The sequence below is a fragment of the Gillisia hiemivivida genome (genome assembly GCF_007997295.1).
Taxonomy (GTDB): Bacteria; Bacteroidota; Bacteroidia; order Flavobacteriales; family Flavobacteriaceae; genus Gillisia; species Gillisia hiemivivida.
Map to the genome: position 1 here is coordinate 1 of NZ_VORY01000007.1, position 57,671 is coordinate 57,671.

At 33.9% G+C, this 57,671-nt stretch carries 48 protein-coding genes (1 of these 48 running past the window's edge); 30 read left to right on the top strand and 18 right to left on the bottom strand.

The features are described 5' to 3' along the window. Positions 1-1,163: 1,163 nt before the first annotated feature. The 7 genes from secA to ES724_RS08005 form a co-directional block, all read right to left on the bottom strand. Positions 1,164-4,526 (bottom strand): preprotein translocase subunit SecA, encoded by a 3,363-nt coding sequence (secA, locus tag ES724_RS07975; RefSeq protein ID WP_146931896.1) that lies wholly within the window; start codon positions 4,524-4,526, stop codon positions 1,164-1,166. Positions 4,527-4,612: 86 nt separating this feature from the next. Then, entirely contained in the window at positions 4,613-4,834 is a 222-nt protein-coding gene (locus tag ES724_RS07980) for a DUF2795 domain-containing protein (protein WP_006989959.1), read from the bottom strand. 153 nt (positions 4,835-4,987) lie between these two features. Then, the gene (locus ES724_RS07985; RefSeq protein ID WP_146931898.1) at positions 4,988-5,563 is read right to left on the bottom strand and encodes a cob(I)yrinic acid a,c-diamide adenosyltransferase; all 576 of its coding nucleotides are present in this window, start codon (positions 5,561-5,563) and stop codon (positions 4,988-4,990) included. A gap of 122 nt (positions 5,564-5,685) precedes the next feature. After that, positions 5,686-5,865 carry a hypothetical protein gene (locus tag ES724_RS07990; protein ID WP_146931900.1) on the bottom strand — a complete coding sequence of 60 codons (180 nt, stop codon included), beginning with the start codon at positions 5,863-5,865 and terminating at the stop codon, positions 5,686-5,688. 413 nt (positions 5,866-6,278) lie between these two features. Further along, positions 6,279-6,983: an ABC transporter ATP-binding protein gene (locus ES724_RS07995; protein WP_146931901.1), complete on the bottom strand. Its 705-nt coding sequence runs from the start codon at positions 6,981-6,983 to the stop codon at positions 6,279-6,281. A 54-nt stretch (positions 6,984-7,037) separates the two neighbouring features. Then, positions 7,038-7,769, bottom strand: coding sequence for an O-methyltransferase (locus ES724_RS08000; protein ID WP_317129754.1), 732 nt, complete (start codon positions 7,767-7,769; stop codon positions 7,038-7,040). Between the two features lie 860 nt (positions 7,770-8,629). After that, positions 8,630-10,498: an ABC-F family ATP-binding cassette domain-containing protein gene (locus tag ES724_RS08005; RefSeq protein WP_146932112.1), complete on the bottom strand. Its 1,869-nt coding sequence runs from the start codon at positions 10,496-10,498 to the stop codon at positions 8,630-8,632. Between the two features lie 187 nt (positions 10,499-10,685). On the opposite strand from ES724_RS08005, the gene ES724_RS08010 reads away from it, so the two are divergent. The 5 genes from ES724_RS08010 (at position 10,686) to ES724_RS08030 (ending at position 16,242) form a co-directional block, all read left to right on the top strand. Then, a complete protein-coding gene (locus tag ES724_RS08010) occupies positions 10,686-11,474 on the top strand; it encodes a polysaccharide biosynthesis/export family protein (protein ID WP_146931905.1) in 789 nt (262 codons plus the stop codon). Positions 11,475-11,476: 2 nt separating this feature from the next. Next, a complete protein-coding gene (locus tag ES724_RS08015) occupies positions 11,477-13,945 on the top strand; it encodes an exopolysaccharide transport family protein (protein WP_146931907.1) in 2,469 nt (822 codons plus the stop codon). Positions 13,946-14,116: 171 nt separating this feature from the next. Continuing rightward, a complete protein-coding gene (locus tag ES724_RS08020) occupies positions 14,117-14,470 on the top strand; it encodes a four helix bundle protein (protein ID WP_146931909.1) in 354 nt (117 codons plus the stop codon). Positions 14,471-14,543: 73 nt separating this feature from the next. Next, positions 14,544-15,404 (top strand): ABC transporter permease, encoded by an 861-nt coding sequence (locus tag ES724_RS08025; RefSeq protein WP_026839490.1) that lies wholly within the window; start codon positions 14,544-14,546, stop codon positions 15,402-15,404. Between the two features lie 586 nt (positions 15,405-15,990). Further along, positions 15,991-16,242: a type II toxin-antitoxin system ParD family antitoxin gene (locus ES724_RS08030; protein ID WP_146931910.1), complete on the top strand. Its 252-nt coding sequence runs from the start codon at positions 15,991-15,993 to the stop codon at positions 16,240-16,242. A gap of 907 nt (positions 16,243-17,149) precedes the next feature. Here ES724_RS08030 and asnB read toward each other — a convergent pair. From asnB to ES724_RS08085, 9 genes are all read right to left on the bottom strand, one after another. Beyond that, positions 17,150-18,868 (bottom strand): asparagine synthase (glutamine-hydrolyzing), encoded by a 1,719-nt coding sequence (gene asnB / locus ES724_RS08045; protein WP_146931914.1) that lies wholly within the window; start codon positions 18,866-18,868, stop codon positions 17,150-17,152. After that, positions 18,868-19,566 carry an acylneuraminate cytidylyltransferase family protein gene (locus tag ES724_RS08050; RefSeq protein WP_146931916.1) on the bottom strand — a complete coding sequence of 233 codons (699 nt, stop codon included), beginning with the start codon at positions 19,564-19,566 and terminating at the stop codon, positions 18,868-18,870. The genes asnB and ES724_RS08050 overlap by 1 nt, the downstream gene beginning before the upstream one ends. A gap of 203 nt (positions 19,567-19,769) precedes the next feature. Beyond that, positions 19,770-20,927: a UDP-N-acetylglucosamine 2-epimerase gene (gene neuC, locus ES724_RS08055; RefSeq protein ID WP_146931918.1), complete on the bottom strand. Its 1,158-nt coding sequence runs from the start codon at positions 20,925-20,927 to the stop codon at positions 19,770-19,772. 162 nt (positions 20,928-21,089) lie between these two features. Then, positions 21,090-22,223, bottom strand: coding sequence for a glycosyltransferase family 4 protein (locus ES724_RS08060; protein ID WP_146931920.1), 1,134 nt, complete (start codon positions 22,221-22,223; stop codon positions 21,090-21,092). A 15-nt stretch (positions 22,224-22,238) separates the two neighbouring features. Next, positions 22,239-23,057, bottom strand: a complete 819-nt coding sequence (locus ES724_RS08065; RefSeq protein WP_146931922.1) for a hypothetical protein — start codon at positions 23,055-23,057, stop codon at positions 22,239-22,241. 53 nt (positions 23,058-23,110) lie between these two features. Next, positions 23,111-24,202, bottom strand: coding sequence for an MBOAT family O-acyltransferase (locus tag ES724_RS08070; RefSeq protein ID WP_394345070.1), 1,092 nt, complete (start codon positions 24,200-24,202; stop codon positions 23,111-23,113). 362 nt (positions 24,203-24,564) lie between these two features. Next, positions 24,565-25,989: a CDP-glycerol glycerophosphotransferase family protein gene (locus ES724_RS08075; protein WP_146931926.1), complete on the bottom strand. Its 1,425-nt coding sequence runs from the start codon at positions 25,987-25,989 to the stop codon at positions 24,565-24,567. Positions 25,990-26,195: 206 nt separating this feature from the next. Then, complete coding sequence (locus ES724_RS08080) at positions 26,196-26,609, bottom strand: type II toxin-antitoxin system HicB family antitoxin (RefSeq protein WP_146931928.1); 414 nt, start codon at positions 26,607-26,609, stop codon at positions 26,196-26,198. A gap of 10 nt (positions 26,610-26,619) precedes the next feature. Next, the gene (locus ES724_RS08085; protein ID WP_246136847.1) at positions 26,620-26,757 is read right to left on the bottom strand and encodes a type II toxin-antitoxin system HicA family toxin; all 138 of its coding nucleotides are present in this window, start codon (positions 26,755-26,757) and stop codon (positions 26,620-26,622) included. A 686-nt stretch (positions 26,758-27,443) separates the two neighbouring features. Here ES724_RS08085 and ES724_RS08095 point away from each other — a divergent pair. The 14 genes from ES724_RS08095 (at position 27,444) to ES724_RS08160 (ending at position 41,896) form a co-directional block, all read left to right on the top strand. Next, complete coding sequence (locus ES724_RS08095; RefSeq protein WP_146931929.1) at positions 27,444-27,797, top strand: acyltransferase; 354 nt, start codon at positions 27,444-27,446, stop codon at positions 27,795-27,797. 62 nt (positions 27,798-27,859) lie between these two features. Next, positions 27,860-28,693 (top strand): polysaccharide pyruvyl transferase family protein, encoded by an 834-nt coding sequence (locus ES724_RS08100; protein WP_146931931.1) that lies wholly within the window; start codon positions 27,860-27,862, stop codon positions 28,691-28,693. 351 nt (positions 28,694-29,044) lie between these two features. After that, a complete protein-coding gene (locus ES724_RS08105) occupies positions 29,045-29,893 on the top strand; it encodes a class I SAM-dependent methyltransferase (protein WP_146931933.1) in 849 nt (282 codons plus the stop codon). 143 nt (positions 29,894-30,036) lie between these two features. Beyond that, positions 30,037-31,437: a DUF6056 family protein gene (locus tag ES724_RS08110; protein WP_146931935.1), complete on the top strand. Its 1,401-nt coding sequence runs from the start codon at positions 30,037-30,039 to the stop codon at positions 31,435-31,437. 403 nt (positions 31,438-31,840) lie between these two features. After that, positions 31,841-32,572, top strand: coding sequence for an FkbM family methyltransferase (locus tag ES724_RS08115; RefSeq protein ID WP_146931937.1), 732 nt, complete (start codon positions 31,841-31,843; stop codon positions 32,570-32,572). Then, the gene (locus tag ES724_RS08120; protein ID WP_146931938.1) at positions 32,569-33,363 is read left to right on the top strand and encodes a glycosyltransferase family 32 protein; all 795 of its coding nucleotides are present in this window, start codon (positions 32,569-32,571) and stop codon (positions 33,361-33,363) included. Before ES724_RS08115 ends, ES724_RS08120 begins: the two co-directional genes overlap by 4 nt. Before the next feature lie 126 nt (positions 33,364-33,489). Beyond that, positions 33,490-34,767 (top strand): ABC transporter ATP-binding protein, encoded by a 1,278-nt coding sequence (locus tag ES724_RS08125; RefSeq protein WP_146931940.1) that lies wholly within the window; start codon positions 33,490-33,492, stop codon positions 34,765-34,767. Then, the gene (locus ES724_RS08130) at positions 34,749-35,627 is read left to right on the top strand and encodes a GT-D fold domain-containing glycosyltransferase (RefSeq protein WP_146931942.1); all 879 of its coding nucleotides are present in this window, start codon (positions 34,749-34,751) and stop codon (positions 35,625-35,627) included. Before ES724_RS08125 ends, ES724_RS08130 begins: the two co-directional genes overlap by 19 nt. Positions 35,628-35,632: 5 nt before the next feature. Continuing rightward, positions 35,633-36,571: a glycosyltransferase family 2 protein gene (locus tag ES724_RS08135; RefSeq protein WP_146931944.1), complete on the top strand. Its 939-nt coding sequence runs from the start codon at positions 35,633-35,635 to the stop codon at positions 36,569-36,571. A gap of 299 nt (positions 36,572-36,870) precedes the next feature. Continuing rightward, positions 36,871-37,791 (top strand): glycosyltransferase family 2 protein, encoded by a 921-nt coding sequence (locus ES724_RS08140; RefSeq protein ID WP_146931946.1) that lies wholly within the window; start codon positions 36,871-36,873, stop codon positions 37,789-37,791. 13 nt (positions 37,792-37,804) lie between these two features. Next, positions 37,805-38,818, top strand: a complete 1,014-nt coding sequence (locus ES724_RS08145; protein WP_146931948.1) for a glycosyltransferase family 2 protein — start codon at positions 37,805-37,807, stop codon at positions 38,816-38,818. Positions 38,819-38,870: 52 nt separating this feature from the next. Next, complete coding sequence (locus tag ES724_RS08150; RefSeq protein WP_146931958.1) at positions 38,871-40,058, top strand: glycosyltransferase; 1,188 nt, start codon at positions 38,871-38,873, stop codon at positions 40,056-40,058. A 28-nt stretch (positions 40,059-40,086) separates the two neighbouring features. Further along, complete coding sequence (locus tag ES724_RS08155) at positions 40,087-40,947, top strand: glycosyltransferase family 2 protein (RefSeq protein ID WP_146931959.1); 861 nt, start codon at positions 40,087-40,089, stop codon at positions 40,945-40,947. A 7-nt stretch (positions 40,948-40,954) separates the two neighbouring features. Then, positions 40,955-41,896 (top strand): glycosyltransferase family 2 protein, encoded by a 942-nt coding sequence (locus ES724_RS08160; RefSeq protein ID WP_146931961.1) that lies wholly within the window; start codon positions 40,955-40,957, stop codon positions 41,894-41,896. Here the strand turns inward: ES724_RS08160 and ES724_RS08165 are convergent. Next, positions 41,870-42,589, bottom strand: a complete 720-nt coding sequence (locus ES724_RS08165) for a glycosyltransferase (RefSeq protein WP_146931963.1) — start codon at positions 42,587-42,589, stop codon at positions 41,870-41,872. The two genes, ES724_RS08160 and ES724_RS08165, sit on opposite strands and share 27 nt — an antisense overlap. Beyond that, entirely contained in the window at positions 42,571-43,341 is a 771-nt protein-coding gene (locus tag ES724_RS08170) for a class I SAM-dependent methyltransferase (protein ID WP_146931965.1), read from the bottom strand. The genes ES724_RS08165 and ES724_RS08170 overlap by 19 nt, the downstream gene beginning before the upstream one ends. Before the next feature lie 130 nt (positions 43,342-43,471). On the opposite strand from ES724_RS08170, the gene wsfD reads away from it, so the two are divergent. From wsfD to ES724_RS08225, 11 genes are all read left to right on the top strand, one after another. Beyond that, positions 43,472-44,827 (top strand): glycan biosynthesis hexose transferase WsfD, encoded by a 1,356-nt coding sequence (gene wsfD / locus ES724_RS17060; RefSeq protein ID WP_449404201.1) that lies wholly within the window; start codon positions 43,472-43,474, stop codon positions 44,825-44,827. 28 nt (positions 44,828-44,855) lie between these two features. Then, entirely contained in the window at positions 44,856-45,965 is a 1,110-nt protein-coding gene (gene wecB, locus ES724_RS08180) for a non-hydrolyzing UDP-N-acetylglucosamine 2-epimerase (RefSeq protein ID WP_146931969.1), read from the top strand. A 75-nt stretch (positions 45,966-46,040) separates the two neighbouring features. Beyond that, positions 46,041-46,967, top strand: a complete 927-nt coding sequence (locus ES724_RS08185; protein ID WP_246136845.1) for a class I SAM-dependent methyltransferase — start codon at positions 46,041-46,043, stop codon at positions 46,965-46,967. A 147-nt stretch (positions 46,968-47,114) separates the two neighbouring features. After that, the gene (locus ES724_RS08190) at positions 47,115-48,383 is read left to right on the top strand and encodes a glycosyltransferase family protein (RefSeq protein ID WP_146931971.1); all 1,269 of its coding nucleotides are present in this window, start codon (positions 47,115-47,117) and stop codon (positions 48,381-48,383) included. Next, on the top strand, positions 48,380-49,531 hold the full coding sequence (locus tag ES724_RS08195; protein ID WP_170249867.1) for a glycosyltransferase: 1,152 nt from the start codon (positions 48,380-48,382) through the stop codon (positions 49,529-49,531). Before ES724_RS08190 ends, ES724_RS08195 begins: the two co-directional genes overlap by 4 nt. A gap of 6 nt (positions 49,532-49,537) precedes the next feature. After that, on the top strand, positions 49,538-50,698 hold the full coding sequence (locus ES724_RS08200; RefSeq protein ID WP_246136846.1) for a glycosyltransferase: 1,161 nt from the start codon (positions 49,538-49,540) through the stop codon (positions 50,696-50,698). Further along, positions 50,691-51,782, top strand: a complete 1,092-nt coding sequence (locus ES724_RS08205; protein WP_146931973.1) for a glycosyltransferase family 2 protein — start codon at positions 50,691-50,693, stop codon at positions 51,780-51,782. The genes ES724_RS08200 and ES724_RS08205 overlap by 8 nt, the downstream gene beginning before the upstream one ends. 255 nt (positions 51,783-52,037) lie before the next feature. After that, a complete protein-coding gene (locus ES724_RS08210) occupies positions 52,038-53,036 on the top strand; it encodes an N-acetylneuraminate synthase family protein (protein WP_146931974.1) in 999 nt (332 codons plus the stop codon). A gap of 190 nt (positions 53,037-53,226) precedes the next feature. Then, positions 53,227-54,807, top strand: a complete 1,581-nt coding sequence (locus tag ES724_RS08215) for a glycosyltransferase family 2 protein (RefSeq protein ID WP_146931976.1) — start codon at positions 53,227-53,229, stop codon at positions 54,805-54,807. 124 nt (positions 54,808-54,931) lie between these two features. Continuing rightward, positions 54,932-56,740, top strand: a complete 1,809-nt coding sequence (locus tag ES724_RS08220) for an asparagine synthetase B family protein (RefSeq protein WP_146931978.1) — start codon at positions 54,932-54,934, stop codon at positions 56,738-56,740. Further along, positions 56,730-57,671 carry the 5' portion of a glycosyltransferase family 2 protein gene (locus ES724_RS08225; protein ID WP_146931980.1) on the top strand. Its footprint extends 60 nt past the window's final position, so the window shows 942 of its 1,002 coding nt (coding positions 1-942); it begins with the start codon at positions 56,730-56,732; its stop codon lies beyond the right edge, outside the window. The genes ES724_RS08220 and ES724_RS08225 overlap by 11 nt, the downstream gene beginning before the upstream one ends.

Genomic DNA, 57,671 nt, shown 5'->3' on the forward strand with positions numbered 1-57,671 from the left:
TTCTTCACTTCATTTCATTGCGTTCAGAATGACAATTTTGCAAATGTCTAAAACCTTAGTTTTTCGAAGTATCAATATTACCATTCAATCACATTTCGACATCCCGATTCCTCGGGAAATGTGACAACGTTGAAAAAATGTCATTCCGACGAAGGAGGAATCTCTTTAATTTACAGAGATTCTTCACTTCATTTCATTGCGTTCAGAATGACAATATTGAAAATTTCTAAAACCTTAGTTTTTCGAAGTATCAATATTACCATTCAATCACATTTCGACATCCCGATCCCACTGGAAATGCGACAACTTTAAAAAAATGTCATTCCGACGAAGGAGGAATCTACTTAATTTACAGAGATTCTTCACTTCATTTCATTGTGTTCTGAATGACAATTTTGCAAATGTCTAAAACCTTAGTTTTTCGAAGTATCAATATTACCATTCAATCACATTTCGACAAGCTCAATGTGACAATTCAATATAATCTTCTGTGTAACATAAAATGTCAAACTGAGCCTGTCGAAGTTTTTAACGGCTTGAATTGTGCAATTATATATCGACATCCCGATCCCACTGGATATGCGATAACTTTAAAAAATGTCATTCCGACGAAGGAGGAATCTCTTTAATTCACAGAGATTCTTCACTTCATTTCATTGCGTTCAGAATGACAATTTTGCAAATGTCTAAAACCTTAGTTTTTCGAAGTATCAATATTACCATTCAATCACATTTCGACATCCCGATTCCTCGGGAAATGTGACAATTCAATATAATCTTCTGTGTAACATAAAATGTCAAACTGAGCCTGTCGAAGTTTTTAACGGCTTGAATTGTGCAATTATATATCGACATCCAGATCCCTCGGGAAATGTGACAACGTTGAAAAAATGTCATTCCGACGAAGGAGGAATCTCTTTAATTCACAGAGATTCTTCACTTCATTTCATTGCGTTCAGAATGACAATATTAAAAATGTCTAAAAACCTTAGTTTTTCGAAGCATCTCGACTCCGCTCGATGTGAAATATTACTTAATTAAGTTATATTGAGACCAGTGATAAAAAAATCATCTAGCCTAGGAAATTGAAGCATGATGGTTCCTAGCACAAACACCAAACCCGGCAAATTGCCGGGTTTGGTGTTTAAATAAAATATTTTATTCTAGCTTTCATGATCGGTAATTACCCAATCTCCTTTATCTAAAAGAGGGATCGCTTGCTTATATTTCATAGTCTTATTTTCTCCACTCATCACATTTTTAACTGTAACCTTATCGTTTCTGTTGATCTTTGGCTGATCCCGAACTATGGTTTCGGTTACCTGAGGACGAGATTGTGTTTGCCCTGCAGCTCTGCTTTGTGCTGAACGTTCATCTAAATTTGGAATTTCTTCCTTAGTGGTTTCCATTTTATCGCTGCGTCTTGGCTGACGCGCTTCCTGGATATTAGAAGTATTTCCTTCCGGAATTTCTCCTTTAAACAAGAAGGAGATTACATCTTTATTAACTTGCTCTATCATCGCTTTAAACAACTCAAAAGCTTCAAACTTATAGATCAATAAAGGATCTTTTTGTTCGTGAACGGCTAATTGCACACTCTGCTTCAATTCATCCATCTTACGCAAGTGCGTTTTCCAGGATTCATCTATAATTGCAAGTGTAATGTTCTTTTCAAAATCTTTGGTAAGTTGTTTTCCTTCAGATTCGTAAGCTTTTTCAAGATTGGTAACAACCTGTAAACTTTTTACTCCATCTGTAAAAGGAACTGCGATACGCTCAAAGTTATTAGCTGGATCTTCGTAAACATTTTTAATAATTGGGAAAGCTAAAACAGCTGTGCGATCCATTTTATTATGATAATGCTCGAATGCTGCTTTATAAACAACTCCGGCTATCTTCTGAACATCCATTTTTCCGAAGTCAGCTTCAGAAACAGGAGAACTCATAGAGAAATAACGAATAAGTTCGAATTCAAAATTCTTATAATCTGATGCGGCTTTGTTATTTTCAGTAATAACTTCAGAAGTATCAAAGATCATATTGGCGATATCCACCTTTAATCTATCTCCAAAAAGAGCGTGATATCTACGTTTGTAGATTACCTCTCTCTGGGCGTTCATAACATCATCGTACTCAAGCAATCTCTTACGAACACCAAAGTTGTTTTCTTCAACTTTTTTCTGCGCCCGCTCAATAGATTTAGAAATCATGGAGTGCTGAATTACTTCACCTTCTTCCAAGCCCATTCTATCCATTAACTTCGCGATCCTTTCAGAACCAAATAAGCGCATCAGGTTGTCTTCTAAAGAAACATAGAACTGAGAGCTTCCCGGATCCCCTTGACGACCAGCACGACCTCTTAACTGTCTATCTACACGTCTGGAATCATGACGCTCTGTACCAATAATGGCCAAACCACCTGCTTCTTTAACTTCTTTGCTCAATTTAATATCGGTACCACGACCAGCCATGTTGGTGGCGATGGTTACTATTCCAGCGTTTCCAGCTTCAGCAACAATATCTGCTTCTTTCTTGTGCAATTTTGCATTCAAAACATTGTGAGGAACGGTTCTCAACTTCAACATTCTACTCAACAATTCCGAAATTTCAACAGAAGTTGTTCCTATAAGCACTGGTCTCCCTGCATTAGAAAGTTTGGTAACTTCGTCTATTACAGCATTAAATTTCTCTCGTTTTGTTTTGTAAACCAGATCCTCACGGTCATGTCTTACAATAGGTCTGTTAGTAGGAATTTCCACCACATCTAATTTGTAGATCTCCCATAATTCTCCAGCTTCGGTAACAGCAGTTCCCGTCATCCCAGAAAGTTTACGGTACATTCTAAAGAAATTCTGAAGGGTTACTGTTGCAAAAGTTTGTGTAGCATCTTCAATTTTTACATTTTCTTTAGCTTCAATAGCCTGGTGTAAACCATCACTATATCTTCTCCCATCCATGATACGACCAGTTTGCTCATCTACGATCTTCACTTTGTTCTCCATTACCACATATTCTGTGTCCTTTTCAAACAAGGTGTAAGCCTTTAAAAGCTGGCGCATGGTGTGTATACGATCACTTTTTACGCTGTATTCACGGAAAAGCTCCTCTTTTTTCTCTACTTCATCTTCCTTACTAAGCCCTTCATTATCAATCTTAGCGATCTCCATACCAATTTCTGGCATTACGAAAAAGTCTGGATCGTCTTCTCCAGATAAAAATTCTACCCCTTTATCGGTAAGATCTATCTGATTGTTTTTTTCTTCAATAACAAAATAAAGTTCCTCATCTACTTTTGGCATCTCACGATTATTATCTGCCATGTACTGATTCTCAGTTTTCTGAAGAAGAAGTTTTATACCTTCTTCACTAAGGAATTTTATAAGTGCTTTGTTTTTAGGCAAACCTCTAAAAACTCTTAAAAGTTGAAGCCCACCTTCTTTAGTATCACCAGCAGCTATTAATTTTTTAGCTTCAGCTAATACCTTGATCAAATGATTTCTTTGAACCTCTACTATATGGTTGATTGCCGGTTTCAAAGCTTCAAATTCGTGAATATCTCCTTTTGGAATAGGTCCTGAAATGATCAATGGTGTTCTGGCATCATCTACTAATACAGAATCCACCTCATCTACAATTGCAAAGTTCGGTGAGCGTTGTACCAGATCATCTGGAGCGTGAGACATATTATCTCTCAAATAATCGAAACCAAATTCGTTATTTGTTCCATAAGTGATATCTGCATTATAAGCTTTACGTCTTGCAGCAGAATTTGGACGATGGTAATCTATACAGTCAATACTAATTCCGTGGAACTGAAAAATCGGGGCCATCCAGGCGCTATCCCTTTTTGCCAAATAATCATTCACAGTTACCAAATGCACGCCTCTACCACTTAAGGCGTTTAAGTACATAGGAAGAGTTGCTACAAGCGTTTTTCCTTCCCCTGTTTGCATCTCTGCAATTTTACCTTGGTGCATTGCTACACCACCAATTAATTGAACATCGTAATGTACCATGTCCCAAGTAATAGGTTTTCCGGCAGCATCCCAAGAGTTGCTCCAGATTGCATGATCTCCCTCTAATTCTACATAGTCTTTCTCTGCAGAGATCTCTCTGTCAAAAGCAGAGGCGGTAACTTTTAGTTTTGGATTATGAACAAATCGCCTAGCCGTTTCTTTTACCGTAGCAAAAGCTTCGGGAAGTATGTCGTTAAGGACAGCTTCAGTGACATTATACATTTCATCTTTCAGGGAATCAACTTCTGCATAGATATCCTCATTTCTGGTAATATCTTCAGAAGCATCTGCTTCGCTATTTAAAGCTTCAATTTTAGAGCGAATATCTGCGGTAGCATCGGCGATTTTCTTTCGGAAAGTTACCGTTTTTTCACGTAGTTCATCTATAGAAAGCGATTCAAACTCTTTCTCCAAAGCTTTGATCTTCTCTACTATAGGTTGTATTTCTTTAACGTCTTTCTTGGATTTATCTCCAACAAACACTTTTAATACAGAATCTAAAAAACTCATAGTTTTTTGTGTTTAATATGGTTCAAATGTACGCAAAAAAAAAGCCTCTTTTAGGAGACTTTTTAGTATTTACGTGTTATGTTTTTCTAATATTCATCCTCATTCCAAAGGTAATCTTCGTCTGTAGGATAGTCGGGCCAGATCTCTTCAATAGAGTCATATGAATCCCCTTCATCTTCTATAGATTGAAGGTTTTCTACTACTTCTAATGGAGCTCCCGTTCGAATAGCGTAGTCAATTAATTCATCTTTTGTTGCCGGCCAGGGTGCATCACTTAAATAAGATGCCAATTCTAATGTCCAATACATTGATTTATCGGTGTTTATTTTTTGCAAAAATAATTTTTTTGTTGTAATAGGCAAGTAAAAAATCTATTATTTCGTCAATAATTTTAAGAACGTGGTCTAAAATGTTAATTTTTATACAAAATTTAGATTTTAGCTTAATAATTTACAATTTGTTTAACTCCTCTTTTCAGGAATCCATTTTACCTCATTTGCATGTAAGTCTTTGGACAATTTCCGTGCCAGCACAAATAGATAGTCAGAGAGTCGGTTAAGGTATTGTAAAACCAATTCATTGAAGGGGCTTATCTCATGAAGTGCAGTGGCCATACGTTCTGCCCGACGGCAGACGCAACGAGCAATGTGACATATTGACACAGAAGGATGGCCTCCAGGGAGTACGAAATGGGTCATTTCTGGAAGATTCTCATTCATGGAATCCATTTCTTTTTCAAGAAGAATGATATCCTCTTCAGTAATAGTAGGGATGTTTAAGCGCTCTTGTCCGCTTTTAAGGATTGCTTTTTCTGGATCGGTCGCTAAGATTGCTCCTAATGTAAATAATCTATCCTGGACTCTATTGAGAATTTCACGGGTATGGTCTCCAACTTTCTGATCTTTAACCAGTCCAATATGGGAGTTCAATTCATCTACGCTCCCATAACTCTCTATTCTTATATGGTGTTTAGGCACTCTGGTTCCTCCAAAGAGAGAAGTAGTTCCTTTATCTCCGGTTTTGGTGTATATTTTCATGTCAATTTTATTTTAACAATTCAAATATACAAACATTCAAAGAAGGTGATAAGAGAAAAAGAGTATAAACTAAATATTGGAGAAAGCAGATAAGAGCGCTTTCTAGTATTGAAGTTTTTTAATTATTGAACTTCACTAGTAGACTTGCTATTCTTTTTACGTTCTAGATAACGCATTCTAAGCTTTCTGTTTTTTTTATGCTTGCGGAGTTTCGTTGCACTGCCTTTATTCCAAAGGAAATAGGTGATAGCAGCTGCAATTATCAATAAATAAATCCAGGTTTCCCTGTCAAAATCGATCATTTGTAGATTAATTTAGTACAAGGTAATAAAATGAATTTTAAATGCCAAGCGGAATTAATGTCATTCCGATCCCGATTGCTATCTGGAGAGGAATCTCATATGGAGTATTTGAGATCCTTCGACAGGCTCAGGATGACATTCTAGGCCTTTGTCTCTTCGAGCTTCCCGATAGCATTCTGTGCAGATTGACCGTCAATACTATTGTCCCTTCGAGCTTAGTCGAGAAGTCTTTAAATTATAATTTGATTTCATTGAGATTCTTCACTTCGCTGCTCTTCGTTCAGAATGACATTTTTCATTTTTTGTCATTCCGACGGAAGGAGGGATCTCTTTTAAAAGGCTTGTACTAGATTGAGATCCTTCGACAGGCTCAGGACGACATTCTAATTTTAAACAGACAGGATGGAAAAACCTTAATTTACTTGATTGGAAATTTCTTTTTTAACATCACTTTCCACAATCCCATCTCTAAGTCTTATAATTCTATGGGCATGCTTTGCGACATCTTCTTCGTGAGTTACCAAAATAACGGTATTTCCCGCTGCATGAATTTCATCAAATAAAGTCATTATTTCCAGAGAAGTAATAGAATCCAGGTTTCCTGTGGGCTCATCTGCTAGAATAATAGAAGGTTTATTTACCAAAGCTCTTCCTACTGCCACACGCTGACGTTGACCTCCAGAAAGCTGATTGGGTTTATGGTCCATTCTATCGGCTAGCCCAACATTGGTTAAAACTTCCTCTGCACGTACTTTACGCTCTGCTTTAGAGAAACCGGCATAGACCATTGGCAAGGCAACATTCTCTAGTGCGGTTGTACGTGGCAATAAATTAAAGGTCTGGAATACAAAGCCAATTTCTTTGTTACGAATTTCCGCAAGCTCATCATCACTCATTTTGCTTACATCGTTCCCGTTAAGAATATAGGTACCAGAAGTAGGGGTGTCTAAACAGCCTAGAAGATTCATTAAAGTAGACTTTCCAGAACCAGAAGGCCCCATAAATGCTACATATTCTCCTCTCTCTATATCCAGATCTATTCCTTTTAAAACCTTAATGATCTCTTGCCCTAAAGGGAAGTCTCGAGTAATGCTGCGTATCTCAATAACTTTGCTCATAGTATGATTCCAATAAATTTATTGCTTCAATAGGACGCCCAGTTTCGTTATTTGTTACAAGCGAATTGTAAAATGCTCTTTTTCTTGTTCTTTTCTGAAAAATACCAGTCCCCAGTAAAAGCTGTCTATAGTTACACGAACCGAAGGATGAGCTTTGATCTCCTCCCATGCTTCCTCCATTTCTGCAGACCAGTGAATATCATCAAAGATAAATACTGAATTGTTGTGAGCTAAGGCAAGTAGTTTTTTAAAGTATTTTAAGGTAGGTGATTTTTGATGATTTCCATCGAAATATACCAGATCAAATCCTGAAGCTTTGTTAGTGTTTTCTTTTTCTAAGATGGAATCTAAAAGCATATCGAACTCACCTATTTGGAGTGAAATGTTTTTTAAATTGAATTTATCAAAATAGTTCTGAGCTACTTTAGCAGTTTCTGGGCAACCTTCTAGAGTTGTTAGTAAAATAGGATTATCTATAGCAATTGCTGCAGAAGAGATCCCTACTGAAGTTCCTAATTCCAGTCCAGTTTCAAACTGAAAACAGGAGGCTAGTTTATTTAATAGAATCGCTCTTTTTATAGGAATACCCGCATTTTTTGCAATAGCTCCAACTTTTCTGTTCTCCGAATTAAACACGCGACTCCCGGCACCAAAATCGGTGACTTTAATGCTTTGTTCATCTTGGTTTAAAGCATTACAAAACGCTCTTATTTTCTGAAAAGCGGGTTTGTCCTTTTTTACATACAAACATTTGGTAAGTAGATCATATACGAATGGGGAATGCACTCCATGCTGATTGGAAGATCTGAATAGAAATTTTATGTAAGCAAAAATTTGGTGCAATTGCAATTAATGTTAACTGTTATGACTTCTCTTTTCTATATTATTTGACGTCACCCTGTCCCGAACCATCGGGAGTTTCAGGGTCTAACATTAAACTTAAGTAAGATGCTGAAACGAGTTCAGCATGACGGATATTATGTTTGCCTGTTAGGCCAAACCTCAAACCTCAAACCTCAAACCTCAAACAATATCAAATAATGTTTCTAAAAATGACCTCTCGACTACGCTCGAGGTGACATAATAGGGGACATTTTTTTCAAAATTCAAAATTCAAAACCAGAAACCCAGAACCTCAAACCTCAAACCTTATTAAGTAATGTTTATTAAAAATAACCTCTCGACTACGCTCAAGGTGACATAGTAGGGGACATTTTTTTCAAAACTCAAAACTCAAAACTCAAAACCAGAAACCCAGAACCTCAAACCTCAAACCCGAAACATCACACCTCAAACAATATCAAATAATGTTTCTAAAAATTACCTCTCGACTTCGCTCGAGGCGACAATTTATTTGACATTTTCTTCAAAATTTAAAACACCAAACACCAAACACCAAACCTCAAACCTCAAACTTCACTCCTTACACTTCACTCTTCACCCCTCACACATCACGCTTCATAATTCCCACTGAAACTAAAAATCTCAAACCTCAAACAATACTAAATAATTTTTATTAAAAATAACCTCTCGACTACGCTCGAGGTGACAATTTATTTGACATTTTCTTCAAAATTTAAAACACCAAACCTCAAACACCAAACACCAAACCTCAAACCTCACACCTCACTCTTCACGCCTCACCCTTAAGCTTCTTTTGCCCCCAATTCAAAATAGCGTTCTGTTTTGTTTTCTATCTCATCCTCAACTTCCTTTAGTTCTTTAGATTTCTTTGCGATCTCATTTGAATTTGAAATTTCTAAAAACTGCTGCTGGATCTTTTCTTTCTTCTTTTCAAGATTAGCGATCTCCTTTTCAAGCTTATTGAATTCTTTCTTTTCGTTATAAGTAAGTCCACTTTCTGCTTTTGGTTCAGACTTGGCAGCAACCTCTTTTACGTTGGTGTTTTTGGGTTTTCCGTTAGACTCCGCAACCTGACTATCCTCATATTCTCGATAATCGGAATAATTTCCTGGGAAATCCTCAACTTCAGCATTTCCTTTAAAAACGAAAAGGTGATCTACAATTTTATCCATGAAATACCTGTCATGAGAAACCACTACTAAACAACCAGGGAAATCTAACAAGAAATTCTCTAAAACGTTTAGCGTAACAATATCCAGGTCGTTTGTAGGTTCATCCAATATTAAGAAGTTTGGATTCTGAATAAGCACGGTACATAAATACAATCTCTTTCTTTCACCACCACTTAATTTCTCAACAAAATCATATTGTTTTTTACGATCAAAAAGGAAACGTTCTAAAAGCTGTTGTGCCGAGATCTGTCTTCCTTTTTGAAGAGGAATATAATCTCCATATTCTCGAATCACATCGATCACTTTTTGTCCCGGTTTGGCTTGGATTCCGCCTTGTGTGTAATAACCAAACTTAATGGTTTCTCCAAGAATAACTTTTCCAGAATCTGGTTTAATAGCTCCGGTTAAAATATTTAAGAAAGTAGATTTTCCGGTTCCATTTTTCCCGATGATTCCAATACGTTCTCCCTTTTGGAAGTTGTATTCAAATTTATCTAGCAATTGCTTGCCTTCATAACTTTTAGAAATTTTATGGATTTCTACGATCTTGCTTCCCATTCTTTCCATATTGATCTCCAACTGAACCTGGTGATCTTTTCTTCTTTTGGAAGCACGATCCTTTATCTCATGAAAATCGTCTATTCTAGATTTAGATTTGGTGGTTCTGGCCTTTGGCTGTCTGCGCATCCAATCCAGTTCCTTTTTAAAAAGCTGTTTTGCTTTATCGGTATTGGTTTGATCCTGTTCTATTCTGGCATCTTTCTTATCTAAGTAATAAGAATAATTCCCTTTATAAGTATATAGGATTCCATCTTCTAATTCCACGATTTCATTACACACATTTTCCAGGAAATACCTGTCGTGAGTAACCATGAAGATGGTAAAATTCTCTTTTTTAAAGAATTCTTCCAGCCATTCTATCATATCCAGATCTAAATGGTTGGTAGGTTCATCCAGAATAATAAAATCTGGTTTGCTTAAAAGCATCACGGTTAGAGCAAGACGTTTCTTTTGTCCTCCGGAAAGGTCGCCAACTTTTTTATCTAACTGATCCAATTTCATTTTGAAGAGGATCTGGGTATATTGAGTTTCAAAATCCCAGGCTTGATGCATTTCCATAAGCTCAAAAGCTTTTTGGTAGGCATCTGCATCATCGGGATTTAATAAAGCTTTTTCATATTGAGCAATCACTCGCATGATTTCATTATCTGAGGCGAAAATAGTTTCCTCTACCGTTAGATTCGGATCGAGATCTGGCTCCTGAGCAAGGAAAGCCGAAGTGATACCCTTTCTGTATACAACTCTTCCATCATCTGGAGTTTCTGTGCCGGCAAGTATATGTAATAAGGTGGTTTTTCCACTTCCATTTTTTGCTACAAAACCCACTTTTTGTCCTTCATTGATTCCGAAGGAAATATTAGAGAACAGCCCGACTTCCCCAAAAGATTTGGCTATATTTTCAACCGATAAGTAATTCACAGAATAAATTTTTTGCAAAAATAGCTAGAATTTACGGAGTTAAAAGAAGATTAGTTTTATTATTAGCCTACAACCGCTATATTTGTTTTTCAAGCTTAGCTTTCATGGCTTATATTTATTGACTGAAGGGCTTGATCTTATACCCAATATCTAGCTATTTTGAATTTATTTACATCGATCTCCGCTTATGAACTATAAATTATTGGTATTTATTGGAATTGTTGTTTTAAGTTTCACATCATGTATTTCTACAAAAAAGATCACCTATTTACAGCAGGATGAAACGGCGGTAGATAGTATTATTCAAATTCAGCGTCTTCAAAAACCATATAGAATTCAGATAAATGATCTTTTAAGTATTCGGGTAAAAGCACTCGATCAAGAACTAGTTGGAATGTTCAATCCTATTAATGATGCAAATGCTGCGGCTACCGGAGAAGAACGATTGTATTATGATGGTTTCTTAGTAGATCCACATGGCAATATTAGAATTCCTTCTTTAGGGGAAATCAATGTGATGGGCTTTACCGTAGATGAGGTGAGAGAGCGAATAGAAAAAGAATTATTGGATCAGTATTTTAAAAATGAAGCAAATATTTTTGTAACAGTTAAACTGGCAGGAATACGCTATACTACGCTCGGGGAAATAGGTTCTGGGAGTCAGGTGGTTTATAAGGAACAGGTGACTATTATGGAAGCTGTCGCAAATGCAGGGGGAATTACTGAATATGGGGATCTAACCAATATTAAAATTATCAGGCAGTACCCGGGAGGAGAAAAAATTCATAGTATAGATCTTACCTCGATAGCAGCAACTAAAAGTCCTTATTATTATATTCAACCTAATGACCTGATCTTAGTAGATCCATTGCCCCAAAAAGCATTAGGATTTGGAACGACTGGATTAGCAACTGCCAGGGATATTGTAGGTGTAGTAACTTTACTTACTTCTGTAATCTTAATTTTCACAAGATAATTATGGCAAATGAAGATGATCATATTTCCGATGTAGGTTCCACTTTCGACTTTAAAGGCTTTCTCCTTAAGATCTTAAGTTATTGGCAACTAATTTTGATTTCGGTCGCTATAAGTATGGCGGTGGCATATTATAATAATGTTCGAAAATTACCGGTATATCAACTGGGTAATTCCATCGCTATAAAAGATGATCAGAATCCATTTTTTACTACAAATACGAGTCTTACTTTCAACTGGGGCGGAGTTTCAGACAAGGTAAGTACCGCTACCACAATATTAAAATCACGTACTCATAATGAAGAGGTTGTGGAGAAACTTCAATACTATATTCAGTATTTAAAGGAGGGCGAATATCAAAGAGTAGACGCCTATGGTAGTACTCCATTTGTAATTGCAGTAGATACAACCCGGTTTCAGGCTGTAAATTTACCTATTACAATTAGCTTCAAATCTGAAGACACTTTCAATATAAAAGCCAATATTCCAGCTTCAATTTCTACACAAAATTACGGGACAAAAGAAAAGGGCTCTTTGAGTCTGAATTCTCAGGATTTTAGTAGAGATTTTAAGGTTGGGGAACCCATTCAACTTCCTTTTTTTAGTGGTGTAGTAAATAGGAGTAATCAAGCGCTACAAATTGGGACTCCTTTTTATATCAGCTTTATGAATTTTGATTCTGCTGTAGGCCAATATAGAGGAGTGGGTATTGGAGCCGATAATATGAATGGTTCTATGCTAAATTTATCCATGTCTGGAGGTAATAAAGCAAGAATCGTAGAGTATTTGAATGGTACGGTTGGGGTACTGAGTGACAATATGCTGGAGCGAAAGAATTTATTTGCTACTAAAACTATAAGATTCATTGATAGCAGTTTGGCGGTGAAATCAAGGGAATTAAAAGATGTCGAAGATGAATTAAATGACTTTAGAAATGAGAATGCCATTTTAGATATTTCTGCGGAAAGCTCTGAGATCTCAAGTAAACTTGCGGGCTTCGATGTTAGAAAAGAAGATATCCGCAGGCAGCTAGCTTATTTTAGTACTTTGGAAAGTTATCTGCAGACTAAAACAGATTATAGTAATGTTCCTGCCCCTTCTGTGGCTGGTATTAACGAGGGAAGTATCACCTCAGGAGTTGGTAAGATCCTGGAATTATCTCAAGAGCGAAGTAAATATCAATATTCTTTAAAAGAAAACTCCCCTGTTTTTGCAGATATTGATAGACAGATCAATTCGATTAAGACCGTGTTATTAGAGAATATCAGTTCTTCTACTGGATTGTTACAAGGGGAACAAAGATCTATAAATGCACAGATAGCACAATCTGAAGCAGCCATCAAAAAATTACCTCAAGAGGAGCAAGATCTACTTAAGATCCAAAGAAAGTATAGCATTAGTGAAAAAACTTATAATCTCTTCTTAGAGAAACGCAGCGAGGCAAGTCTTATTAAAGCGGCAAATGTGAGTGATGTCATGATCATAGATGGTGCAAAAGATACAGGAGGAGGACAGATAGGTCCAAATACACAATTGAATTATGTCATGGCTTTATTGGTGGGAGCTGTTATTCCATTGGTTTTTGTGTTTCTCATTGTTTTCCTAAATACTAATGTTCTAAATGCCCAGGAAGTTTCGAGATTATCCCCAATTCCTATTTTGGGTTTAATAGGGAAGAATAAAGTGGAATCTAATTTGGTAGTTTTTGAAAAACCTAAATCTGCGATTTCTGAAGGCTTTAGGGGGATTCGAAGTAGTCTGCAGTTCATGTATAAAAAACTAAGCCTTACTGGTTCCAAAACCGTGATGATCACCTCTTCCGTTTCCGGAGAGGGAAAGACCTTTTGTGCTATGAACTTGGCTACGGTTTTTGCTTTAAGCGAAAAGAAAACCGTTTTATTGGGACTGGATTTACGGAAGCCTAAAATCTTTGATGATTTTGAGCTGGATAATGATATTGGAGTGGTTAATTATATAATTGGGAATAACACTTTAGATGAAATAATTCAGCCAAGTAAGATTCCGTTTTTGGATGTGATTACTGCAGGGCCGATTCCTCCCAATCCTTCTGAATTATTGATGGGTGATCAAATGGAGGTGATGATGGCTGAGCTTAAGGAAAAATATGATTATATAATAATGGATACCCCTCCAATTGGGATCGTTGCTGATGCTATGAACTTGGTGAAGTATGCAGATGCGACTTTATTCTTGATAAGACAGGATTATACCAAAAGAGGAATGTTAGAGTCTATTAATGAGAAATATTCCAAGGGCGAAGTAAAGAACATAAGCTTCGTATTGAACTACTTCCAACATCGTGCAAAATATGGTTATGGCTATGGTTACGGCTATGGTTATGGCTACGGCTATGGTTATTCGTATAATAAATACAATGCCTATGGGGAAGGGCCAAACAAAATTGCTCAGCTTAAAAAAGTATGGAGGAAGGCGATGCGCAACTTTGAGTAAGTGAATGAGTGAAAGAGTGAAAGAGTGAAGAGTTTTTAGTGAGGAGTGATGGCTTCATAAATGAAAAACAGATTGTATTTTGAATTTTTTTACTCCTCATTCCTCACCCTTCACCAACGAATGAAATGAGTGAAGGGTGAAGAGGAAGAGTTTAATTTAATAAAGATTATTATGAATCATAAGGATTTGGATGTTTGGAAGAAAGGAATGGATTTGGTTGAGGAAGTATATAAACTTACCGCGAATTTCCCTTCAAATGAGATGTATGGTTTATCTAACCAGTTAAGAAGAGCTGCCGTATCAATTCCATCCAATATAGCAGAAGGTTCTTCACGAAAAGGAGATAAGGAATTGCTTTACTTTATAAATGTGGCGATCGGTTCCATTGCCGAAATTGAAACCCAAATGCTTATTGCAGCTAGATTGAAGTATGTAGATGAACACAACGAAATTTTTGATAAAATAACCGAAGTTCGAAAATTGTTACTCGGTTTTAGAAATTATATAAATAAAAAAGGAGTTTGAATTATGAGCTTATTTTTTCCTCTTCACTCTTCACCCTTGACTAAAAACTCCTCACTCCTCACTCTTCACTAATATGAAAGGAACGAGCGACGACTGGCTTTACGAAATAAGTCCTAAACGAAAACTGATCGATCTCAACTTTCAGGAAATCTGGCGTTATAGGGATCTTTTGATCCTTTTTGTGAAACGGAATATTGTTACCGTTTACAAACAAACAATACTAGGCCCTCTTTGGTATTTCATTCAACCTGTGTTTACGGCGATAACATTTACCTTGGTATTTAATAATATTGCGAACATTCCAACGGGTGATGTGCCTCCATTTTTATTTAATCTCACCGGAATCACAGCTTGGAACTATTTTAGTCAGTGTTTAACAGGAACCTCAGATACTTTCCGGGCTAATGCAGGTATTTTTGGAAAGGTCTATTTTCCGAGAGTAATTATGCCACTTTCTAATGTCATTACCAACTTATTCAAATTTGGAATCCAACTATTGGTGTTAGTAGTCTCTTATATCTACGTAGTCTGGAGCGGAGTGGAAATAAGTCCGAATTTCAATCTTTTGTTGCTTCCTGTTTATATTTTAATGATGGCTATGCTTGGATTAGGCTTGGGAATGATAATCTCAGCCTTTACAACAAAGTATAGAGATCTTACTGTTTTAGTAGGTTTTGCAACTTCATTATTGGTATACCTTTCAGCAGTTCCTTATCCTTTGAGTGAGGTGGAAAACAAAATGCCAGATTATGTCTGGATTGTTCAATATAACCCTCTCACACAAATAATTGAAGGTTTTAGATATATGATCTTAGATTCCGGAACTTTTACCTGGTTCGGATTTACATATACTCTTGTGATCTCAATATTCCTATTTTTATTCGGACTGGTAGTATTTAACCGTACAGAAAAGAATTTTATAGATACGGTTTAGAGTGAATGAGTGAATGAGTGAAAGAGTGAAAGCGTAAAAGAGTGAAAGAGTGAAGAAGGAGTTGTGTTACTCGTCACCCTGTCCCGAGTTGTCGGGATATTTCAGGGTCTGGATTTATTTATAGCATTGGGATATTATGAAACAATTCCAATGGCGATCGTAACATAGTAACAGTATTTAGCATTTTACGGCACTCCAGTTTAGTTCCGGAAAATTGCCTGACGAAAGTGTTATTATTAATTTAGGTTGACATCGTCAAATTGCATTAAGGGTAAATAAAGAGTTTACAGTTTTTTTTTTTAAACAATTGAGTTTTCTGAACTTCCAAAAAAGCCCAATATTTTTTGTTTTATATCTATTACAAGAAATTGAACAGGTATGGCATTGCATAATTTGAAGTCAAACTGAGCTTGTCGAAGTTTTATAATCTAGTTTAAATTTACATTTTTGGAGGAGGTAATTTCTGTATCTTTTTTAAGCTTGCTTATTTTTTATAAAACTGAAAAGAATTGCACAGCTAACGAAAAGTCTTTGCTGAATTCCATATTGTACCAATTTTTGGTATATTTGAATAAACATTTTTAAAATGAGTAAAAACACATCGGTTTCACTTGGAGATTATTTTGATCAATTTGTTCATAGCAGAATAAATGAAGGTAGATTTAAAAATGTTAGTGAAGTTATACGCGCAGGCTTAAGGCTTTTGGAGGAAGAGGAAAGTAAAGTTATTGTCCTAAGAAACGCAATTCAAGAAGGGATTGATAGCGGAATTGCAAACGACTTTGAACCAAAAGGGCATCTTGAATCCCTGAAAGCAAACAAAAACGCTAATGGCTAAATTTCCCTCATTGAGGGTTTAACCCGCCTGACCGGCTGGGCAGGTTCCTCGAGGCCTGCCCGAAAAGAATTTCATTCAGGCGGGCTTGCCTCGAACTTTTAAAAGGATTTTCCTCCCGAACCATCGGGACATACCTCGTGAGCTTGCCCCGAGGTTCTTGATTAATTTTGCCAAATGAAAAGTTACAAAGATCTAAATATTTAAAATTTAGCATTTACATATGCGGTGGAAGTTCATAAAATTTCTCTGAAACAACCTAAATTTGAGCTTTATTAACCTCTTTTTAATGATTGCGTCACTCTGAGACCCGTGATAAAAAAATTATTTAGCGTAGGAAATTGACGGATGATGATTCCGAGCACATTTATCTTTTTTAGAACTTCTTTTTTGCAAGTGTAGTGCTTCCACGGCGTAAAATTTTTGAAGCCTTGGAGAAAATTTAGCCGTGGAAGTACGGTTCTAATTATGCGTTAGCATAAGTAGAAACACCTACAAAAAAGTGTCCTTTTTTTGGTTCGTTTTTTTGGACAGGCAAAAAAATGAACAATCATAAAAATTAAATAAATCTTTATCGACTAAAAGGAGTGTTTACCAAATTCTTAAAATAACATCAATGGTAACTTGTTTTAGGGTCTAAAACCCACATAATTGAGATGCTGAAACTCACCAAGCAAAGGGAAGGCAAGACAGAAAATTATATTCTTTTATTCAGTACGTGGAAAACAATTGGAAAAACTAATCCAATCCAGAACCAATATCTGACAACAGACAACAGACAACAGACAACAGACAACAGACAACAGACAACCGATAACAGACAACTGATAACTTCCAACCGCCAACCGAAAACCGACACCTGAAAACCGCCAATAGACAACCGCCAACTGAAAACCGCCAACCGATGAACCTATTGTTTGTTTAATACCAAGGCAGCATTCACCCATTGCCAAATATGAAAACTCGAGTCTTGATTCCCCTCGAGATATGAATTCCATTCTTTTGCAATTTCTTGAAAGTCGAACCAATCCGAATTCTTAGAATTTTTCAGACTTTTTAATTGAAATTCTACCCATTCTTTAAGATCTTCTCCAAGCCACTCTCGTTGGGGTGTTTGCAACGGACGTTTGGGTGCAAAGGAAATATTTTCAGGAACTAAAGGTTTTAAAATTTCGCGAAGCATGAATTTTTGAACGCCTTTATGAATTTTAAATTCAGCAGGTTGAGCGAACGCGAATTCCACAAGTCGGTGATCAAGGAAAGGCTCTCGGAGTTCAGTGCTGTAAGCCATAGAAATACGGTCATTGAATCTTAATGCCCGCGGAATTTTAGTATAAAAAAGATCTCGGTATTGTTTGTTCTGAAGCTCATTATCAAAAGGTTCAGGATAAGATGGTTTTTCAGCTAGAGAACGCAATTCTTCAGTTAAAACATCAGGTCTAAACGGACTTTTCTTTCCAACTCCCTGGATATTTGTTTGAGAATCTGCTCCTGGAAGATAGTAATCATAGCCTGCCCATTGTTCATCCATTCCCTGCCCATCTAATAAAACTTTTACACCATCTTTCTGAGCCTGCTCAAAAATTTTGGAATAGGCAAGAGTCGGCATTCCTCCAAAGGGTTCATCCTGGAGTTCAGCAATTAATTCAGCCGATTTCTCCACTTCCTTAGCTGTGAATTTAACTTTATTAAGAGGGTTTTTTGTTGTGGCAATCATTTTCTCTACCCAAGGTAGCTCATCGTAGCGTTCATCTCCGGTATAAAAAGTATAGGCATTGATCATTTTCTTGTCCTCAAATTGATTTACCAAGGCCAGAAGTAAGGAGCTATCAACACCCCCGCTTATATTAAAGCCAAGAGGAACATCGGCTCTAAATCTTAGGGCGATACTATCCTTTAAGAGCTTTAAGTAGATTTCTTTAGCTTCTTCAAAACTGTAATCGGAATTGATCTTAGCAATACGCTCTTCGAAATTATACCATTTCTCAAGCCTTAATTGACCCGTCGAAAATGTTAAAAGATGCCCTCCGGGAAGTTGATTCACTTCTTTAAAAAAAGTTTCATCTGGCATCCCGTAAGAGCCATAGGTAAAATAATTAGCCCATACCTTTTCATTAGGTTTAACCCTATTTAAAACTGATCCTAAGGCCTTGATCTCGCTGCTGAAGTATAGGGATTTATTTTCTTTAGTATAATAAAAGGGCTTTACCCCAAACCGATCTCTGGCAGCAAAAAGAATTTTTTCTTTGGTGTCCCAAATTGCAAAGGCAAACATTCCATTAAATCTATCAAGACATTTCTTTCCCCATTTAATATAAGCTGCAAGTAAGACTTCGGTGTCTGAAGTGGTTTTAAAATGATATGAATCTTTTAATTCCTCTCTGAGTTCTTTAAAATTATATATTTCTCCATTGAAAGTAAGTTGATACCTCTCAAAAGTATCAGTAAAAGGTTGATTGGCATCGGAAGAAAGATCGATAATAGCAAGCCTATTATGACCTAGTGCAGCAAAATCTTTATCTATAAATGTTCCCGTGTGGTCTGGTCCGCGGTGAGCTTGCTTTTTAAGCATTTTTCTTAGATCGGATTCTTTGGGATGGGAAGAAATTATACCTGCTATTCCACACATTAGCCCTTGGTTTTTTTAATGATTTTTTCCGCTTCTATCCAATCCTTTGGGGTGTCTATATTTACGTAAAAGTCATTTTTAGACTCGATGTAGCCAATAGATTTTCCATAGAGGGAATTCTGCTTTAATATAACATCCGAGCGGGTGATATATAAAGCACCATCACGAAAAAATGCTTTTGGCAGTTCTTGTCTTCTAGGGATCATTTTCTTGTCTCCGGTAGAGATTTTAAGTTGATTGTGCTCATCAGGTTCAAAAATCCAATGCGGATTAAATTCATTAGGAACTTCCCGAACAGAGATTAAACAATCTAAATCTTCATTTTTAAATTTTTCGATTGATTTATCTATTAAATTCTCATCTCTAAAAGGGGATGTAACCTGTAGAAGACAAATTGCATCAAATTCTTCATTTTTATTTTTAAAAAAATCTAGAGCATGTTTTATCACAGCTAGAGAAGGAGTGTCGTCTTGAGCTAAATTTTCTGGCCGAATAAATGGGACTTCGATTCCTGCTTTTTCGGCAACTTCAATAATTTCAGGATCATCAGAACTTAGAATCACTTTGGAAAGCAGTTTTGAGGCTTTTGCTACCTCAATCGTGTAATGCAACAAAGGTTTTCCTCCTAAAAGTTTGATGTTCTTTCCAGGTATTCCTTTACTGCCACCTCTAGCGGGGATTATTCCAAGTATTTTCATTTTTATCTTTTGTCACCCTGAGCGGAGTCGAAGGGTCTCTTTGTTAGATCTATTTATTTTCTAGGCTTTCGATTTGTATACTTTATACTAGAATATTCAAATTGCTGCAAAGGTAAATAATTAAAAAAATTACTCTCATTGCATGTATGCGATAGTTTTACTCCCGTTGTCTCCCTAAAATTGACAACAGAAAACTGAGGATCCTAGTAAGTTATTGTCTTACTAAAAGTCAATTCTGTAGTTGCAAGAATTTCAGCGATTTTAGTTCCTGCATTTCCATTTCCATAGATCGTTGAACTTTCAAATTTTTCTGAAGTTATTGCCATTTTTATGGCCTTTTCTATTTCAATTTGAGAATAAGAAACATCAGTAACATTTTCAGCTCGACTTCTTCGGAATTGACGGTTTCCAATATTCACAACCGGAAGCCCTAAATAAGCACATTCCCTTAATCCTGCACTGGAATTACCTACGAGTGCTTTGGAATTACTCAGTAATTTTAAAAAGTCCAGAGGTTCCATATTTTTAAAGAAATGAATGTTCTTAGGTTGTTCCAGTTCCCGGAAAGCTCTAATTCCATTTGAAGTCCCATCAGATCCTGCATCTACATTAGGCCAAAACCAAAAAGTGGGATAATCTAAATTCTTCACCGCTTTAAGCGTTTCCTGTATATGTTTTTTCGATTCTTTATATTCAGTCGTAACCGGGTGTTGCATGACAACTATATAACCATTTTTCCAATCGAGATTAGCTCCAACTCCACCATATTTTTCCAACGGATTGAAATCTAAATTTGGAGTTTCATGAATTTCTTTTGCCAGATCTATAGAGGGACAGCCTGTATTAATCACCATCTCTGGGCTTTCTCCTAATTTGATCACCCGTTCCCGTGCATCATCACTACTTACAAGATGAAGATCGGCTAATTTGGTATTGGCATGGCGAACTTTTTCGTCAATACTTCCAGTTACTTCTCCGCCTTGAATATGAACAAGCGGGATATTTTGATAAGCAGCTGCAATAGAAGTGGCAATTGTTTCAAACCGATCAGCAATAGTTATTACCGCATCTGGTTTTAAGTTATAAAATACATTGGTGAGTTCCATAACTCCCAAGCCTGTAGTTTTGGCCATGGTAGTCGGGTTTTCACCTTCAAGAACCATAAATACTTTCGCAGCAATTGGAAATCCGTCTTTCTCAATAAAATCTACCGCATTACCATACCTATCTAATAAGGCTGAACCTGCAATAACTAATTGTAGTTCCAGATCCGGATGATTTTGAATTGCTGTAAGTGCAGATTTAATTCGGCTGTAGGAAGGCCTTGCAGTAACTACTACACAGATTTTTCTCTTGGGCATGTATTGTTCTTTATAGTTGGACTAAAGTATGAAAAAATGTTCGAAGTGATGAAGTAACGAAGTGATGGAGTGACGAGGTGACTGGGTGATGGGGTGATGGGGTGACGAAGTGACGAGGAAACTTGAACCAAACCACAAACCCTGAACCCCAAACGTTGAACCCTAAACCCTTTTTCTATAAAACTCAATATTCCTCTCTACAACAACCTCCGTAGAAAACTTGGCAACCACCCGCTTCCTAGCAGCAGTCCCCATTTTCGTAGCCAAGGCAGGATCCATTAATAGCTGAAGAATTCGATCTGCATATTCTTGATGATTCTTCGGATCTACCGTAAACCCTGTCTCGCCATCAATCATTACCTCTTTTGCCCAACCAATATCTGAGGTCACCATTGCTTTTTCCATAGCCATCGCTTCTAGCCAAGTCATGGGAAGGGCTTCGGCAAAGCTGGGGAGGACTACCACGTTTGCTTTCGCAATTTGTTCCAGTATCTTATAATAGGGTAAAATGCCAGTCCAAACGGTATTCTTTGAGGCCTCTGCAGTAAATAGATCCATCATTAATTGTTTAGTGGACTTGCCAGTTTTGTGATCCTTAACATCCTTCCCAGCAATTATAAGTTTGACTTCGGGTTTAGTTTTTATGACCTTATTGAAGATTTCTGCTAATTCCAGCACCCCTTTTTTTCTTATGATACTTCCAAAGTAGAGAATGGTCTCTGGCTCTAAAGTGGTATTGCGCGGACAGAAATATGCCAAATCCACAGAATTGGGAATGACCTCAATTTTCTTTTTTAAGCTGAAGAGCTCCACGGTTTTTACCGCAGTAAATTCACTTACAGAAAGCAGATGATCTGCTCCTGACAGGGCGTTTTTCTCAAACCAGAAATTTTTTTTCTTTTGTTTACGGTTTTCTAGATGACAGAAATAAGCATCACTTCCGTGAAACCTAATCGCAATGGGGCACTTTAATTTCATGAATGCAGTAATTCCTGTCCAGTCAGGAGCTTCTAATGCATCAATTTGATCTTGAATGATAAAATCATTGAGATAATTCTGAAGAAATTTCCGGTGCAGGTACCAGCCCAGGAATTTATATTTTCTTTGTTTTATCAAATGAAACTTAATTCCGCCTTCAGTAAAAATCTCATTTGTTGACTGTCCGTAGATAAATATGGAGACTTTAATCCCTTTGGCTGCCAGGGCAGTTATCATATTCTTAATACTGGTGCCAATCCCTGCCGCAGGATTGGTTTTTAGGTGAGGATATTCGGGGGAGAGAAAGGCTAGATGCATAGTTTTTCTCTAATTTTATAGTAACAGATCTTCTGCTAAGATTTTTGTAAAAACCTCTGCGCCAACTCTATTTAAGTGACCACAGTCAAAAAAATATTCATCTATATCATCAAATATATCTATATAATTATGTAAACCGGGTAATTTTAATTGAACTTTTTCAACAAATTCCCGGTTTTTAATTGCTTTACAATAAGGTGCAGTAAAAAATTCAAGCGTTGTATAGGTATTCTTATAAAGTTCTTTCATTTGCTCTAATTCCTCGCTATTATTTTTTATTGCTACCGGAAAACTTCCAGCCACATCCATGCCAACTCCCTGTTTTGGTGAAAAACCTGATTCTATATCTATATTTGATTTTACTTTTAGAAAAGTTGCAAATAACTCTCTAAGGCCAATAACCTTATCAAATTCCATATATCTATAGAAAGGGATGCTTCGATTAATATTGTCACTATTATATTTATGGAGCTGTTTTTTTACTACAGGATTTGCAATAAATGGAATTAAAATCGCTGTTAGATAATCAGTAATACCATAATTATTATAATTGTAATCTATCTGCATGAAAACCTGATTAAAAGTAAGTTTTCTGTTTTCAGCAAGTTTCATTAAAATCAACATATCCCCTATAGAACTACCGGAAATTCCAAAATTAACACATGATTTTCCAGTGAGTTCGGTAATTAATTTACAGTTTATATGGTTTTCAGTTCGAGATGAGCCAAAAAAGGCTACATCATAATGTTTTTTTGACTTTAATATTTGTTGAAATTTTGTACGTGGTTCCCCATTTTCATAAATGTAGGTATAACTCCTATCTAAGAAAAACATTAGAAGTAATGTGATAAATACAATATTCAGAAAAGCTTTGAAAAAATTCTTCATTAGAACTGAAAATATATAAATTCCTTTTGATCCGAGTAAACCCCTAATGTAAGCAACATTAAAATGGCCGCAACTATTTTAACCCATTTATAGCTTCCTATAAAAGGATGTTCCAAGTTCCGGTGAAACCATTCCAGTAGCACGAATATTCCAATAATCAGCAGCATCTCTACATTATACCTCTCAATAGACAAATACTGGAGTTCAAATCTCAGATCGGTAAATATTCTTTTAATGAAATTTGCGGCATCAGTTAAACTGTCGGCCCTAAAAAATATCCAGGCAAAACTGGTCAGGCCAAAAGTGGACAGCATTTGCATGAGCTCTAGGAAGGAAGGTAATATTTTGTTTTCGGCAACTTGGTTTAAATGTTTCCTGTTTTGTTCCCCCAAAAGCAACGGAATAAAGAATAAGGCATGCAAGCCACCCCAAATAACAAAGGTCCAGTTGGCACCGTGCCAAAATCCGCTAACCAAAAAGATGATAAAAACATTTCTAACCTGTTGCCATTTTGAACCGCGGGAACCTCCTAAAGGAATATACAAATAATCCCGAAACCAGGTGGAGAGAGAGATATGCCATCTTCGCCAAAACTCGGCTATGTTTCTTGAAAAATAGGGGAAGTTAAAATTCCGCATCAAATCAAAGCCAAAAAGTCGACCCGTACCTATGGCAATATCACTATAACCTGAGAAATCTCCATAAATTTGAAAGGCGAAATAAACTGCACCTAAAAGCAGTGTTGCAGAATTCATGTTTTGGTAATTATTAAAAATTGCATTTACATAAATAGCACAGCTGTCGGCAATCACTATTTTTTTAAATAAGCCCCAAAGGATTAAATGAATTCCGGAAATGCCCCTTTCTTCAATAAAGATTCTTTTTTTGGAAAATTGGGGCAGAAGATGTTTTGCCCTTTCTATAGGACCCGCCACTAACTGTGGAAAAAAGGCTACAAATACAGAAAAGTTTATAAAATTAGAAGTAGGTTCTATTTTTCTTCGGTAAACGTCAATTGTGTAACTTAGGGTTTGAAAAGTATAAAAAGAAATTCCTACCGGCAGGATAATATTAAGGCTGGAAATATGCATTTCAATTCCTATATTTGCCCAAGAATTTATCCAACTCTCAATAAAAAAATTATAATACTTTAAAAAGCCTAGTAGGCCCAGATTAAATATCAGGCTCAGACTTAACAGTGTTTTCCGGTGAATTTGCTTCCTCGTGTGGTGTAGTAATCTACCAATGTAAAAGTCTACCAAAGTACTAGCTATAATCAGGGCCAGAAATCGATAATCCCACCAGCCATAAAAAAGATAACTGGCTATTAAAAGGAAAATATTTTGAAGCTTTAATGATCTTTTAAATAACCCCCAATACAATATGAATACAACCGGTAAAAATATTAAAAATGCGATGGAGTTAAAGAGCATAGTTTATAAAAAAACTTATTTTAAATAATTTTGCCGGCTTCGTAATGCTGTGAATCAACTATTTCATTAATGCTATCCCATATTCTTTCTGAAGCTCTTTCAGCCGGGAATTGGTTGATTGTGTCAAACCAGAATTTTGCTCTTTCCACTTCTTCCGTTGTATCTTCCAAGGCAGCCTTTAGTTTTTGGGCAATCTCCTCTTTAGATTTTAACCAAATTACTTCTTTACCTGATGGCATGGACCTGAAATGTACAAAATCATAAATCTTTTCTACACTCCAGTTTTCTTTCTGCTTATTCTCAACATTATATTTGAGATACATACATGGTTTATCTAAAATTGCAAAGTCAAAGACCATGGAAGATCCAAGGTTTATGACTGCTGTACTGTGTAAAATTGTATTGATCTGTAAACCTATATCTTCCCGGGTTGGAAGTGCCGAATTCCAATCCCGGCCAATCTGTTCCCATATTGGTTCCACTGGAACAATCAGATCTTTAAAATTCTCAAGAGTTTCATCATATCTATCAGAAAAATCTACCGGACAGCGCCGGAAAAGAATTCCAAGTTTTGTTTCTCTATTTTTATTCAAGATTTGAATTGCCTTGGATACATCCCTTAAATAATCTGGGTCATTCGGACTTGTGGTTTTGTCGTCCCCGCTAAAGCAGATATATTCTTTAGTGAGATCTAGGTTGTTTTCTTCAAAAAAATCTTCCTTTGTTTTTCTTAATTTTAGGTTGAAATGAGGTTCAAATTGCGGGCTTCCGGTAATGAAAATACTGTCTGAATTTATTTGAGGATAATAATTAATTAATTCCTTCTTCATATACTCACTCCACACAAAGTAGAAATCGGGTTCTACTATCAAGGTTGCTTTAGGCAAATTGTCCCAGGAAAAAATAAAAGTACTTGTTGGAATTCCTAGGTCCTGCGCAGCGGTTAAAGGAGCGATGGCATTTACCGGCCGCTGATTGGTACAAAATATAAAATTTGGTTTTTCTTTTTCCAACACATCTTTGCAATGTTGGTAGAAATCAGATTTTCTTTCAGATGCTTTTAATTTTTTTCTAAGTTTTTGGATTCCTTTCTCTCCTCTATGCGATATTTTGAGTTGCGATACTATTGCATTTTTAATTTTAGAATTTATGCTTCTATTGGAAGAAGGAAATTTGTAGGTCTGGTAAACTGAATCATTAAATTTTTCTTCAAAATAATCCAGTTCCGCACTGATTTTCGCACGTTTTAAAAGATCCGTATAGGCTCTGGGTTTTCCTTGAAGTTTAATTTCATTATAGCCAAATTCAGTAAGATCAAAAGGCGTCTGATTCCAGAAAACCACTTCCCAGCCCATTTGCTCTCCAATTTCTACAAAAGAGCTGAAAGCGAAATTCCGCAGGCCAACGCCATCGGGGAGGAGAATAAATATTTTTTTTGATTTCAAAAGCATTAATTATAAAGTCTCATCCAAATATATGGAAAATGTGAGGAGAGAAGAAGTGCAGAGTGAAAGAGTAAATAGTGAAGGAGTGAAGGAGTTAAAGAGTGAAGGAGTTAAAAAGTGAAAAAGTGAGGTATATAAAAATAAACTTTTGATTTGCGATTCAAATTTTTATTTTTCCGATAACCGATAACCGATAACCGATTGACTTAGAAAGTAACTGACAATAATTCGTTGCCCAATTCATGAAGGGCTTTTTCAATTTTCTTGGCCCTCTCCTCCGAAGCATTCGCCTTTCCTGTAGCATATTGCCTCATTAAGGATTCGTTTATTCCGGCCTTTTTTGCCAAACTGGAAATTTTTATTTCAGGAATGAGTTTAAAAAGTGCTTGAATATCTAAACGATACACAAAAACATTGGCATGTAATACCTCTTGGATCCATTCTTCGTTTACTTCTATTGCCATTTCCAGATAATCGCTGTAAGCTTCTTGTAAATTTATTTTTAATTCCTCTAGGGAGTTTCCAAATGCGGTTACTACCCCCGGCAGATTTTGAGTGGTGCCCCAATAGGTTCCGTCTACCGCTTTCTCTACATAAACTTCTATGCTCTTATTTTTCATGGCCTTTTATTTAAAATATTCTACTCCTGCTTCTCAGGATAGATTTTACCGTTCCTCTCGAAACATCTTTCTTAGAATGAGGAATAGTAACAAGTCCTTTTTGAGTCGGATGTTTAAAGTGGTGATGACTTCCTTTTGTCCGAACCAGTTACCAACCTTCCTTTTTACTCATTTTAATAAGATCGGTCGAATTCATCAATTTAAATATATAACATTTTTGTTATGTTTGAGAAAAAATTTTAGCTTTATTTCCATCAACCCCAATTCAATCAGGTCATAAGGGGTTTGATTCCAGAAAACCACTTCCCAGCCCAATTGCTCTTCAACCTCTACAAAAGAAGTAAATGCAAAATTTAGCGATCCAGCACCATCGGGAAGGAGAATGAAGATTTTTTTAATTTCAATACTAGATTCTTCGCTAATTATTTTAACAAATATAGAATTTTAGAAATTGTACAATTGTATTAGTTCGATATTACTCATTTAATCATGTGAAACAATAGGAATATTTTAAATTAAAATGAATCTTTGAATTTTTGGGAGATAGGAACCAGATTTTTCAATAATTTACAGAAAATTGTTGAAAGGTGAATTTCGATATAGAAATATTTCTAATATTCAATGAGAAAAAACAATGAAAAAAATATTGATAGTTAAAATACTAAAAATACTCCTACTAATACTTTGCGAGTTTTTTTATACAAATGGCTGTTAAAATATAATGTTGGATCTAATGTAAAAATTGGAAGAAGCCTAATTAATTGTAACAGTGTAACTCTAGGGAATAATGTTATAATAAGACATAATAATATCATTTCGTGTGATTCATTTTCTGTGGGTAGTAATACTAAAATTCATAGTGGCAATAATATATTTGGAAAATCATCATTCTCAATTGGGGAGAACTCCAGAATTATAAATGATCATTTTATAGACCTTTGGAATAATATCACGATTGGTAATAACATATGGATTGCTGGACGTGGTAGCCAATTTTGGACGCACGGATCAATACATACGAAAAAAGGAACTAAAGATTTGGGAATTAATATTAAGGTTAATGTATATATTAGTTCTAACACCAGTATTGCTCCAGGTGTTACTATAGAGAATGATAATTTGATTGGTCTGGGGAGTGTAGTCAGTAAATCAATATTGACAAAAGGAAACATTGTTGCAGGAAACTAGGCCATTGTCGTCAAACAAAATGTTGATTGGAGAGAAAACTGGTAATATAAACCATTTAATTAATGCAAGATAAAATACCCCTATTTTACTGGAGTGAGATAAAATTCATCTTTAAACAAAAAGAGAACTATGGAGATCTGCTTTCTAAATATTTGGTAGAAAAGATCTCGGGGAAAGAGATGAAATGGATTCATCCAAAAAAACAGCCCTGGTACAAATGGGATAAAACAAATTATGTCACTATAGGCAGTATACTTCACCACGCTTCCAAAAACAGTATTGTCTGGGGAAGCGGAATTATTGATAAAGAACAACATATTACAAAGGCAGATTACAGGGCCGTTCGCGGACCTCGAACCAGAAAATTTTTACTGAAACTCGGTTATGAGTGCCCCGAAGTTTACGGGGATCCTGCTTTACTGCTGCCAAAATACTATCATCCCGAAGCCGAGAAAAAATACAAATTAGGGATCATTCCGCATTATCATGATTTTAAATTTGTTTTAGATCTATATAAAAATGATACCGAAATCCTGGTTATTGACCTAATGACGCTGGATGTGGAAGAAGTTACCAAAGAAATTTTGAGTTGCGAAAGAACTATTTCTTCCTCTTTGCATGGAGTGATAGTTTCCCACGCTTATGGTATTCCCAGTATTTGGGTAGAGTTTTCAGATAAGATCTTTGGAGACGGAATTAAATACCGGGATTATCTGGAATCTGTAGAAATTCCTTTCTATCAGGCGGAGTTTATCAGGGATAAATATTCTCTGGAAAGACTGCAGGAACTGTTAGATAAGCATGAAAACCTACCCAAAGGTTCAAAAATAAAAGAAATACAAAAAGGTTTGATAGAAAGTTGCCCGTTTAGGAATAGTGATGATGTGACGCTGTAATAAGGTAATGCTGTGATTTGAACTTCTATTTATGAGATAGCTTCGGCAAATTGCCTCGAGAAAACGGTCTGCGAGGGAGCATGGCGACCGAAGCAGCCTCATCATTTGAAGTTCTATTCATGAGATCGCTTCGGCAAAAATGCCTCGCGATACGGGTCTGCGAGGGAGTGAAATGACCGAAGCAGCCTCATGATTTAAAATAGCATTCATGAGATCGCTTCGGCAAAAATGCCTCGCGAAGACGTTAAACACAAAATTACAAATTCCACACAATGAACAATAAACAAGAAACCACAACCAATGAACAATCAGTTCTCATTATAATATCTAAATTGCCGTTTTATTACAGCCATGTCTAAAGATCTTAATCAGGAAAAAAATAAGGCACATTACGAAACGCTTTACGCTAAGTATCCCATCAGCAATATTCTGTATTGGATCAATAACATCGATAAATTTCTCGAATCGGCAACTACAACGGAAACGAGTTGGTTTGCGCTCTACCAAAATAATTTCAGGGAGAAAATAAAGGGTAAGAAAGTTTTGGAAATGGGCTGCGGAGATTGTACCAACGCCGCGGTGATGGCTGCTTTGGGAGCTGAAGTTTATGCCAATGACATCGCCAGTGCAAGCGGAAAAATAATAAATGAGCTCAATGATAAATTCGAGTTTAAATTCCCGATTAAATTCATTGAAGGGGATTTTTTAGATAATAACCTATCTGCTGCACAATTTGACTATGTCATAGGCAAAGCATTTTTACATCATTTAACCGTTCCTGTAGAACAGAGTTTTTTAAAGGAAACAGCTAGGCTTCTGACACCGGAAGGAGAAGCACGTTTTTTTGAACCGGCGGTTAATTCAAAACTTTTAGATGAAATTAGATGGCATATCCCAGTTGGGGACAGACCATCTAAATTTAATAAATTAGCTTTCAAAAAATGGAAAGATGAAGACCCCCATCCAGACAGAAGTTTTAGTTCTAAACATTGGAAAAAAGCAGGTGAAGAATTTTTTAGTGAAATAGAAATTATTCCCGTTGGTACGCTTGAACGATATAGCCGCTTATTTGGATGGGGTGAAAGAAGAAATAACTTTAAACGTTGGGCTTTAAAACAGGAAAAACGGTTGCCGGGAAAATGGAATCGGGATTTCGCCAGATGTCAGTTGATAATTTACAGAAGAGTAGTGAAGAAGTGAGGTAGGACTTTGACCAAAGCGGATCAATTTATTTTATTGAATTATATCTGATGATTGCCTATAGAACGAAAAGTTAGGGTATGGTAAAATATGATGAATTCAGAATTATTTAAATTTTAATTACAAGAAAATATACTATTCGAGTGAAAAATCAAAAATTGCTTTATTGGTCCTTTTCAATTGCCGCAATCTTAATTTTTATTTTGCCATTTTTCTATATTATAAAATATACCCATTTTGCCGCTGATGATTTTTGCAGAGTACCTGCTGACTTTGATCATTATTTTGAAAATGTTGCCTATTGGTATATGAATATTACAGGAAGATATACAAATGGCTTTATAAGCTATCTTCCACTTTATAACCTCGAAATTAATAGACTGGTATTAAAAATTTTAATTGTTGGATTAGGACTTATATCCTATTTATTTATTAACAAGTCCTTTGATTATTTTAAAATAGCAATAAGCAAAACTAAATGTCTTTTAATATCTGTTTTATTTTTCATTGCTTTGATCAGTCAATTACCATCAGTTTATGAATTTTTTTACTGGTATGCGGCATCTACCGTTTATTTAATAAGTATTATTTTCTTCCTTCTATTTTTAATCATGATTTTTAATTTAAATTATAAAAATCCATACCAGATTTTTATAATTTGTTTATTGGTCATTCTATTAAATGGGAATAATGAAATGCTTATTCCAATTACTAATTTAATCTTATTTGGATTTTTATTAGAAAAAATAATTTTTCATGAAGAAATCAATCTAAAATATTTACTTATAAATGTAATTAGTTGGTTCTCTTCTCTAATAGTTATTCTTGCTCCTGGTAACAGCAACAGACAAACATATTATGCTGAAGGGGGAGACCTCCTGCATTCCTTAAAATCATCAGTTTTGTCCTCTGGAATGTTCACTTTGAAAAGCCTGATTGAATTTCCATACTTCCTTCTATATATAGGATTGTTCCTGTTTATATTTGATGAGACCAGAAATCAGAGGATTAAAACTTATAAATGTATTCATCCCATACTTCTTTTCGGTATTTCAATAATCTTATTGGCATCTGTAATCGCTGTTCCATATTATGCAACTGGATATGTAAAAATTAACGATGGACGAATTGGAAATATGATACATATTATTTTTTTAATACTGTTGTTTATCAACTTATTGAACTCAACAATTTTTTTTAATAAAAGAATGGTATTTAAAAAAGTTAAATTCTTTAAGAAAATTAGCATAGGTTTATTTATCTTCTTTTTTCTTCTTGTGCCTTTTACTAATCAAAATTATTTAGATTTATATTCTGATTTTAAAAACGGGAGTTTTGCTAAATACGATCTGGATATAGAAAAAAGAGAAGAGAAACTCAGAGTTTCAGATCTGGGTGAAATTAGAATCATAAGAATAAAGGGATCTAGAACCATAAAGCATTTGGAAATTACAAAGAACCCAAAAGAATGGGAAAATCAATGTTATACTGCATTTATTAATAAAAAATATAACTTAAATATCCGATCAATCACAGTAGAATAATCAAAAATGTTTAATTCATCTTTCAAGGAATATGTAAATATTACTTAAAAGATGATAAGGCACTTTATGCGATAAAGAATTATTGGAATTAACCCCGAATTATATTCAGAGGATATAGTGCATACTGATCAACTATTTTCAAAAATAAAATCGACCTTTCTTATATTATTGAATCTTATCCTATCCCGAAAGATTAAATGGACTGCTCGAAAAAACTATTAGAAGCGGTATTTAAAATTCCAAGTGATGTGAAAGTTTCAATAGATAAATTTTGAAAAGCTTCTGGCCAGCTATATTATTTAATTATAAAAAATTATTTAAATAACATACTACCAATATTGGAAAGCCGAATTTTAGATATATTTTCTTAACTAAAGAATAAAATATTAAGTATTAAAAGGAAATGAATTATTTAAATAATCAATTATTAATTCTTATAATTCAAATTTTAAATAAATTTGGACGAGGTTTTGATTTGAAAAAGAAAATATTTTCAAGTCAAAAAATTTTAGAACGAAATTTTCATAGAAAAAAGGAATTTAATTTTATTCAAGTTGGAGCAAACGATGGAATAAGTTTTGACTTCTTATATGAATTCGTGATAACCCGTAAATCTTCAGGAGTGGTTATTGAGCCCGTTTCAGATTATTTTAAAGAGTTGGTTAATAATTATAAAGACTTCCCAGATATTATAAAAATCAATAAAGCTATACATTCTTTTGAAAAATCAAAAAAAATTTTTAAAATCAAAAATTCTAGTAGGCACAAATATTATGATTGGGTAAAGGGGATCGCCTCATTCGATGAAAATCACCATAACAAGACGAATATTTCAAAAGAGGATATGGAAGAAGAACATGTACAAGCAGATACCCTGATGAATATTATTACAGATTTCTATTCGAATAAAAAAATTGATTATTTACAAGTTGATACTGAAGGTTATGATTTGGAAATTCTAAAAATGTTAGATTATACTATTATCAAACCACTAATTATTAAATATGAACATTCTAATTTGGATAAAGCCGACATAAATGCTTCTAAAAAACTTTTAATTCGGGAAGGATATTCATTATTTAATGAAGGGAATGATACGGTAGGAATAGATTTGTGCCGAATTAAATTAATATGAGTATACCTAAAGTAATACATTATTGTTGGTTTGGAAATAAAAAAAAACCTCAATTGGTAGAAGATTGTATTTCTAGTTGGAGAAAATATTTACCAGATTATGAAATCATAGAATGGAACGAAAGAAATACCAATTTAAAACATCCCTTTTTAAAAATTACATATAAGCTAAAGAAATGGGCTTTTGTTTCTGATTTTGTTAGGCTAAAAATATTATATGAATTCGGAGGTATATATTTAGACACAGATATGTTAATTCTCAAATCATTGGATAATTTTTTGGAAGATAAATGTTTTTTTGGTGCTGAAAATGAAATATTTATAAATGCTGCTATTATTGGGGTATTTAAAAATCATTATTTCATAAAAGAATGCCTTTTAAAATATGAAAATTTAAATTTAAATAATGAAACAAATTGGGAAGAAATTTGCATTCCAAGGATCATAACACAAGAAATTAGGGATAGAAATGATTCTGATCTTATTTTTAAGAAGAAAGTCGAAATTTACGACATTGTAATCTATCCTCCATCCTATTTTTACCCATTAAATTTTGAAAACAGAAAGGACATAAAAAACTATAAAAATTATTTAAAATTGGACAGTCATGCTGTTCATTTATGGAGTGGTTCTTGGATTGAGCCTAATGAATTTCATTATTTAAGAAATGGTCAATATTCGGAAGGATTAAGAAAAGTTATAAATAATATAGCAACTCATAAAAAAATCGGCTATTTATATTTCAAGAAAATATTAAGTTCCTTTAAAGAATCTTTATTTAATAAGAAGTAAAAAGATTTGTTTTGATCATGATTATCATATCCATTTATAAAATTTCCAGTATTATAACCATAATTGGAACTAAGTAAATTATTCTTTTACTTATGTTTAACTATCCATTTAAAGTGAGCCACAACTATGTCAATAATTCTAAAAGCTGAGAACATCTCCAAACAATACCGTCTAGGTCAGGTTGGCACCGGCACAATCGGTAACGATCTTAATCGTTGGTGGGCAAGCCTGCGAGGAAAGGAAGATCCCTATTTGAAAGTTGGTGCTGTAAATAATCGCAACTCCAAGGCACTTGAAGATTATGTATGGGCTCTCAATGATATCAATTTTGAAGTTAAAACAGGGGAAGTATTGGGGATAATTGGGAAAAATGGCGCAGGGAAATCTACCTTGCTCAAAATATTATCAAGGGTGACTTCCCCTACTACTGGAAGTATTAAAACAAGGGGTCGAATTGCTTCTTTGCTGGAAGTTGGCACAGGGTTTCATGGAGATCTTACGGGAAGGGAAAACATCTTCATGAACGGCGCGGTATTGGGAATGACTAAGGTAGAAATTAAACGTAAACTTGATGAGATAATAGATTTTTCCGGATGCGAGATGTATATGGATACTCCAATTAAAAGATATAGCAGTGGGATGACGGTTCGTTTGGGTTTTGCTGTAGCCGCTCACCTAGAGCCCGAGATCTTAGTAGTAGATGAAGTTTTGGCTGTAGGAGATGCCGAATTTCAGAAAAAAGCCATTGGTAAAATGCAAGATCTGTCTATAGGAGAAGGAAGAACGGTACTATTTGTGAGTCATAATATGAGTTCAATAAAACAACTTTGTTCAAAATTGTTAGTTTTGGAAAATGGTATTTCAATATTCGAAGGAGAAGTCAATGAAGGTGTGGATTTTTATATTTCTTCTGAGACTAAAGACTTAACAGAAAAAGCTACACATTTCAATAAAACTAATTCTGTTAAAATAATTAAAGGGGAATTTTTTGTTTTTGGAAAAGAATTTAAATCCAATCAATCAATTCTGCTTGGCGAAAAACTTGATATTTTCCTTATTTTGGAGATTAATGATGATATCCAGGATTTATCGATAGCTTTTGATATTCTTAATGTTCATACGGAATTAATGTCGCATATTACAAATGAGGACGACGGATGTTACTTTACGAATTTGAAAATTAAAAGTATTGTTAAAATACATATAAGAACAGATCCCGTTGTGTTTACTCCTGGCTTTTATAGTGTTAATTTGTGGATTGGTAAAGGACAAGATGAAACGCTGTATGAAATAAAAAATTTACTTTCCTTTTATGTTGAGCAAGGAGACTTTACAAAGAGGACAAAAAGACTGCCAAAACATGCAAAAGTTTACTTAAATTCAAAATGGGAAAAGAATATATAAATAAGATCAAATTTAATATCAAAAAATGTTTCACTAAAAAGTTTTTTAAAGGGGACACAGAGCTAATTGTTAAGAATATTTTATTCAAAAATTATTTCGATACTATTAAAATTCAGACAACTTACGATACCCTTGATGAAATTGAAGAATGTATTGAAAGACAAAGAGGTGGTGCTTATTTTAGATTTGGAGATGGAGACGTTTTTTTAATGGAATTAAAGAATGATTCTTTTCAGAATGCAAATAGAAAGCTATCTATTGAAATTTCAGAGGCTTTTGGCCTTGCTGGAAAAAATATTTTTAAGACGTTACCAATTCATTCTAACCTATTTGGTTATGACAATGGAATGTTTAACGGGAATCATAAAAATGAAGATCATTTTGCAAAACAACTACTTTATGCTACATTTCCGTATTTTATAGGTCATAAAATTTATAGTCCTGTTGCGCTTCATTTTATAGCAACGAATAAAGTTCATAGAGCAAATTCATTTTTGAAAGTACTAAAAGCAAATACTAAGGTTTTTGTTGGTAATAAAAATTTTACATCTAAATCTATCGAGCTACTTTTTGGAGATAGTATTCACATTAAAACGCCTTCAACTAATGCTTATTCAGAGATAGATAGGATACATAATGAATCAACTGAAGCTATAGATAAAATTTCTCATTGTGTAGTATGTATTGCAATGGGATGTTCTGGCAGAGCATTAATGAAAAGATTGCACCACTATACTAGAAGTAAAAATGTTTTTTTATTTGATTTTGGAAGTCTTTTAGATGGAGTTAATGGCAATGATTCAAGAACTTGGTTAAAAGTAAATGAAATTAACTACGATGAATTAACAGGCAATTTATAATAAAAATGAGCAACATCAATTGTTTTGTAATTATTGTAACCTTTAATTCCATGAAGTGGATAAATAAATGCTTGGTTAGTTTAAATGGATATAAGGTAATAATCGTGGATAACAATTCTCAAGATAACACTAAAGAATTTATAAGTTCAAATTATTCCAAGGTAACTTTATTAGAGCAAGTGGAAAACCTTGGGTTTGGGCAAGCTAATAATATCGGAATCTCTTTTGCTCTTAAGGCTGGGGCTGAACATATTTTTTTGTTAAATCAGGATGCGTATTTAAAAGAAGGATGTCTTGATATTCTAATTGACTTTCAAAATGAGAATAATGAATATGGAATTCTCAGTCCTATACATTTAAATGGAACCGGGACCCGATTGGATGCTAATTTTTCAAATTATCTAAATTACTCAGGTAATAAAGATTTCTTTTCAGATTATGTGCTGAATAAAACTCTGAAGCAAGTATATCAAGTTCCTTTTGTTAACGCCGCGGGATGGTTATTATCAAGAAAATGTATAGAAAAAGTTGGAGGATTTGATCCTATCTTTTTTCATTATGGAGAAGACGATAATTATTGTCAACGAGTAAATTACTATGGTTTTAAAATTGGAGTTGTTCCAAATGCTGTACTCTTTCATGACCGGGAAAACAGATCTGCTAAGGAAGTAGCAAATGCTGACAGGGATTATTTTCAGGCAATGGAAAGACAACTTAAATTAACTTATGCAGATATTAATAAGATTTGGGATCCAAATATTGATAATATAATTCGCAAAAGAAGAAATGCTTGGATAAAATCAACTATAAAATTAGATCTTAAAAGAGCTACTTTTTTTAAAAATGAATATTTAATATTTAAAAGTTTAAAATCTGAAGTACTACTTAGCCGAGAAATAAATAAATCCCCTGGTTTAAATTATTTGAATTTTGAGAATCTATAAAGCGGTCTTGGTTCACAATCTTTTATTATATTTCTTAATTGTGAAATAGTTGTAATTTCGATCTCATACTTTTCATTAAGTGGTAATTATTGCAAGAAGGTTAGGCTTTCTGAAATTAATTAAATCCTAATGAAAATGCTGCGTGGGGCGCTTTAAGTTTACATAAAAATTTATGTGATAATTTGGTGATTAGGATTGCGTGATAAATAGGGACAAACACTTAATGATTTACCAATAAGTAACAATGGCACAGCGTTACAATTTCTTTCTTATCTTGCAAACATAAAGCTGATCTCTAAGTGCAACCTCTTGTTTCTATTATTATTCCAACCTATAACCGTGTTTTCCTACTTGGACAAACATTAGATAGCGTACTTGCCCAAACTTATCAAAATTGGGAATGTATTATAGTAGATGATGGCTCTGAGGATGCTACGGATGAGTTGATAGAGTTTTATTCGGAAATTGATTCTAGAATTAAATATTACCATAGACCAATCAGCCAACTTAAGGGTGCGAATGCCTGCAGGAATTTTGGGTTTGAAATGAGTATGGGGAAGTATATACAGTGGTTGGATAGTGATGATATCATTGATTCTTATAAAATTGAAAAGCAATTAATACAATTATTAAAATTTAATTCAGCAACAATCGCTATTTGTAGATGGCAATTCTTTGATATCCAAGTGGAAGAAGTTGAATTTACAAATGAATACCAAGTCTATAAAAATTTTGATAAAATTCTAGCTTTCATTGATGCTTTAGCTGTATCAGGTGGTTTTTTACCGGCACATGCCTATCTAGTGAATAGAGAATTAATATGTCAAGCAGGTAACTGGATGGAAAATTTAACAATAAATCAAGATGGTGAATTTTTTGCTAGGATTTTTGTTAAAGCCAAAACCGTCATTTTTGTAAATGACGCCCTTGTTTATTACAGAAGGAACAATAAGGATAGTGTGAGTTATTTGAGTACAGAACTGAAAATGGATCACGCAATTTTAAGCTGGCAATTAATTGAATCATATTTTAAAATTCACTTCGGAGAAAGCACGCGATTAGTAGAAATTTCCAAAAAATATTTATATCGAAGATTTTTTAAAGTAAATAATAAAATGATAAATGAAAATAAATTATTTTTTGAAGTTGAAATATTAAGAAATAAATTCTCATTAAAAAAAACAATAAAAGACTTGGTAATACGGATATTAAAAAAGTAATAATCATCAAATAATGAAGCCTCTAATTTCAGTAATATTACCAGTCTTTAACCGTGAAGAGTACATTATTGAGTCAGTTGAAAGTATTTTAAAGCAGACATATACTAAAATTGAATTAATTATTATTGACGATGCATCAAATGACGAAACTGTAAAAATTATAAGTCAGTTTTATGATTCTAGAATACAGTTAATTAAAAACAAAATAAATTTAGGTGTTGCTGCGTCAACGAATTTAGGAATCAGAAAGGCAAAAGGGAAGTATATTGCAAAAATGGATAGTGATGATATAGCATTACCAACAAGATTAGAAACGCAATTAACTTTTATGGAAGAGAATGAAGATATAATTGTGTGTGGGAGTAATATTGAATACTTTGGAGCTAAAAAAAAAATAATTAAGTATAAAGAAAATCATAAAGCTATTTTAGTGGAAATGTTATTAAGAAATCCTTTCGCAAATCCAACAGTTATAATTAGGAAGGAAATTTTTGATGCTTATTTGTATGATGAATCCTACAAATATGGGGAAGATTATGAATTTTGGACTAGAATAGGTTGGGAAGGTAAGATGTATAATATTCAGGAGGTTTTGTTGCTATATAGAGTGCATTCTAAGCAATTGTCAAGTGATATTAAAAACAAAAGGTTAGAGGTAGATATAAGCTTAAAATTAAGATTGTTTCATATGATAAAATATGATAACGAAATCTTTAAGGATGAGTTCATTAAAAGAATACTTTTCTCAAATGAAGCTATAGAACTTCAAGAATGTGCGATTTTTTTAAAGTGGCTCAATAATTTACTTTTAGTTAATATAAAACAACCAATATTTGATCAAAAAGAATTGACTAAAATTTTAGAGACATTAAAAAGAAATTTCGTTTACGATTTATTTTTTACAAACAAGAGAAATGGAATAGACTATTTATTTAGATTGAAAATTCTATTGGTTTTACCTATAAATGAAATATTTTTTGTTTTGAAAAAAAAGATGATTGAAAAATTCAAAAGTTCGTTTAGATAAGGAACCCCTGAAATTAAGTTTCTATAAAAAAAAGGACTTAAAAAGCTACTAAATGGAATTTTCAGAAAAAAATATATTATTAATTATACATGCAGGTTCGCTTGGTGGCGCAGAAAGACAGGGCTTGGGGATTTCTAAGATCCTTACTGAAAAATATAATTGTAAAGTAAATTTATTGTTGACATCCTCTGGTGACACTACCAAAGAATTTGAAGATTTTGCCAAAGAATGCCATATTATAAATACCCTATATTTAGATAATCCATATTTACTTTTTAAAAAAGAACTTACTCTCATAAATATAAAACGATTATTCAAATCAATATCATATCTTTTTAATTTAAAAAAAGGTTTAAAACCTTATAAACCAGATATTATTATTCCATTTTTAAATTTCCCATCAAAAGTAGCTTTTTATTTGTATTGGTTAATCCCTTCTGTAAAATTCACTTTCTGGCACCAATTAGGATTAGATGTGCTTAGTTTGGATGTTTTGGAAAGTATTGCAGCTAAAAACACCTCTTGCGTCGTCGCAAATGCTAGCAATGGCCTGGAAATGTTTAAGAATTTATATATTATTGAACCTCAAAAATTAAATATATTACCCCAGTATATTTCTATTAGTCACCATCCTTTAGATAAAGAAAAACTAAAATTAAAATTTAAAATTCCTAAAAATTCATTGGTTATAGGTATGATAGCACATTATCGCCCGGAGAAATATCATGAACTATTATTGAATGTTTTTGAAAAGTTAATTGAGAAGCATGACAATATTAATCTAGTGTTCTTAGGAAATAAGAATAATACTGTTACCACTCAAAAAAAATACCAATATTTATCGGCTAAAATAGTAAATAATAATATGAGTTCCAAAGTATTACTTCTTTCAGGATTTAAAGTTGAAGAGGTTTTAAATATTTTGGATATTGGAGTATTGGTTTCCAGAATAGAAGGAATGCCAAATGCGGTTATGGAATATATGTTATATGGATTACCCGTTGTTGCTTCAAACCATCCGGGTTGCGTTCAGTTATTGAGTAATTCAAGTTTTTTAATAGAAAACAATGAGAGAGAATTGTTTGATAGTTTAGATAAATTAATTATGTCAGAGATATTAAGAATTTCTGAAGGAAGAATTAATTCAGAAAAAATTAAAGTCTATGATATGGATTCTTATATAACCAAATTACAGGTTATAATGAATAAGAGTTTAAAATTAAAAAGAATTTTATTTTAATTATTAATTTTTTTTCTTAAAAGTTTAAATGGATATTTTTGCAAAAAACAAACCGTTGATATCTATTATTATACCTTGCTATAATGATGCAAAATATATTGAAGAATCCGTCCAATCTGCATTAAATCAAACCTATTCAAATAAGGAAGTGATTGTAGTGGATGATGGTTCTAATCTTAAAACAAAAAAGGTTTTAGATAATCTTGAGAATAAAGTCCAAAAGCTAATTACTCAAAAAAATAAAGGAGTAAGTGTTGCTAGAAACGTTGGTATTGAAGCATGTTCTGGTGAGTATGTTTTAGTTTTGGATAGTGACGATTATTTTGAGCCTAGTTTTTGTGAAAAGGCACTACAAATTTTTGAAAAGGAATCTGACGTTAAAATAGTGACTTGTTACTCAAAATGGTTTAATGCTAGAACACATATAACTTATAAACCGAAAGGCGGAAATATTAAGGATATTTTGATAAGCAATGTTGCAATGGGATCATCTATGCTCAGAAAACAAGATTGGCAAATAGTAGAAGGCTATGATGAAAAAATGACAAGAGGCTATGAAGATTGGGAGTTTTATATGAGATTATTGAAATCTGGTGGAAAAGCAGAGGTGATTCCTGAAATTTTATTTAATTACAGAAACAAAGAAAACTCAAGAAATAAAAAGGCTAATTTGGCTAAATATGATATTCTTGGGTATATATACAAAAAACATGCTGTTGTTTTTAAAGATCACTTTGACCTTTTTATTTCTGAATGGTTAGAATCGATAAGAAAAAGTGAAGCCTTTAAACAACAGGTAATGGATAGTTTAGACTACAAGTTAGGGAATAAGCTATTAAAACCTTTTCGGTTCTTCGGACTTTTAAAAAAAGCAAATTCAAAAAAGTGAAGTTGATATGCCTTTAGTTTCTATAGTCTTAGCTACCTATAACCGCGATCATTTGATAGGGGAAATGTTAGATTCAGTTCTAAATCAAACTTATGAAAATTGGGAATGCATTATAATAGATGATGGCAGCACGGATAACACCAAAGAAATCCTCCGGTCATATTTGCTAAAGGATCCCAGATTTAACTATTACGAACGCACGAAAAATCATAAAAAGGGACTTCCGGGCTGTCGCAATCAGGGATTGGAACTGGCTAAAGGTGAATGTATAATTTTCTTTGATGATGATGATATAGTACATCCTGAAAATCTTAAAATTTGTATTGAAGTTTTGTCTGATAAGGATTTATATTTTTGCAGATACGACAAAGAGCCGTTTCGAGGGGAATGGAAATCTGATGCCTTAAAAGGAGACTCCGGTTTCAAATCAAAATTCGTTGATATCAATGATCTTGAAAAGATAGTAATTGGAAAGTTGCCTTTTGCATCCTGCACTGTATTATGGAAGAAGGAATGTTTTGAAGGTCAAAGATTTAATGAGAATTTGATGTATGCTGAAGAGTGGGAATGTTATTCTAGAATTTTATCCTCTGGATTTAAAGGAATTTCAATAGATAAAGTGCTTTATTACAATAGGAAACATCCCAACTCCAATACTGGAGAATTCTACATTAATGATCCAGTAAGAAGAGCTTCCAATTTAACGGCGATCCATTTGGTAATAGACAATTTATTTAGAAAGGGATTATTAACCCCAAATTTGGTGCAGTATTTCATAAAGACAGGATTTTTCATAAAAGAAATTTCAGTAATAGAAGCTGTACTTAAGCGCTCAAATGCCGGAATATTAAAAAAAACAAAGTATTTATTGGGTTATAAAATCTACCCTGTTTTAAAGCCATTATTTAAGTTGAAAGGAAAGTTAATTTCTAGATCTAATTTTAATTAGATCTAAAGGAGCTATAAAGAAATCCACAAGTTTTATTTTAGAACCTTCTTTTTCTTTCCACAACCTCAAAGGAACCTCAAGTATATATTTTTTATAGTCCTCTTTGTTTTTGCTTTTATATCTGAAAAGTAATTCTAAATCAAATAACCATTTAGATGCAAAAGGACTAGAAAATAATTCCTGGGCTAAACCCACCTCAAAGAATTTTGCGCCACATTGAGAATCATAAGGTTTTAGCTTTAGCACGATACTCGCAACTGTGGCAAAAATTCTACCCATATAGTGTCGGGTTAAATCTCTTTCAATAGTAGCTCCTAGCCTTTTAACCCTTGATCCCATTATAAATTTATAGCCATAACTAAAATTAGCAGTTAAGTAATCAATTTCTTGAAGAGGCGTTGCCAAATCAGCATCCAAATACCCTATGTAATCAAAACCTGGAAATTCAGCAGCTTTTAAGATTCCTTGTCGAACAGCTTCTGCCTTACCGTAATTCATACTGAGATCTATAACCTTGACCTTATCAGGATGTAATTTCTTTAACTCCTCGAGAATATCCAAGGTGTTGTCAAAAGAGCCATCATTTATAAAATAAAAGTTGTGAGAGTTTGATTCAATATATTCAGAAAAAATTTTTAAGTTTATTCTTTCTTCTTCATTAAAACAGGGTATGATTATACAGATTTTCGACATACAATATAGTTTGACAGTCCTGGAAATTTTATTCCTATTGAATTAAATAAGTTGAAGATCATAAAATCGAAGTATAATAGTCTAGCTATATACTGAGTTATAAAATTATTCGTTGTCCAGCGAGTGAGGCCAGTTCCCTCCTTATAAATCTTATTTCCTAAATTCCTTTCTTTAATTACTTCAATATATCTGGGTAAAAGCAGAGAAAAGAAAAAATAACCAACTTGAATTTTATCAAACCCGGATTTTGAAATCAAATTCTCTAAACTTTTATTAGTATATCTTCGGAAGTGTCCTAAAAATTTGTCGTGAGAACAAAATAAGTTCTGAAAAGCTGGTACGGTAATAAATATGATCGTTTCGGGGGAAATAAAAGCGCTTTCCCTAAGAGTGTTTATAAACCCATGATCATCTTCAATATGTTCTACTACATCCATTATAAATACAAGATCAAAAACCAATTCTTCGTCCTTTGGTAATTTATCTAAAGATTTATATAATTTTATCGAAGAGCCTTTATTTGTTTCAAGATATTCGTCAGTAAATGCGGTGTCTATGGCATAAAATTTCGCGGAGGTTTTGTCTTTTGAGAATTTAGTTAGGAAGAATAGATCTCCGCAGCCCAGATCCAGAATGTTTTTGTCCTCATAATTTGAACAATGATGATCCACTAAAGATTTTGCTACTTCTGCTCTGGCCATTTCCCATGGGTGACGATTTTCATTATTTTTAGGTAATTCTCTTAAATCCATTTTTCTGTATTACCCAAAGAAATAAAAATTAAAAACAAATCCTAAGTTAATTTTAAAAAATGTTCAATCTTTGATGTATTAACTTAACCACTTAAAATCAAAAGCTACCAAAACATTAGAATTTTGATATATGCTACCCCTTGTGTTAGGGTTAATAGTAGGGTATTATATTTTTTTCTCTCCCCCAATTGGCTTGGCAGATAGTGCAGATTTTGGGAGAATATTTTTACAACTTGGCTTAGATAGAAGTGGAACTACACCAAATGATCAATTTTTTAATTTTTTCAATCCCGAATATCAAATTAATCGGGAATCTAAAATACCTGTAAAACTTACTCAGGTATTCCTATTTGTTTCGTTGATATTTAATAAAATATTTTATTCAGAATCTCATTACAGCATATTTTTTCTTTCCATCATATACTTCATCCTTTATATAGGTGGATTTTATTTGTTCCTCCGCAACCTATTTCGAACCTCCCAGCTTAACCACCTCGGTAAATACTTAGTCGCTGGCCTAAGTATAATAGTGTTATCCGATGTAATGTTTGTTTCATATTTTAATAGTTTATATCAAGAAATCTTATTTATTGTTTTTTTTATTTATGTTATAGCCTTTTACTTAGATAGTACTATAAATTATAATTATTTATTAATAGCTCTAATAATATTATCTGTGTCGAAAACACAAAATTTCATTTTTTTGATATTGTCTTTTTATATTATGATCTGGAAATTCAAAAAAACCAATAAAATTATATTAGTTGGGGCAAGTTTTGCCGTCCTATTTTTTCGTCATTTCCTTATTAAGGAGCAGAAGCAAACCAATAAAGCAAATTTGTATGAAACTGTTTTTTTGGGTTTAATGTATTGCGCTTCAGAATCTGAAAAATTGAAAATCCTGAATGATCTTGACCTTAAAGAAGCTAATTATCTTGAAAATGTAAAAGAAGTATATTGGCGTCCAGGAAATGAAATTGCTAATAGAAAAGGAAATCTTCATAAAGAATTTTATTCTAAAGTATCTCAACTAGATATCATGATAACCTATATTTATAACCCACAAATACTTTTTAAAATGGTTATTATGGGTATTAAATACTTAGTGATTAACCCGGCGCAACCCCAACATTTGGGAAATTATCTCAAAAAAGATTCCAAAGGAGCAAAATTAACTCTAAAGGAAACGTTTTGGGGAAAGTATTTAAACAAAACTTTTCTTTTGATTTATTTGTTCTCATTAGCTAGCTGTGTATATAATATAGCAACTGGTAGAAGAAATTTCCGATTAACCTTAACAATTATACTTATTATGCTCATACCTTTAGTTTTTACTGCGACTTTGGTGGCCGGGGGTATTAATGATTTTGTGAAACACAATTTATCTGTATATTTCATGATTTCTATTCTGTTTCTTTTATTATGTAGTAATGTTTTAGAAATTATCAAAAGTCAATCTGCTTCTCAAAAGGTTGCATTATTTTAATTTTATAATTTTGGTAAATAAAACCTCGTTGAAAATACTCCTTTGTTTTGGCACCAGGCCAGAAGCCATAAAGATGGCTCCTGTAATTCATGAGCTCAAACAACAAAAACTTGACTTTAAAGTTTGTGTTACTGCACAGCACCGGGAGATGCTGGATCAGGTTTTGGGTTTTTTCGAAATAGTGCCGGATTATGACTTGGATTTAATGCAGCCAAACCAGTCCTTAAATCAGCTTAGCTCAAAAATACTTAAATATATAGATGAGATATTGGTAAAAGAAAAACCCAGCCTTGTTTTGGCACAAGGAGACACTACAAGTGCTGCTATGGTTTCTCTTGCTGCTTTCCATAGAGAAATAAAAGTTGGGCACGTAGAAGCAGGACTGCGCACCTATAACAAAATGGCTCCTTTCCCCGAAGAAGTAAACCGCCAAATTACCTCCCGGATAGCCGATTTCCATTTTGCGCCAACGGTAAAGTCAAAGTTAAATTTGTTAAAAGAACAAATCCCCAAAGAGCATATTTATGTGACCGGAAATACCGTGGTTGACGCATTGGAATGGGCAATTGCTAAAATGGAAGCTGAGCAATTAAGTGAAGAAATTCAGAAAATAAAAGCCTTAATTAACCCGCATAAAAAAATGGTCCTCATAACAGGTCACCGCAGGGAAAATTTTGGAGAAGGACTTATTCAAATTTGTGGAGCTTTGCTGGAATTGTCAGAAAGAGAGAATGTAGAATTGATCTATCCGGTTCATTTAAATCCAAACGTAAACGGGCCTGTACAGGAATTGCTCAGTCACAAAAATAATATTCACCTTATAGACCCAGTGGCTTACCCCAGCATGCTTTGGCTGATGCAGCAGTGCAGCCTTATCATCTCAGATTCAGGAGGTATTCAGGAAGAAGCCCCTACTTTTAATAAACCGGTATTGGTTACCAGGGAAGTTTCGGAGCGTATGGAAGGAGTTGAGGCTGGATTTTCTTTTTTGGTGGGTACAGATAAAGATAAAATAGTAGAAGAGGCAATTCGGATTTTAAACCATCCTCCGGATTTTTTAGGAATTGAGAATCCTTATGGGGATGGTACTGCAGCTAAACAAATTGTACACATTCTTTTAGATGCTAAGAATGTTTAATTTCCACAAATATTATTGGTTATCTACTTACTCAGTATTATTATAAAAAAATCTGTAAAACCGGTTATTAAAATAATGAGAAAAAATCAACTTATTAAATTTATTAAGAATGGGATTAAAACCTTGATGAACAAGCTACCCTATGTCAAAACCCTTTATCACTTAAATTCCAATTCCAAATTTCCCAATGGTCACTATTATTCAACTGTAGTCTCCCTTGATCAAATAAAGTTGAGACAAAATGAAATTTGGAAATCGCCAATAACTGAAAATATAGAAGGTATAGACCTGAGAATCGGAGAACAACTTCAATTGGTTGAAAAACTGACTGTCTATTTTCCGGAAATTCCTTTTACAGATAAAAAGCAAGAAAAACTCAGGTATAATTTTAACAACAGTTATTATTCCCATAATGATTGTTTAATTCTTTATTCAATAATCCGGCATTATAAGCCAAAGAATATTATAGAAATTGGCTCTGGTTACTCATCTGCGGTTATGATGGATACCAATGAATTATTTCTTAATGGTAATATAAACTTAACTTTTATAGAGCCATATTCCGGGGATAGGTTAAATGCTTTAATGACCGAGACGGATAAAAAGAACACCACCCTAATTCAGGAGGATGTTCAATTAGTGTCATTAGATATTTTTAAGAATCTTAAGCAGGGAGATATACTTTTTATAGACAGTACACATGCAGTTAAGACAGGGAGTGATGTCAATTATATTTTATTTGAAATTTTACCGGTATTATCAAAAGGAGTATTAATACATTTTCATGACATATATTTTCCTTTTGAATATCCAAAATCCTGGGTTTTAGATGGATTTGGATGGAATGAGGCTTATTTTTTAAAAGCTTTTTTGATGTACAATATGAATTTTAAAATTATATTATTTTCAGATTATTTAAGTAAATTTCATAAAGAAACAATTCAAGATATGCCTAAAATCTATAAATCCAATGGAAGCAATTTGTGGATTGAAAAAGTTTAATATCTTAGAAATTAGCTTTTAATTTCATTCTGATTATTGACGAATGCATTACGTATTTGGGCGATTTGCCTGGGTTGTAGAACAGTGTTGAACGCTTGTTAAAACAAAATCGAAAGTCTATCTTTACTTCAAATCAAACAGATTTAAGTGAAACCCAAATCATATACGAAAATTTTAGTTGTAGCCGAGTCTATTGACTTAGAAGACAGCAGTGGTTCTAAGGCAAACGTGGCGTTGATCCAAAATTTACACAAGGCCGGGTTTGAAGTGCTGGTGTACCATTACACCCGAAAGGAAATTCAGCTACCGGGAATAACCTGTATGGCCATTAAGGAAAAACGGTGGAGTGTTTTATTTTTTCTGAGTCGGATGGAAAGATACATTCGCAGCTTTTTGAAATTATCTCTCAGTAAACCTTTGGAAAAAGTATTCGGTTTTTCCTTTACTCTTTTTAATGACCGAAACAGCATAGTTGCCGCTTTGCAGGAAATGGAAAGTTTTAAACCCGATCTTGTGCTAACTCTTAGCAAGGGAGGGAGCTTCAGGCCGCACCATGCTTTATTGAAGATGCCCGAACTGCATAATAAATGGATGGCTTATATTCACGATCCGTATCCTATGCATTTTTATCCAAAACCTTATACCTGGACTGAAGCAGGAGCTCGTCAAAAAGAGGAGTTTATGAAAGAAGTTGCATTAAAAGCGAAAATCACTGCTTTTCCTAGCAAACTTTTAATGGAATGGATGGGAAGTCATTTTGCTCCATATCAAACCAAGGGAGTTGTTGTACCTCATCAATTGGAACATGGAAATAACGACGAAGTGAATGAAGAACTCCCATATTATTTTAAAAATGGGAATTTTAATTTAGTACATGCCGGTAACTTATTATGGGGCCGTGATCCCAATGGTTTAATTTTAGGGTTTCAGAAGTTTTTAAAGGAAAATCCAAGTGCGAAAAGGCATGCGAGGCTGATATTTTTAGGTGGTGCAAATCATTATTCTTCAGAGCTTTCGGAGTATGAGAGGGAGATATACCAGTTTAAGGTAAGCACTGATTATTTACCTTTCAAAATGGTTCAAAAGATCCAAAAAAGAAGTAGTGTTAACGTTATTTTGGAAGCTAAATCGACAATAAGTCCTTTTTTACCTGGTAAATTTCCACATTGCGTAAGTGCGAATAAACCAATTTTAATTTTAGGTCCAGGTTATAGTGAATGTCGAAGATTGTTAGGAGAAGATTATATCTATTGGGCAGAAATTGACGAAGTTGATAAAATTGCTCGACTTATTGATAATTTTTATTGTCAATGGAAAAATGACCCAAACAAGCTTAAACTTAATCGTCCAGATTTGATAGAGTATCTTTCTATAAATTATTTAGCTGAAACCATGAATAAAATATTTGAGGAATGAAAATACTTATGGTTTCCGTTTTTTCTAATCATTTTTTTAATTGGGTGCTTCAACTTAAGGGTTCCGGACATGAGGTTTATTGGTTTGACGTAAATGATGCAAATACCCATGTCACAAGAATTGATTTCGTTATTCAGACCGTAAAATGGAAAAGGAAATTTGACTATCCGGGAAGGCAATGGATCAAGAAAAATTTTTTTGTCTTGGATAAATTTATAAATAGATTAAATCAGAGAAAATTAATAGATGCTTTTCAACAGAAATTCGATGAAATTCAACCTGATGTAATACACAGTTTTGAAATGTATTCTTCTTGTGTTCCTATTTTGAAAATAATAAAAAAACACCCTAAAATTAAATGGATATATTCACCATGGGGAACCGATTTGTTTTATTATCAAAATGAGGCTGAAAAATTAAAGGGAATCAAATCTGTTTTTAACCGCCTTGACTATATGTTTGCAGATTGTAACCGGGATTCCTTAATTGCTAGAAAATATGGATTCCAAGGAGAATATTTAGGCACATTTCCAGGAGGTGGGGGCTATGAATTGAATTCATCTAACTCCTGGGTATATGAATTTCAAAACAGGAAAACTATATTAGTTAAAGGGTATCAAAATAAATTTGGAAGATGCAATAATGTTTTGGAGGCTTTATTAGAAATAGAGCATGATATTAAGGATTTTGAAATTATTGTGTTTGCTGCAACTGAAGAGGTATTAAAATTTGTAGACAATCCAATATTTAACAAAATGAAAAATTTAAGAATAGTAGGAGCCATTGGCCGTGAGGAAGTTTTAAAATTAATGGGAAAATCTCTACTTTATATCGGGAATAGTATTTCTGACGGGATGCCTAACACATTGTTGGAAGCAATAATTATGGGAGCTTTTCCAATCCAATCCAATCCTGGAGGGGCTTCAGCTGAAATTATTGAACATGGTAAAAATGGTTATTTAATTGAAAATCCCGAAAACAGCAATGAAATTGCAGTCTTGATCAAAAAAGCAATCCAAAACACAGGTTTATTACAATCGGGAATTACATTTAACTCAGATTACATTAAACCAAAACTAGAAAGGGACTATATTAAGGAGCAAGTTTTAAAGAGTTATGCATTAGTTGAAGCAAACCTAAAATTTTAGATTAGAATGAAAATTTTAATGGTCTCCATATTTTCTAACCATTTCTTTAGATGGACAGAACAATTAAGAGATTCTGGCCATGAAGTATATTGGATTGATGTTTATGACTCCAATACACATGTGAAAAAGATTGATTTTGTTCATCAAATTATCGGTTGGCGCAACAAAATTAAATACCCAGGTAGGTATTGGATAAAACAAAATAGTCCTAAATTATATAAATTTATCAACCGTATTAATCAACGGAAGCTGGCTCAAATATTCGAAAGTAAACTTTCGGAAATTAGACCAGATGTGGTTCATAGTTTTGTGATGTATTCAGCCTGTGTTCCCATTTATAAAGTGATGAAAAAGTATCCTACAATTAAATGGATTTATTCTGCTTGGGGCAATGATTTGTTTTTTTATCAAAATGAAAACCAAAAGTTACAAGACATGAAATTGGTCTTACCTGAATTAGATTATATGTTTGCAGATTGTGTTAGAGATTTTAAAATTGCAAAAAAGCACGGATTTCAAGGGGAATTTCTTGGCGCATATCCAGGTGGCGGAGGATATGAATTTGAACTATATGAGCCGTTTTTAAAACCATATACTCAACGTAAAATAATATTAATTAAGGGGTATGAACATAAATTTGGTAGATGCAACAAAGTTTTAAAGGCTATTGATATTTTAAAAGAAGAACTCAGTGGCTTTAATATTGTAGTTTTTGGCGCAAACGATAAAGTTTTAAATTTCGTTAAAAAAAATCGATTAAATGAATGGGAGAATTTAATTATTCTTGAAAAATTATCGCATTCAGAGGTTTTAAAATTAATGGGAGAATCGCTTATTTATATAGGAGACAGTATTTCTGATGGTATGCCAAACACCTTATTGGAAGCTATAGTTATGGAAGCGTTTCCCATTCAATCTAATCCCGGTGGGGCAACAGCCGAGTTAATAAGTCATAAAGAGAATGGTTTGTTGATTGAATATCCTGAAGATTTCGAAGAGATTGCTAAACATATTTCGTATGCATTAATACATTTAGACAAAGTTCAAGAGGGTATAGCATACAATAACAAGGAAGTTAAACCGAAATTGGAACGGAACTTTATTAAAAAACTAGTATTAATTCAATATGAAAAAGTAGCACTAGAATTAAAAAATAATAATGACTAAATCCATCACTATTATATATGCTTACAGGAACCGTGATGTTGCTCGTGTGAAAGCTACTTTAGTCAGCTTGCAAATGCAAACACAACAAAATTTTCACGTGGTATTTGTTGATTATGGCAGTGAGGGAAGCTATGCTCAGAAGGTACAAAAAGTGGTTTCCGGTTTTGTCTTTGCAACCTACTACTATGTTGCCCATACTGGTTTGTTATGGAATAAGAGCAAGGCATTGAATTATGGTATTCATAAGACGACCACGCCTTATGTATTTCTTGCAGATGTGGATGTGGTCTTTCACCCTAGCCTTACCGCTGTTATGCAGCAACTCATTACACCGATGGGGTTTTATTTGTTCACAATCGCCTATTTACCTAAGGAAATTAATACTAAAGAAGCAGAGCAGTTTCCTATTGAAAATTGCAAACCTACTCATATCGGCAATACTTTCGGTATAGGTCTGTTTCCTTTAGAAGCCTTGCAAAAAGTGGAAGGCTTGGATACATTTTTCCACTTTTATGGGTCTGAAGATGCCGATTTGAATGCGCGATTGCAAGAAGCTGGCTATTTCTTAAAATACCATAAACCGCTTTTGATACAACATCTTTGGCATCCCCGGTATCCGTTCAAAAAAGATAGCCAAATTATGGTACAGCCCCGACTAACAAATGTGCAACGCATCAATCAGCGACATTATTTACGTAACAGGGAAAAGGGAATAATAAAACCAAGCCGGCGGGACAGAATGGGCAATGTAATAAGTAAGGAGGAAAGTGATTTTTTGCAAAAACCTACAAAAATAATTAAGATTTATAATATTTTATCTCATGTAGAACATTTTTTAGGAGAGGAGTTGCCTTCATATACTGGAGAAATCATCAAAGTTGAATTTCTTGAAGATCCATATTTTCAAACTTTAAAATATAAACTTAAAAAGTTACTTGGAAAACAGACCCAGCTGTATTGTTCTATAAAGGAAGTTAATGATATGGTACTTAAGGAAATTGTCTTTAATTACAGGGATGCTAATTACTCCTTTGAAATCTCGGAGAATTTAAAGTCGATAATCTTTTGTGTCAGGATGAATTAAAGAAGTGGCACTGTTATGAAGTGGAGTTGTATTAGATTGCCATGGCTACGCCTCGCGATGACATAAAAACAAGAGATATGTATATAATTGCTGAAATAGCACAAGCCCCCACCCTAAATCTTCGTAATAGAGACGGGTTAAAATTTATAATAATTAATTTTAATTTATGTTTATAATAGCTGAAGTCGGGCTGGCACATGAGAGCCCCCCCAAGCCCCCAAAGGGGGAGTTATAATTTTTAACCCAAAAATCATTATGTTTATAATTGCAGAAATTGCTCAGGCACATGAGGGGAGTTTTAAAGAAGCTTTGTCTTACATTGAAGCCTTGTCAAAAACAGGAGTAAATGCGGTGAAATTTCAGGTTCATATAGCCGAGGCTGAGAGCAGTATTCACGAACCATTTCGTGTGAAAATGGCATCGCAGGATAAAACACGCTTCGATTACTGGAAACGAATGGAATTCACTTTGCATGAATGGAAAGACTTAAAAAAGCACTGTGATGAAGCGGGACTGGAATTTATGGCTTCGCCATTCAGCAATGCGGCGGTAAATTTTCTGGAAGAAGTGGGAGTGAAGCGCTATAAAATTGGCTCGGGGGAGGTGAATAATTTTTTGTTATTGGAAAAAATTGCCCGCACGGGAAAACCGGTACTTCTGTCTTCGGGAATGAGCTCTCTTGAGGAGCTAGACCACACTGTGGCCTTTTTAAAGAAAAGAAAAGTAGAAATTTCAGTTCTGCAATGCACTACTGCTTACCCCACGCAACCAAAAAATTACGGGTTGAATGTGATTAGGGAATTAAAGGAACGATATGGAGTTCCGGTAGGATATTCAGATCATTCTGCTAAAATAGAAACCTGTATTGCCGCTTCCGCGCTGGGAGCAGAGATCCTGGAATTTCACGCTGTATTCAGTCGTGATAGTTTAGGTCCGGATGCAAGTTCTTCTCTGGAAATGGAAGAGATAACTCATTTAGTAAAAGCAGCAAGGAACCTGGAAACTGCTTTGAAGAATCCTGTAAATAAGAGCGATAATTCCAAATTTACCGAGTTAAAGAATATATTCGAAAAATCTTTAGCAGTGAATAAGGATCTGCCAGCAGGACATATAATTAAATTCAAGGATCTTGAGGCTAAGAAACCTAAAGGTTTTGGGATGGAGGCTTCGAGGTTTGAAGAAATTATCGGTAAATCCTTAAAAAATAATTTAAAGCAATGGGAATTTTTGAATTGGGAAGATGTTTATGAGTGAAGAGTTAAGAGTGAAGAGTGAGGAGTAAGAAGTGAAGTTAATGGATTGCCCAATCGCCAGATTGCTTCTCCCGATCTTAAAATCGGGATCGAAATGACTCCGTATGCCGCTACTTCTTCGAAATGACTTGTTTATAAGACTTTTCTTTATTAATGATTTAATTACATTTGTTTAAAGCCAAATCTATTCAATGATAGTCCTAATTCATCAGAAAACCCAGCAAGTATTAAAGGTGTTGAAGGGAATAGCTAGACTGGAAATTTCAAGCGCCAATTGTACTGAAGCTTTTTGGGAACTGGCCGAAAAATTCCCAGATGAAATTATTGCTTGGTGTGAGGAGAAATATGTAAATGATCTAAATATGGAGCAATGGCCACAGATATTTCATCACGATCTCATCATGGCTTCTTATTCTATAGAAAATGTATTTCTTCCAGATAGTATTGGCTATATAGACCAGCTGCCATTCGTAAATGTAAACAGGAAGATTTTATATGGTACCTGGCAAATGAGCAGCGATGTAGGCGGAATAAAAGGGGATACTTTATTGAGATTTAAACCTCTGCTCAAAAACATAAAAGATTTTAATCCTTTGCTTAATTCCATAGCTAAATTGGGTCAACAAAATGGTCTTTTTTGTTATAGTGCTCCACATTTAGTGAAGAAGAATATCTCACCTTCGCGTAAATATATTGCTTCCGACATACAACTTTTCCATTTTGTAAATCAACATTATAAAACTATACGTACAATAATTTTACTCTGGTGTTTATTTAGATATGAAAGGAGGCTACCAATACTAGCATTTATCAAATCTATCTTTGTGGATAAGTTGCTGAATAAACATATAGACCTTAGAAAGATTGAGGTCAACTCTACTAAAATTTTTACTAGATCTAATTCGTTAGATGTAATTATACCTACAATGGGAAGGTCCATGCATTTACTTCAAGTAGTCAAAGATCTTTCGCTTCAATCCTTACTTCCCAAAAAGCTTATCATAGTAGAGCAAAATCCTGATACGGGATCTGTTTCAGAATTAGATGATCTTAATGAATATAATTGGCCATTTGAAATAAAACATTTTTTTATACACAAAACGGGTGCTTGCAATGCAAGAAATATAGCTTTGCAGAATGTCACTTCAGATTGGGTTTTCTTTTGTGATGATGATAATAGAATTGAGAAAGATATTATTCAAAATGCTCTTTCAGAAATAAAAAGACTTGGTGCCAATATGGTATCCACAGCCTACAGACAAATGAATGAGCCACTTGTTTTTAAACATATTAAACAGTGGGGAACATTTGGTGCAGGGAATTCTATTGTTGCTCGTTCCTATATTGAAGGAATAACATTTTCTTCTATTTTCGAGCATGGTTATGGCGAAGACAAGGACTTTGGCATGCAATTACGAAATGCGGGTTGTGATATAATTTATCATCCTGAAATAGAGATCTTACATTTAAAAGCTCCAATGGGAGGTTTCAGGCAAAAACCTAAACTGCTTTGGGAAATGGAAAAGCAAGTTTCAAAGCCGTCACCAACTCTAATGGCCTTAGCAATAAGGTATTATACTAAAGAACAAATAGTAGGATTTAAGACCTCCCTTTATTTAAAATATTATGATAAGCAATCAGTTAAAAATCCGTTTTCATATATTCGAGAAATGAACAAAAGTTGGCATAAAAGTGAAAAATGGGCTAAGAAATTAATTAATTCAGAAAAAGGTATTGGAGATGATTTTCAGGTCATTACTGAAATTAAATAGTGACTTTGGATATTCTTACTATTATAAATTATTCTAACATTCATATTCTTATAAATTATTAATGAGATTCTTACTTACAAATAGCTTATTGGATAAGGACTTAATCTCGAAGCTCCCATTTAAGTTGGTTTTAAATGAATTTGGGCGAGTTAATTTTTTAATAGATCAGGAAGATGAGTTACTGGAAACTGATTCACATGTTAGTGTAACCGAAGGATACTTGAGAGATCTGGATATGGAGGTTGATAATATTAAAGGACAGGAAGAAAGCGCAATTCTCGAAATCACTAAGAATTGGCCTCTGCCAAACAATATAACAGGATCATTTTCGTCAGTAATTATTGATAAAGCATCATTTGAAATAGCAATTTGTAATGACCCCATAGGCGTTTACCCTTTATATTACTTATCCATAGGCCAAGAATTTTATATCTCTAATAGTATTATTTTATTAGGCTCTGCTGCTCAATGTGAATTGGATGAAGCTGGAATTATTCAAAGGGGTTTAGGACCTGAATTTTGTAATTTAGGCTCACGAACAATTTTAAAGAATTGTAAACGCTTGCTTCCCGGGGAATTAATACAATTTGATAAAAGGGGGGACATTATATCAAAAAAATACGATAACTCCCTTTATCAAGAAATGTCTAAGCCAAATCAGGATCCAAAACTGCCTAAGAGATTTTGGGAGGCATATAAGAAAGAGGTTGAATATTCCCTAAATAGCTCGAAACACGTAAATATTGCATTGAGTGGGGGGATAGATAGCAGAATTACACTAGCTGCCATTTCAAAAGAGAAGGATTTAAACTGTGTTACGTTTGGGCATGATAAAAATTATGAAACCAAAATAGCCTCTAGGCTAGCAAAAATAAAGGGCGCTAAATTCCGAAATTATTCTCAGTCTAATTTATATTTTCCCGAAGAGGATATATTGAGAAAATATACTAAGCAAACAGAAGCTTTATATTTATGTTCTTGGTTAGAAATTCTTGAAAATGAAAAATTTGATTCAAAGTCACCTTTTTTATTGGGGGATTTGACAACAGCCCTAACCGGTCGTACCATAGAAAAATTTTCAACTAAGAAATTTAGACAAGAAAATTTTTGGAAGCACTATGTTTTAGAACAGGATTATGTTTTTGAAAATTCAACGGATCAAAGCTATACAGATTGGAAAAAAAATAAATTAGAAAATTTTGCAAGATGGTATACAAAGGATAGGCTAGCACAATTTAAATTTAACATTAATAAAACTGATCTCGTTCATTCTTTAAGTTCAGATATGAATGAAATTTTTGAAAGAATAGAAAGTCATGAATTGCCTTTTGTCGAGCTATATGATGAATTGTTTACCTGGTATACTCACAATAGAATGCAGGTAGCTAAACAAATTTTAATTTGTAATAAAAATAACATGGCGTTCAGTCCATCTATGTCATTGCAAATCCTGAGGAAGGCGACCAATATCCATCCTAATTTAAGGTTGAATTTCAGATTTATTAAAACCCTATTTAAGGAATTTAAAGAACTAAACAACTTGGCTAAAGTGCCAACAAGCCAAGCTCCATATATACCTCAAAATTATCCTGATATTATTAGATTCGGAGTTTGGGGAATTCGGTCCAAACTAGATCAATATTTTATTAAAAGGTTGGTGAAATATAGAAATATCAAGATGAGATATAGACTGTTTGAATCTATGAATTGGGCTAAAATTTATCATAATCCTAATATGGAAATGAACCTAAAGGATTATTTCCATAATAATCATTTGGGAGATATTTATTTTGAAAATTTGCTAAACCAATCCATCCAGAGAAGAGAGCTGAACCAATGGCCCTTCGCTAATATTGATATAATGAATGCAGCGAGTTTGAACATGGAAATTGATCTGATAAAAACCTTAAGGAAAGAGTTAAATGAAGTTTAGCTTAATTATATGTACCTATCAGAGACCTGATGCTTTGATTAACTTAATGGATTCGATCCAAGAACAGTATTTGGTTCCTGATGAAATTCTAATAATAGACAGTTCTCGAAATAACAAGAGTAAAAATGCATTAGAAAGAAAATTTTATTCTGGTTTAAAATATTTTAAAGTAGGAGAAGAATTCCGTGGCTTGACAAAACAGCGTAATTATGGCATTCAAAAAGTAGATGAGACTTCTGAAATTGTATGTTTTCTTGATGATGATATTGTTTTAACTCCGGAGTATTTTAAAAATATAATGGAAGCCTATAAAACTTTTCCGAATGCCCTTGGAGTAGGAGGTGCTATTATTGATGAGGTAGCGTGGAAGGATAATACAACAGAAAATAAGGTTCAATTTGACGAATTTGAGATGGATGGTTATATTCGCAAATTGGGGAGCAGGAATGTGTTGCGGAAGAAACTGGGTTTGTTAAGTGATCAACATCCGGGTTATATGCCCGAATTTTCCAACGGCTTGTCTATAGGTTTTTTACCCCCATCTGGGAAAACCTATCCAGTAGAATTTTTTATGGGCGGCGTTTCTTCCTATCGGAAAGAATTATTTGATGAAATAAACTTTTCCTCATATTTTGAAGGCTATGGTCTTTATGAGGATATGGATTTTTGTTTGCGCGCTTCTAAAATTGGGCAGCTTTATGTAAATACTGCAGCTAAATTGTATCATTATCACGAGAAGGCTGGAAGACCGAACCAATTCAAGTACGGGAAAATGGTAATTAGGAATGGGTGGTATGTATGGCGAGTTAAATACCCAAATCTAACTTTTGATGCTAAATTTAAGTGGCACAGTATCGCGTTTTTGTTAACTTTAGTGCGCTTGGGAAACATGTTTACTACAAAAAATAAAACGGAAGCCTTAACAGAAGGC

Bases quoted from the DNA above. Each gene is read 5' to 3' on its own strand.
- ES724_RS08030 (WP_146931910.1), top strand. From the start codon at position 15,991: ATGAGTAAAAACACATCGGTTTCACTTGGAGATTATTTTGATCAATTT.
- ES724_RS08070 (WP_394345070.1), bottom strand. From the start codon at position 24,202: ATGCATATTTCCAGCCTTAATATTATCCTGCCGGTAGGAATTTCTTTT.
- neuC (WP_146931918.1), bottom strand. From the start codon at position 20,927: ATGCCCAAGAGAAAAATCTGTGTAGTAGTTACTGCAAGGCCTTCCTAC.
- ES724_RS08170 (WP_146931965.1), bottom strand. From the start codon at position 43,341: ATGGATTTAAGAGAATTACCTAAAAATAATGAAAATCGTCACCCATGG.
- ES724_RS08125 (WP_146931940.1), top strand. From the start codon at position 33,490: ATGTCAATAATTCTAAAAGCTGAGAACATCTCCAAACAATACCGTCTA.
- ES724_RS08185 (WP_246136845.1), top strand. From the start codon at position 46,041: ATGAGAAAAAATCAACTTATTAAATTTATTAAGAATGGGATTAAAACC.
- ES724_RS08130 (WP_146931942.1), top strand. From the start codon at position 34,749: ATGGGAAAAGAATATATAAATAAGATCAAATTTAATATCAAAAAATGT.
- ES724_RS08150 (WP_146931958.1), top strand. From the start codon at position 38,871: ATGGAATTTTCAGAAAAAAATATATTATTAATTATACATGCAGGTTCG.
- ES724_RS08100 (WP_146931931.1), top strand. From the start codon at position 27,860: ATGCAAGATAAAATACCCCTATTTTACTGGAGTGAGATAAAATTCATC.
- ES724_RS07995 (WP_146931901.1), bottom strand. From the start codon at position 6,983: ATGAGCAAAGTTATTGAGATACGCAGCATTACTCGAGACTTCCCTTTA.
- ES724_RS08160 (WP_146931961.1), top strand. From the start codon at position 40,955: ATGCCTTTAGTTTCTATAGTCTTAGCTACCTATAACCGCGATCATTTG.
- ES724_RS08205 (WP_146931973.1), top strand. From the start codon at position 50,691: ATGACTAAATCCATCACTATTATATATGCTTACAGGAACCGTGATGTT.
- ES724_RS08025 (WP_026839490.1), top strand. From the start codon at position 14,544: ATGAAAGGAACGAGCGACGACTGGCTTTACGAAATAAGTCCTAAACGA.
- ES724_RS07980 (WP_006989959.1), bottom strand. From the start codon at position 4,834: ATGTATTGGACATTAGAATTGGCATCTTATTTAAGTGATGCACCCTGG.
- ES724_RS08120 (WP_146931938.1), top strand. From the start codon at position 32,569: ATGAGTATACCTAAAGTAATACATTATTGTTGGTTTGGAAATAAAAAA.
- secA (WP_146931896.1), bottom strand. From the start codon at position 4,526: ATGAGTTTTTTAGATTCTGTATTAAAAGTGTTTGTTGGAGATAAATCC.
- ES724_RS08200 (WP_246136846.1), top strand. From the start codon at position 49,538: ATGAAAATTTTAATGGTCTCCATATTTTCTAACCATTTCTTTAGATGG.
- ES724_RS08115 (WP_146931937.1), top strand. From the start codon at position 31,841: ATGAATTATTTAAATAATCAATTATTAATTCTTATAATTCAAATTTTA.
- asnB (WP_146931914.1), bottom strand. From the start codon at position 18,868: ATGTGTGGAATAGCAGGTATAATTTCTTCCCATCCCAAAGAATCCGAT.
- ES724_RS08060 (WP_146931920.1), bottom strand. From the start codon at position 22,223: ATGCATCTAGCCTTTCTCTCCCCCGAATATCCTCACCTAAAAACCAAT.
- ES724_RS08195 (WP_170249867.1), top strand. From the start codon at position 48,380: ATGAAAATACTTATGGTTTCCGTTTTTTCTAATCATTTTTTTAATTGG.
- ES724_RS08215 (WP_146931976.1), top strand. From the start codon at position 53,227: ATGATAGTCCTAATTCATCAGAAAACCCAGCAAGTATTAAAGGTGTTG.
- ES724_RS08210 (WP_146931974.1), top strand. From the start codon at position 52,038: ATGTTTATAATTGCAGAAATTGCTCAGGCACATGAGGGGAGTTTTAAA.
- ES724_RS07985 (WP_146931898.1), bottom strand. From the start codon at position 5,563: ATGAAAATATACACCAAAACCGGAGATAAAGGAACTACTTCTCTCTTT.
- ES724_RS08015 (WP_146931907.1), top strand. From the start codon at position 11,477: ATGGCAAATGAAGATGATCATATTTCCGATGTAGGTTCCACTTTCGAC.
- ES724_RS08155 (WP_146931959.1), top strand. From the start codon at position 40,087: ATGGATATTTTTGCAAAAAACAAACCGTTGATATCTATTATTATACCT.
- ES724_RS08080 (WP_146931928.1), bottom strand. From the start codon at position 26,609: ATGAAAAATAAGAGCATAGAAGTTTATGTAGAGAAAGCGGTAGACGGA.
- ES724_RS08145 (WP_146931948.1), top strand. From the start codon at position 37,805: ATGAAGCCTCTAATTTCAGTAATATTACCAGTCTTTAACCGTGAAGAG.
- ES724_RS08010 (WP_146931905.1), top strand. From the start codon at position 10,686: ATGAACTATAAATTATTGGTATTTATTGGAATTGTTGTTTTAAGTTTC.
- ES724_RS08135 (WP_146931944.1), top strand. From the start codon at position 35,633: ATGAGCAACATCAATTGTTTTGTAATTATTGTAACCTTTAATTCCATG.
- ES724_RS08020 (WP_146931909.1), top strand. From the start codon at position 14,117: ATGAATCATAAGGATTTGGATGTTTGGAAGAAAGGAATGGATTTGGTT.
- ES724_RS08165 (WP_146931963.1), bottom strand. From the start codon at position 42,589: ATGTCGAAAATCTGTATAATCATACCCTGTTTTAATGAAGAAGAAAGA.
- ES724_RS08050 (WP_146931916.1), bottom strand. From the start codon at position 19,566: ATGAAAATACTTGGAATAATCCCCGCTAGAGGTGGCAGTAAAGGAATA.
- ES724_RS08105 (WP_146931933.1), top strand. From the start codon at position 29,045: ATGTCTAAAGATCTTAATCAGGAAAAAAATAAGGCACATTACGAAACG.
- wsfD (WP_449404201.1), top strand. From the start codon at position 43,472: ATGCTACCCCTTGTGTTAGGGTTAATAGTAGGGTATTATATTTTTTTC.
- ES724_RS07990 (WP_146931900.1), bottom strand. From the start codon at position 5,865: ATGATCGATTTTGACAGGGAAACCTGGATTTATTTATTGATAATTGCA.
- ES724_RS08065 (WP_146931922.1), bottom strand. From the start codon at position 23,057: ATGTTTTTCTTAGATAGGAGTTATACCTACATTTATGAAAATGGGGAA.